At 37.0% G+C, this 57,671-nt stretch carries 47 protein-coding genes and 1 pseudogene; 26 read left to right on the plus strand and 22 right to left on the minus strand.

Annotation, left to right across the window (positions count from 1 at the left end; genetic code table 11):
• Window positions 1-10 precede the first annotated feature (10 nt).
• Both ACS125_RS13330 and ACS125_RS13335 read left to right on the plus strand, forming a co-directional pair.
• A complete protein-coding gene (locus tag ACS125_RS13330) occupies window positions 11-1,972 on the plus strand; it encodes a TonB-dependent receptor plug domain-containing protein (RefSeq protein ID WP_443272616.1) in 1,962 nt (653 codons plus the stop codon).
• A 138-nt stretch (window positions 1,973-2,110) separates the two neighbouring features.
• Complete coding sequence (locus ACS125_RS13335; protein WP_004792413.1) at window positions 2,111-2,512, plus strand: transcriptional repressor; 402 nt, start codon at window positions 2,111-2,113, stop codon at window positions 2,510-2,512.
• A gap of 53 nt (window positions 2,513-2,565) precedes the next feature.
• Here ACS125_RS13335 and ACS125_RS13340 read toward each other — a convergent pair whose 3' ends face one another.
• On the minus strand, window positions 2,566-4,347 hold the full coding sequence (locus ACS125_RS13340) for a bifunctional metallophosphatase/5'-nucleotidase (RefSeq protein WP_443272618.1): 1,782 nt from the start codon (window positions 4,345-4,347) through the stop codon (window positions 2,566-2,568).
• A gap of 248 nt (window positions 4,348-4,595) precedes the next feature.
• On the opposite strand from ACS125_RS13340, the gene pqqA reads away from it, so the two are divergent.
• The 9 genes from pqqA (at window position 4,596) to ACS125_RS13385 (ending at window position 10,940) form a co-directional block, all read left to right on the plus strand.
• Window positions 4,596-4,670 (plus strand): pyrroloquinoline quinone precursor peptide PqqA, encoded by a 75-nt coding sequence (pqqA, locus tag ACS125_RS13345; RefSeq protein WP_001982218.1) that lies wholly within the window; start codon window positions 4,596-4,598, stop codon window positions 4,668-4,670.
• A 76-nt stretch (window positions 4,671-4,746) separates the two neighbouring features.
• On the plus strand, window positions 4,747-5,658 hold the full coding sequence (pqqB, locus tag ACS125_RS13350; RefSeq protein ID WP_296524480.1) for a pyrroloquinoline quinone biosynthesis protein PqqB: 912 nt from the start codon (window positions 4,747-4,749) through the stop codon (window positions 5,656-5,658).
• 8 nt (window positions 5,659-5,666) lie between these two features.
• Window positions 5,667-6,425, plus strand: coding sequence for a pyrroloquinoline-quinone synthase PqqC (pqqC, locus tag ACS125_RS13355; protein WP_443272621.1), 759 nt, complete (start codon window positions 5,667-5,669; stop codon window positions 6,423-6,425).
• Window positions 6,422-6,706, plus strand: coding sequence for a pyrroloquinoline quinone biosynthesis peptide chaperone PqqD (gene pqqD, locus ACS125_RS13360; RefSeq protein ID WP_004792407.1), 285 nt, complete (start codon window positions 6,422-6,424; stop codon window positions 6,704-6,706). Before pqqC ends, pqqD begins: the two co-directional genes overlap by 4 nt.
• A complete protein-coding gene (gene pqqE / locus ACS125_RS13365) occupies window positions 6,703-7,857 on the plus strand; it encodes a pyrroloquinoline quinone biosynthesis protein PqqE (RefSeq protein ID WP_443272623.1) in 1,155 nt (384 codons plus the stop codon). The genes pqqD and pqqE overlap by 4 nt, the downstream gene beginning before the upstream one ends.
• A gap of 18 nt (window positions 7,858-7,875) precedes the next feature.
• Window positions 7,876-8,928: a dipeptidase gene (locus ACS125_RS13370; RefSeq protein WP_443272625.1), complete on the plus strand. Its 1,053-nt coding sequence runs from the start codon at window positions 7,876-7,878 to the stop codon at window positions 8,926-8,928.
• Between the two features lie 576 nt (window positions 8,929-9,504).
• On the plus strand, window positions 9,505-9,681 hold the full coding sequence (locus ACS125_RS13375; RefSeq protein ID WP_004792403.1) for a hypothetical protein: 177 nt from the start codon (window positions 9,505-9,507) through the stop codon (window positions 9,679-9,681).
• A 235-nt stretch (window positions 9,682-9,916) separates the two neighbouring features.
• Entirely contained in the window at window positions 9,917-10,153 is a 237-nt protein-coding gene (locus ACS125_RS13380; protein WP_004792401.1) for a hypothetical protein, read from the plus strand.
• A 199-nt stretch (window positions 10,154-10,352) separates the two neighbouring features.
• Window positions 10,353-10,940 carry a uracil-DNA glycosylase family protein gene (locus ACS125_RS13385; RefSeq protein ID WP_443272628.1) on the plus strand — a complete coding sequence of 196 codons (588 nt, stop codon included), beginning with the start codon at window positions 10,353-10,355 and terminating at the stop codon, window positions 10,938-10,940.
• 17 nt (window positions 10,941-10,957) lie between these two features.
• Here ACS125_RS13385 and ACS125_RS13390 read toward each other — a convergent pair whose 3' ends face one another.
• Window positions 10,958-12,547 carry a phospholipase D family protein gene (locus tag ACS125_RS13390; RefSeq protein WP_443272630.1) on the minus strand — a complete coding sequence of 530 codons (1,590 nt, stop codon included), beginning with the start codon at window positions 12,545-12,547 and terminating at the stop codon, window positions 10,958-10,960.
• Between the two features lie 193 nt (window positions 12,548-12,740).
• Between ACS125_RS13390 and ACS125_RS13395 the strand changes: the two genes are divergently transcribed.
• The 3 genes from ACS125_RS13395 (at window position 12,741) to ACS125_RS13405 (ending at window position 14,960) form a co-directional block, all read left to right on the plus strand.
• A complete protein-coding gene (locus ACS125_RS13395; RefSeq protein ID WP_296524467.1) occupies window positions 12,741-13,175 on the plus strand; it encodes a GFA family protein in 435 nt (144 codons plus the stop codon).
• Window positions 13,176-13,368: 193 nt separating this feature from the next.
• A complete protein-coding gene (locus tag ACS125_RS13400) occupies window positions 13,369-13,824 on the plus strand; it encodes a hypothetical protein (RefSeq protein ID WP_005305214.1) in 456 nt (151 codons plus the stop codon).
• Window positions 13,825-14,654: 830 nt separating this feature from the next.
• Window positions 14,655-14,960: a hypothetical protein gene (locus ACS125_RS13405; protein ID WP_144730218.1), complete on the plus strand. Its 306-nt coding sequence runs from the start codon at window positions 14,655-14,657 to the stop codon at window positions 14,958-14,960.
• Window positions 14,961-14,998: 38 nt separating this feature from the next.
• Here ACS125_RS13405 and ACS125_RS13410 read toward each other — a convergent pair whose 3' ends face one another.
• A complete protein-coding gene (locus ACS125_RS13410; protein ID WP_443272633.1) occupies window positions 14,999-16,156 on the minus strand; it encodes a catalase family protein in 1,158 nt (385 codons plus the stop codon).
• Window positions 16,157-16,339: 183 nt separating this feature from the next.
• On the opposite strand from ACS125_RS13410, the gene ACS125_RS13415 reads away from it, so the two are divergent.
• The gene (locus ACS125_RS13415; RefSeq protein ID WP_216069844.1) at window positions 16,340-18,211 is read left to right on the plus strand and encodes a non-contractile tail sheath protein; all 1,872 of its coding nucleotides are present in this window, start codon (window positions 16,340-16,342) and stop codon (window positions 18,209-18,211) included.
• A 229-nt stretch (window positions 18,212-18,440) separates the two neighbouring features.
• Window positions 18,441-19,550 carry an S-(hydroxymethyl)glutathione dehydrogenase/class III alcohol dehydrogenase gene (locus tag ACS125_RS13420; protein WP_004792384.1) on the plus strand — a complete coding sequence of 370 codons (1,110 nt, stop codon included), beginning with the start codon at window positions 18,441-18,443 and terminating at the stop codon, window positions 19,548-19,550.
• 55 nt (window positions 19,551-19,605) lie between these two features.
• Here ACS125_RS13420 and ACS125_RS13425 read toward each other — a convergent pair whose 3' ends face one another.
• The 6 genes from ACS125_RS13425 to ACS125_RS13450 all read right to left on the minus strand — a co-directional run bounded on the left by ACS125_RS13425 (window position 19,606) and on the right by ACS125_RS13450 (window position 26,474).
• On the minus strand, window positions 19,606-20,580 hold the full coding sequence (locus ACS125_RS13425; RefSeq protein WP_004792382.1) for a DUF4882 family protein: 975 nt from the start codon (window positions 20,578-20,580) through the stop codon (window positions 19,606-19,608).
• 112 nt (window positions 20,581-20,692) lie between these two features.
• A complete protein-coding gene (locus ACS125_RS13430) occupies window positions 20,693-21,724 on the minus strand; it encodes a fimbrial protein (RefSeq protein WP_443272636.1) in 1,032 nt (343 codons plus the stop codon).
• Window positions 21,721-24,276 (minus strand): fimbria/pilus outer membrane usher protein, encoded by a 2,556-nt coding sequence (locus ACS125_RS13435; protein WP_443272638.1) that lies wholly within the window; start codon window positions 24,274-24,276, stop codon window positions 21,721-21,723. Before ACS125_RS13435 ends, ACS125_RS13430 begins: the two co-directional genes overlap by 4 nt.
• A 58-nt stretch (window positions 24,277-24,334) precedes the next feature.
• The gene (locus ACS125_RS13440; RefSeq protein WP_004792379.1) at window positions 24,335-25,069 is read right to left on the minus strand and encodes a fimbrial biogenesis chaperone; all 735 of its coding nucleotides are present in this window, start codon (window positions 25,067-25,069) and stop codon (window positions 24,335-24,337) included.
• A gap of 86 nt (window positions 25,070-25,155) precedes the next feature.
• Window positions 25,156-25,689, minus strand: a complete 534-nt coding sequence (locus ACS125_RS13445; RefSeq protein ID WP_000731817.1) for a fimbrial protein — start codon at window positions 25,687-25,689, stop codon at window positions 25,156-25,158.
• A 494-nt stretch (window positions 25,690-26,183) separates the two neighbouring features.
• Window positions 26,184-26,474 carry a hypothetical protein gene (locus ACS125_RS13450; protein ID WP_004792375.1) on the minus strand — a complete coding sequence of 97 codons (291 nt, stop codon included), beginning with the start codon at window positions 26,472-26,474 and terminating at the stop codon, window positions 26,184-26,186.
• Window positions 26,475-28,031: 1,557 nt separating this feature from the next.
• Here ACS125_RS13450 and ACS125_RS13455 point away from each other — a divergent pair.
• Complete coding sequence (locus ACS125_RS13455) at window positions 28,032-28,268, plus strand: VF530 family protein (RefSeq protein ID WP_312823216.1); 237 nt, start codon at window positions 28,032-28,034, stop codon at window positions 28,266-28,268.
• A 199-nt stretch (window positions 28,269-28,467) separates the two neighbouring features.
• Window positions 28,468-30,729, plus strand: a complete 2,262-nt coding sequence (locus ACS125_RS13460; protein WP_443272641.1) for an ATP-binding cassette domain-containing protein — start codon at window positions 28,468-28,470, stop codon at window positions 30,727-30,729.
• Between the two features lie 119 nt (window positions 30,730-30,848).
• Here the strand turns inward: ACS125_RS13460 and ACS125_RS13465 are convergent, their stop codons facing one another.
• The 4 genes from ACS125_RS13465 to ACS125_RS13480 form a co-directional block, all read right to left on the minus strand.
• A complete protein-coding gene (locus tag ACS125_RS13465; protein ID WP_443273981.1) occupies window positions 30,849-32,153 on the minus strand; it encodes an MFS transporter in 1,305 nt (434 codons plus the stop codon).
• A 192-nt stretch (window positions 32,154-32,345) separates the two neighbouring features.
• The gene (locus tag ACS125_RS13470) at window positions 32,346-32,900 is read right to left on the minus strand and encodes a TetR/AcrR family transcriptional regulator (RefSeq protein WP_443272643.1); all 555 of its coding nucleotides are present in this window, start codon (window positions 32,898-32,900) and stop codon (window positions 32,346-32,348) included.
• 638 nt (window positions 32,901-33,538) lie between these two features.
• A complete protein-coding gene (locus tag ACS125_RS13475; RefSeq protein WP_443272645.1) occupies window positions 33,539-34,888 on the minus strand; it encodes an outer membrane protein transport protein in 1,350 nt (449 codons plus the stop codon).
• Between the two features lie 241 nt (window positions 34,889-35,129).
• Window positions 35,130-35,735: a TetR/AcrR family transcriptional regulator gene (locus ACS125_RS13480; protein ID WP_151962838.1), complete on the minus strand. Its 606-nt coding sequence runs from the start codon at window positions 35,733-35,735 to the stop codon at window positions 35,130-35,132.
• 418 nt (window positions 35,736-36,153) lie between these two features.
• Here ACS125_RS13480 and ACS125_RS13485 point away from each other — a divergent pair, with 418 nt between their 5' ends.
• The 3 genes from ACS125_RS13485 to ACS125_RS13495 all read left to right on the plus strand — a co-directional run bounded on the left by ACS125_RS13485 (window position 36,154) and on the right by ACS125_RS13495 (window position 39,757).
• The gene (locus ACS125_RS13485; protein WP_443272648.1) at window positions 36,154-37,689 is read left to right on the plus strand and encodes a flavin-containing monooxygenase; all 1,536 of its coding nucleotides are present in this window, start codon (window positions 36,154-36,156) and stop codon (window positions 37,687-37,689) included.
• A 72-nt stretch (window positions 37,690-37,761) separates the two neighbouring features.
• Window positions 37,762-38,688 carry an alpha/beta hydrolase gene (locus ACS125_RS13490; RefSeq protein WP_443272650.1) on the plus strand — a complete coding sequence of 309 codons (927 nt, stop codon included), beginning with the start codon at window positions 37,762-37,764 and terminating at the stop codon, window positions 38,686-38,688.
• A 193-nt stretch (window positions 38,689-38,881) separates the two neighbouring features.
• Window positions 38,882-39,757 carry a phytanoyl-CoA dioxygenase family protein gene (locus ACS125_RS13495; RefSeq protein ID WP_443272652.1) on the plus strand — a complete coding sequence of 292 codons (876 nt, stop codon included), beginning with the start codon at window positions 38,882-38,884 and terminating at the stop codon, window positions 39,755-39,757.
• 80 nt (window positions 39,758-39,837) lie between these two features.
• Here the strand turns inward: ACS125_RS13495 and adeS are convergent, their stop codons facing one another.
• Complete coding sequence (gene adeS / locus ACS125_RS13500; protein ID WP_443272654.1) at window positions 39,838-40,914, minus strand: two-component sensor histidine kinase AdeS; 1,077 nt, start codon at window positions 40,912-40,914, stop codon at window positions 39,838-39,840.
• A gap of 46 nt (window positions 40,915-40,960) precedes the next feature.
• A complete protein-coding gene (adeR, locus tag ACS125_RS13505) occupies window positions 40,961-41,689 on the minus strand; it encodes an efflux system response regulator transcription factor AdeR (RefSeq protein ID WP_443272655.1) in 729 nt (242 codons plus the stop codon).
• Window positions 41,690-41,835: 146 nt separating this feature from the next.
• On the opposite strand from adeR, the gene ACS125_RS13510 reads away from it, so the two are divergent.
• The 3 genes from ACS125_RS13510 (at window position 41,836) to adeC (ending at window position 47,565) form a co-directional block, all read left to right on the plus strand.
• On the plus strand, window positions 41,836-42,981 hold the full coding sequence (locus ACS125_RS13510; RefSeq protein WP_440202490.1) for an efflux RND transporter periplasmic adaptor subunit: 1,146 nt from the start codon (window positions 41,836-41,838) through the stop codon (window positions 42,979-42,981).
• A complete protein-coding gene (locus ACS125_RS13515; RefSeq protein ID WP_443272657.1) occupies window positions 42,981-46,091 on the plus strand; it encodes an AdeB/AdeJ family multidrug efflux RND transporter permease subunit in 3,111 nt (1,036 codons plus the stop codon). The genes ACS125_RS13510 and ACS125_RS13515 overlap by 1 nt, the downstream gene beginning before the upstream one ends.
• Window positions 46,092-46,170: 79 nt before the next feature.
• Entirely contained in the window at window positions 46,171-47,565 is a 1,395-nt protein-coding gene (gene adeC / locus ACS125_RS13520; protein WP_443272659.1) for an AdeC/AdeK/OprM family multidrug efflux complex outer membrane factor, read from the plus strand.
• Between the two features lie 102 nt (window positions 47,566-47,667).
• Here the strand turns inward: adeC and ACS125_RS13525 are convergent, their stop codons facing one another.
• On the minus strand, window positions 47,668-48,264 hold the full coding sequence (locus ACS125_RS13525) for a TetR/AcrR family transcriptional regulator (protein WP_174758439.1): 597 nt from the start codon (window positions 48,262-48,264) through the stop codon (window positions 47,668-47,670).
• An 80-nt stretch (window positions 48,265-48,344) separates the two neighbouring features.
• Here ACS125_RS13525 and ACS125_RS13530 point away from each other — a divergent pair, with 80 nt between their 5' ends.
• Both ACS125_RS13530 and ACS125_RS13535 read left to right on the plus strand, forming a co-directional pair.
• On the plus strand, window positions 48,345-49,100 hold the full coding sequence (locus tag ACS125_RS13530; RefSeq protein ID WP_443272661.1) for a hypothetical protein: 756 nt from the start codon (window positions 48,345-48,347) through the stop codon (window positions 49,098-49,100).
• 78 nt (window positions 49,101-49,178) lie between these two features.
• Entirely contained in the window at window positions 49,179-50,546 is a 1,368-nt protein-coding gene (locus ACS125_RS13535) for an NAD(P)/FAD-dependent oxidoreductase (protein ID WP_443272663.1), read from the plus strand.
• Between the two features lie 291 nt (window positions 50,547-50,837).
• Here ACS125_RS13535 and ACS125_RS13540 read toward each other — a convergent pair whose 3' ends face one another.
• The 6 genes and pseudogenes from ACS125_RS13540 to ACS125_RS13565 form a co-directional block, all read right to left on the minus strand.
• Window positions 50,838-51,752 (minus strand): AraC family transcriptional regulator N-terminal domain-containing protein, encoded by a 915-nt coding sequence (locus tag ACS125_RS13540; RefSeq protein WP_443272665.1) that lies wholly within the window; start codon window positions 51,750-51,752, stop codon window positions 50,838-50,840.
• Window positions 51,753-51,936: 184 nt separating this feature from the next.
• Complete coding sequence (locus ACS125_RS13545) at window positions 51,937-53,085, minus strand: NADH-dependent flavin oxidoreductase (RefSeq protein ID WP_443272667.1); 1,149 nt, start codon at window positions 53,083-53,085, stop codon at window positions 51,937-51,939.
• A 176-nt stretch (window positions 53,086-53,261) separates the two neighbouring features.
• Window positions 53,262-54,176, minus strand: coding sequence for an alpha/beta hydrolase (locus tag ACS125_RS13550; RefSeq protein ID WP_443272669.1), 915 nt, complete (start codon window positions 54,174-54,176; stop codon window positions 53,262-53,264).
• Window positions 54,177-54,328: 152 nt separating this feature from the next.
• On the minus strand, window positions 54,329-55,228 hold the full coding sequence (locus ACS125_RS13555) for an AraC family transcriptional regulator (RefSeq protein ID WP_443272671.1): 900 nt from the start codon (window positions 55,226-55,228) through the stop codon (window positions 54,329-54,331).
• A gap of 178 nt (window positions 55,229-55,406) precedes the next feature.
• Window positions 55,407-55,627 (minus strand): annotated as a pseudogene (locus ACS125_RS13560) (transcriptional regulator); the annotation flags it as partial.
• 26 nt (window positions 55,628-55,653) lie between these two features.
• Complete coding sequence (locus ACS125_RS13565; RefSeq protein WP_443272673.1) at window positions 55,654-57,426, minus strand: amidohydrolase; 1,773 nt, start codon at window positions 57,424-57,426, stop codon at window positions 55,654-55,656.
• Between the last annotated feature and the right edge of the window lie 245 nt (window positions 57,427-57,671).

Here is a 57,671-nt window from a genome sequence, read left to right on the forward strand (position 1 = left end):
GGGCCGAGAAATGACGTTAACTAAAAAGGCGCTGGTGGTCGCCATCTCAACACTGCTTCCGTTTGCAGTTCAAGCAAATACAGATAGTGAACAGCAGAGTAATAATGAATCAGTTCAAAAACTTAAAACGATTGTGGTTTCCGCTGCATTAAAAGAACAAGATGTAGATAAAGCACCTGCATCCATTAGTGTGATCACGAGTGAAGAGATTGAACGTAGTGCGGCGCTCAGTCTTGCTGATGTTTTACAAAAACAAGCTGGGGTTTATAACTATAACAGCGGTCAAGATAAAATCGTTATACGGGGAATGCTAAATACATCAGGTAACTACACACTCATTCTACTTAATGGAAAACGCATGTCATCTAATGGTGCCATGTGGCGAGGTAATGACTTTGACTGGAGTGCAATTCCTTTAAATAGTATTGAACGAGTAGAAGTGATTCGAGGACCAATGTCATCGCTCTATGGAGCAGATGCCATGGGCGGAGTCATCAATATTATTACCAAGAAAGCCGAGGATGGGCAGCTGCATGGTTCGGTCTTTGGCCAATATAATCGAGCAGACCGCGGAAATGGAAAAGATCAATTCCGTTACGGATTTAACTTATACGGCGGTTTAACCGACAATCTAAGTTTTACTTTAGCAGGAGATGCCTATAACCGTGATGCATGGTACCGAAATGGCAAACCAGATCCAGATGGAGCTTACTTTGTAGAAAAAGATACTAAAAACGTAAACGGTACATTAAGTTGGAATATTAATGACCAACAAACTTTAGACCTAGATTTGGGTTATAACAACGATAAACGCCCACTGACCCAAGATGCGGCAACTTCAATTCAAGAATCAGAAATGAAACGAACCAATGTGGGAATTGCTCACCGTGGAAAATGGGGTTGGGGTAAAACAGAAGCTTACATTGGTAAAGAAACAGCTAAAATTTCTGACTACGATAGCGAATATGACGCGCCACAAAACCGTCAATATAAGCAAGAAAATTTAATTGGTCGTGCCTTCGCTAACTTTGATTGGCTGATGAATAACACTACAGCAGGTTTTGATTATAAAGACCAAAAAATTACAGACGTTGTGAGTTATATCGGTACAGGGAAAAACCAGCAAAAAAGTTACGGTGTATTTGTTCAAAATGATACCCATATTAATGATGCACTGACCTTAACTCTAGGTGGCCGTTACGACGACTTTGATGACTTTGATGGTAAATCGACCGGTAAAGCCTATTTGTCCTATGAACTTGCTGAAGGTGTTGTCTTAAAAGGTGGTGTTGGTCAAGCTTATAAAGTTCCGTCTCCAGCACAGTTAGATATCAATTACTCAATGATTTCATGTGGTGGTAGTTGTCACATTCGAGGTAATCCTGACTTAGAGCCAGAAGAAAGCACCAACTATGAAGCATCCTTAATTGTAACCCGTCCAAACTGGAATGCTGGTGTTACCGTTTTCCAAAATGATGTGAAGAACCTGATCGAAGCCATTACCTTAAGTAATGGAGACCCGCGTTTAGTGGGTGATTTTAGAAAAATCTGGACTAATGTAAGTCGTGCAGAGCTTAAAGGTGTTGAACTTACAGGTGGTTATGATTTCACAGATAATTTAGGTGTTAAGGCAAATGCCACTTATCTTGATGCAAAAAATAAAACGACAGGTCAAGATTTAACTGAACGACCAGAATGGCTGGCTAATGGTTCAATTTCTTGGGCACCCGTTGAAGACTTCCGTGTAAATGCAGGGGTAAGCTACGTTGGTAAGCAAATGTACTCCGCAACTAAAGAGTTACCAGCTTATACCACTTATGACGTGACATTTACTTCACCACTTTCACCACGCTTAACATTGGACTATGGTGTAAAAAACCTGACCGATGTTGATCTGGAAGATAAAAATAAAACCTTTAATACCAAACTTTATGGCCGTAATTATTTTGTAAAAGCGACTTATAGTTTCTAAGGTAAAACGAAGGGCAAAGCCTATTCATAGGGGAATAGGCTTTGCTTTTTAGCATACAAATATCCATAATTTTCAAGTAAGTATAGACAAAATAATTTTAAAAATTTCTATACTTCTCAACATTAAGGCTAATTAATCATGACGGCAACTTCAAAATCATTATTAAATGGACTACCAATAAAAAAATCGAGAATACAGGTTTTTGAAATTTTAAATCAAAATCCACAAGGCTTAAGCGCGGTAAGTATTTATGCGCAAATTAAAAATGAACATAAAATCACGCTTGGAACAATTTATCGAATCTTGTCTGAATTTGAAAATCGCAAACTCATCAAAAGAGTGTTCTTAGGAAAAAGTAAGAGTATCTATAAGCTTAGAAAAGATAAGATGAGCTGTAACTTGATTTGTCTAAAAACGGCAGAAGCAACCAGTTATGAACATGAAAAAGTAAAAGAGCTACTGCATGAAGTTATAGATGTTATTTTTGCGAATACAGGAACCAATATCAGTAGTATTGAACTTAATCTCTATACAGAATAAAAAGTTTAGATAGAAAAAAGGACAGCCTAAGCTGTCCTTTTTTATTAAATTTACTATTTGATGACTTTAATTCGAGTAGTCGCTGGAATAATTAAAGGTGAATTCTTAGCGACATAGCTTTCAAGGGCATCAATATCTTGACCACCACCTACACGGTTTTGACCTTCTTTTAATACGGTGAAGTTATCACCACCATCTGCCAAGAAACTATTGACTGTTACTCGGTATACTTTACTGTCAACCAATGGTGAACCAGCAACCATGATGTTACTTGCTCTTGGTGAAACAGCCGCATTTGCCGCATATTGATAAGTTAATTCTTTAGACGGCTGTAAAATTCTAGCTGAATTTGTATTTGCACCAGACCATTGCTGTTCAATTACATCTCTAATTTGTTTGCCAGTTAAGCTCAAAGTCACAATAGAGTTACCAAAAGGTTGCACCGCAAAAACATCGCCAAAGGTAATCTGGTTACTGCTATTGATGAGTAAATCGGCACGGACACCACCTGGGTTCATTAAGGTAAAATCAGAGCCTTGGTTACTTGCTTTTAAGGCAGCCGCTTGTTGAGCATCAGCAATCATAATACCGAGCGGACTTTCACCACTTTCAACTTGAGTACGACTTACTACTGCTGTTGCAGTTCCAACCACACGGCTTGAAATGGTGGTCACAGCTTGGCGGTACTTATCTAAAATGGCTTCAATGCTTGGTGTTTTACTAAATTTTTGATAGAGATCGGTAAGGCTTACCGTGGTTGTGCCAGACGTATAGGCTTCGCTTTGTATAGGAACTTGTTTAGCATCCTTCTTAATCACATCACCAGTTTTACCATCAAGTTCAACTTTGATGTCAGTAATGAGTGTGCCATATTGTCCAGCTGAGGTAAGTAAGAATGGTTTTGCCGGGTTTTTGGTTGCATAGTCACAAATATAAGATTGATGCGTGTGACCTGAAACAACAATATCAACTGCTGGATTAAGCTTATCCAAAATTCCTAAAATAGGGCCGCTTAAGCCATCACATGTTTTTTCATTAAACTTCGTACTTGGTGCTGCACCTTCATGTACAACCACTACAATCGCTTCAATTCCTTGTTTTTGTAATTCAGGAATCAAGGCGTTTACCGTATCGGCTTCATCACGAAACTCAACGTCTTTAATGCCGGCAGCAGAAACAATACTTGGCGTTGCTTTAAGGGTTAAACCAATAAATGCGACTGGAATTCCACCATAGGTTTTGACTTTATATGCAGGAAAGATCGTTTTACTGGCATCATTTTTCATTGCTACGTTAGCAGCAAGGAAATCAAATTTTGCACCACTAAAGTTTTTATTTATTTGGCAAGGTGCAGTGCTGGTATATTGCTGACATCCACCGTTCTTTAAACGGCGTAATTCATCTGTACCACGGTCAAATTCATGGTTACCGACAGCATTAAAGTCAATTTGAATATCATTCATGACTTCAATGGTCGGTTCATCTAAAAATAAAGAAGATGTTAGAGGAGAGGCGCTAATTAAGTCGCCCGCCGAAACCACAGCATTATTTGGATTTTCTGCTTTAAGTTTTTTAATTGCATCGGCGAAGTAACTCACCCCACCCACAGGAATACGAACAGATTGAGCAGCATCATTTGGATTAGGTGCTTCGACGTAACGCTTAGGTGGCTCAAGATTTCCGTGAAAGTCATTAAAAGCTAAAATATTTACGGTTTGATTGCTTTTTTGAGCAGGTGGTGCGGTGTCGTTATTATCATCGTCATTACATCCAGCCAATAACGTTACTGCCAGAGAAAGTGTTGTTACTTTAAAAAGTGTTGTTAAATTTTTCATTTTTTTATCATTTGATCAATTAAGACGGATAAAAAGTACGCTTTTAGTATGAATGTTTGATGAAACCTTCAATCAGCAAATAAGTTCGAAATATTAAAATTTGGACAAAAAACACAATTATCGAACAATATCTTGGCTAGGGGTGGTCTACAAACCCAAATTTTTTATTTAGAATAAATTTTTAATGACCTTATAAGATTTAATCAAGTGATTCATTTCACAAGATTAATATGAACCGGAGATAATTTATGCAATGGACTAAACCAGCTTTTACTGATTTACGCATTGGTTTTGAAGTTACTATGTACTTCGAAGCACGTTAATTCAGTTTCATCCAAATATGTCATAAGCCCTAGTCTTGTTCTAGGGCTTATCTCTTTTTAATAAGATATTAATTTTATGTATATTTATGTTTTAGGTTCAGCTGCCGGAGGCGGGTTCCCGCAGTGGAATTGTAATTGCCCGAATTGTCATGGTGTACGCACAGGTTCAATCCAAGCCAAAGCTCGTACTCAATCATCAATTGCTGTATCTGAAAATGGAACAGACTGGGTTTTATTAAACGCATCACCTGATATCCGCCAGCAACTTTTCGAATTTAAAGCAGCACAACCCGCGCGTAAATTGCGTGATACAGGAATAACAAGCGTTATTTTAATGGACAGTCAGCTAGACCATACCACTGGGCTTTTAACCTTACGTGAAGGTTGTCCAATGAATGTATGGTGTACAGAAATGGTCCACCAAGATTTAACAAGCGGCTTTCCAGTATTTAATATGCTCAAACACTGGAATGGCGGTCTTCAATACAATGAGATCAATCCTAAACAAGCCTTTAAAATTGATGGTTTCGAAAATTTAGAATTTTTGCCCTTAATTATTAAAAGTGCTGCGCCACCATATTCACCGCATCGAAATGACCCACATGACGGCGACAATATCGCTTTAATTATCAAAGACCATAAAACACAAAAGCAGCTATTCTATGCACCGGGTCTTGGAAAAATTGATGATCAAATCATGCAGATTATGCAGAGTTCAGACTGCGTCATGATTGATGGTACGCTTTGGACAGACGATGAAATGCAACAAACAGGGGTTGGAACTAAAACTGGCCGTGAAATGGGGCATTTATATATTAGTGGTGAAGGTGGTTCACTGTGTTATTTAAATCAGCTGAGTACACCTAAAAAAGTGCTGATTCATATTAACAATACCAATCCAATTTTAAATGAAAACTCTAGCCAGTTTGCTGAGCTTAAAGCAAATGGTGTAGAAGTTGCCTATGACGGCATGCAGATTGAACTCTAAGGTGAAACATGACTCAAACACCTGAAGCTTTAACGACCGAACAATTCCAACAAGCCATTATCGATAAAGGCCAGTATTATCATATCTATCATCCATTTCACGTGATGATGTATGAAGGTAAAGCCACCCAGCAACAAATTCAGGCTTGGGTTGCAAACCGCTATTACTATCAAATTAATATTCCGCTTAAAGATGCGGCCATTATGGCGAATTGCCCAGATCAGCGAGTCCGTCAAGAATGGATTCAACGCATGATCGATCAAGATGGTGAATATCCAGATGGTGGTGGCCGAGAAGCATGGTTACGCTTAGCTGAAGCTGTAGGCTTGAGTCGCGAGCAAGTGATTTCTGAAGAACTGGTATTACCGGGCGTTCGTTTTGCTGTAGATGCCTATGTGAACTTTGCACGCCGTGCTTCATGGCGGGAAGCAGCAAGCAGTTCTTTAACTGAACTTTTTGCTCCACAAATTCATCAATCAAGACTTGATTCATGGCCGCAGCACTATCCATGGATTGATGATAAAGGCTATGAATATTTCCGTTCTCGTTTAAGTCAGGCACGCCGTGACGTTGAACATGGTTTAACGATTACGCTTGATTCATTTACGACTCATGAACAACAAGAACGAATGCTTGAAATATTGCAGTTTAAACTAGATATTTTATGGAGCATTCTAGATGCTTTAACACTGGCACATGTTCACAATGAAGCGCCATATCACACTGTGACGAGCAAACGAGTTTGGCACAAAGGACTATTTAAATGAATAAAGAACAGTTTGATTTAAACCTTGTGCCGACATGGCGACAAGGTTACCGTTTTCAGTTCGAGCCAGCTCAAAATGGTTTTGTGATTTTGTATCCTGAAGGCATGATCAAGTTAAATGAAAGTGCAGGGGCAATTGGGCAATATATTGATGGGCAGCAAAATGTGTCCGCTATTATTGCCCAGTTAAAGCAAAAATTTGGTGATATTGCTGAGATTGATCAGGATGTAGTGGATTACATGCTAGTCGCAAAGCAGCAACACTGGATCGACCTGGTATGACAGAAGGTGTTGGCCTACCTTTATGGTTATTAGCGGAGTTAACTTATCGTTGTCCGCTACAATGCCCATATTGCTCAAACCCCTTGGACTATGCTCAGCATAAAAATGAGCTGACCACTCAAGAGTGGTTTGATGTTTTTGATCAAGCACGTCAGATGGGTGCTGTTCAACTCGGTTTCTCTGGTGGTGAACCACTGGTACGTCAAGATTTAGAACTACTCGTTGCACATGCTCATCAGCAAGGGTTTTATACCAACTTAATTACCTCAGGCATGGGTCTTACCGAACAACGTATTGCTGATCTAAAACAAGCGGGTTTAGACCACATTCAAGTGAGCTTCCAAGCTAGCGACCCTATGGTGAATGATGCCTTGGCAGGTTCAAAACATGCTTTCGAACAAAAGTATGAAATGTGCCGACTGGTTAAGAAATACGATTACCCAATGGTTCTTAACTTTGTTATTCATCGACATAACATTGACCAGATTGAACAAATCATTGAACTTTGCCTTGAGCTTAATGCAGATACAGTCGAGCTAGCAATTTGTCAGTTTTATGGTTGGGCTTTTTTAAACCGCCAAGGTTTATTACCCACCCAAGAGCAACTGATACGTGCAGAACGGATTACCAATGAATATCGAGAAAAATTAAAAGCGCAAAATCATCCTTGCAAACTCATTTTTGTAGTACCTGATTATTATGAAGAACGACCAAAAGCTTGTATGAATGGTTGGGGTAAAATCTTCTTTACAGTTGCTCCAGATGGTATGGCGCTACCTTGCCACGCAGCACGACAATTGCCAATTTCATTTCCAAACGTCCGCGAACATAAATTGTCAGATATTTGGTACAAATCAACTGGATTTAATCATTTCCGTGGTGATGCATGGATGCCAGAAGGTTGCCGTAGTTGCCCAGATAAAGATCGAGACTTTGGCGGATGTCGGTGTCAGGCCTATATGTTGACTGGAGATGCGGCTAATGCCGATCCTGTATGTGGGAAATCGCCGTATCATCAAATGATTGAACAAGCACGTACAGAAAGTCAGTTGGCTGCACCACTGCAAAACTTAGTATTCCGTAATAGTAGAAACTCTAAATCTTTAAGCGCTACGCAAAATATTCCAGTCCACACAATTACAGACATATAGCAAGTAATAGGAATGCTCATGAAGCCTAGCCATATTCCAGTTTTTGATGGGCATAATGATGCTTTAACACGCTTATGGCTAAGTGATCATCCAGATCCTGTACATACTTTTATTCATGAACGCTTAGCGGGCCATCTTGACCTAAAACGCTGTCAACAAGCTGGTTTTATGGGAGGAATGTTTGCGATTTTTTTACCTCCGTATGGCTATGTCCAACAGCATCATCCCAATAAGTTATTTGATCAAAATGCTTCTGATTTTACCCAACAGCAAGTTGAACAAATTTGCTTGGAACAACTCGATTTAGCTCATCAACTCGCTCAGCGCTCTGAAAATATTAAAATTTGCACATCAGTTCAAAATATTCAGAATTGTTTAGCAGAACAAAAGCTAGCAATTGTATTGCATATGGAAGGTGCAGAGGCTTTACAACATAACCCTGATTTACTCGATGTATTTTATGAAAGAGGCCTGTGTAGTATTGGCCCACTTTGGAATAGACCTAGCCGCTTTGGACATGGTTTAAATGCTAAGTTTCCGCATTCGCCTGACACTGGAGCAGGTCTTACCAGCGATGGCAAAAACTTTATAAAACGCTGTGCTGATAAAAAGATGGTGATTGATGTTTCACACATGAATGAACAAGCTTTTTGGAATACGGTAGAAATATTGCAACAGCCTATTGTAGCAACGCACTCTAATTCACATGCTTTATGTGCTCAAGCACGCAACTTAACTGACTCGCAGCTTAAAGCAATCGGAGAGAGTAAAGGTATGGTGGGCGTAAATTTTGATGTCGCGTTTTTACGATCGGATGGACAACGCAATGCAGATACATCCATCGATGTAATTTTAGAACATTTAGAATATTTAATGGATCATTTGGGCGAAGAACATGTAGGTTTTGGTTCCGACTTTGACGGCGCCCTCATTGGCACTGAGCTTGAAGATGTAACGGGCCTACATCGCTTAATTGAGCGTATGCAACAGCGTGGTTACTCTAAAGTACTGATTGAAAATATATGTATGAATAATTGGATGAGAGTGCTTGATAGAATTTTTGGTCAATAATGAATGACTAAACAGAATTAATCTACAGAATCATAACTGTTTTTTTATTGGCCGAAATGACTAAAAAAAATACAAATAGTTTAATTGTCAACCATTCGGTATATTCACTACACTCAACCTTACTGAATGTAAGAACATTTGGTATTTCAGGTCTTTTGTGGTTTTCACATTACCCATTTCTTCATGAGAAGTAGAAATGGGTTTTTTCTTATCTCAATAAAATAAATGTGACAGTCATCACAATAATCACTAATTATTAGTAAAACTACTCAATCCTATCTTGACTAAAAGTTCAGCATTAAATACATTTGTAGTGTATTCAAAGATAATAAGATTGCTTAAAGCAATTCATAATACTGCTTAATCCTGAAATACAGTAAAAAGCCTATTCAAAATATAGAATAGGCTTTTTGCTTTGTATCAAAATTTATTTTTTAACTATTACACTATTCAATTAACATAAAAATTAAATACCTTACAAAAGCGGAGCAAATGAAAGCCGTTAAATAACAAATTATGTGCTATTAATTAAAGCTGATTTTTCAAAAGTTACTCCGTCAATCGAAGAGGTGCAAAATGTTAAAGTCAATTTTAGTGATAGGAACAGGTATTGCGATTGGGATGTGTGTCTACAAGAAGAAGCAAAAGAACAGTAAGAGTTTTAATACAGATCACGATAGCGACTCAGTGACTAGTAAAGACAGGGTCCAAAACCAAGATGACGGCTCAATTGATAACGCTGTACAAGTTTAAAATTAAATAAAGAAGGGGTTCAGATAATGAACCCTTTAATTTTATTAAAACTCATAATTATTTTAAACAGCTTAATTTAAAGATAATATTTAAATTAAATAATTACTCAACTATTCATTTAATTATTACAAAAGTATGATTAAAACAAAAAAAACACTTTCATTATTAAAATTTACATATTGTATCAGTGGAGTCTTTATTATTAGCGATGCGGATAATAAAAAAGGAGACTAGAATGTCAAAGCGCCATATTTTAAAAGAAGTAAATGCCAAAAGTATGTGTGGTATGGAAATTGTAGTTGAACAAATTTATGAAAATATTTATGAAAAAAACTTTGTCCAAGCTGAACAAGAGCAAAGCTGGTTGCCACTTTCTAAAATTGTGATTTCGGATAAAGTCATTAATTTAGATCCGGATAACAGTTTTGCTCATCCAAGAACAGGTAAGGTTTTTAAAGTCTTGAACTCTTAATAAGCTTGAGTTCACCAGATCACTTAACGTTATAAATTATTGAGGTGATTCCTACAGAGTTGTCACCTCAATGTTTTTCAGTGAGAGCTGATTTTTCCCATTAACGCTTTAATTAAGAGAAATTGCATTTCATGACTCGTGATTAACTAAAAAATAGGTTAATTTGTTTATAAAGTTTTTAAGTAAACACTGATTTTTTATGATAATTGAGATAGAAACACATCCACTAGAACCCTTTTTACCTGAAAATGCGCGTTTACTCATGTTAGGTAGCTTTCCACCACCGCGTAATAAATGGAAGATGGATTTTTACTATCCAAATTTCCAAAATGATATGTGGCGAATTTTTGGTTTAATTTTTTTCCAAGACAAAACTTACTTTTTAAGTGAAAACCAAAAAAAATTTAATGAAGAACGTATCCGAAATTTCTTAATTGAAACAGGTATTGCAATCTTTGACACCGCTTATCAAATTAAGCGGTTGAAAGGGAATGCCGCAGATAAATTTCTTGAAATCGTAACGCCCACCGATCTTGCTGTTTTGCTTCAGCAGATTCCTCTATGTCAGACCATCATGACCACTGGCGATAAAGCGACTGATACCTTAATTTCAATTTTACCCGAGAACACTGAAAAACCCCTTATAGGGACATCTACATCGACTTACTTTGCAGGAAGAGAGATCAATTTATATCGCTTACCATCTTCGTCTCGAGCTTATCCATTGGCGCTAGAGAAAAAAGCTGAGGCTTATCAAAAATTCTTTCAAGAGATTGAGATTTTATAAGTCAAGTTGAAGTCTTCTTACATCATCCACTCAACCGGTAAATATGAAACGGCTTTAATCATTGTACGTTGGAAAAGGCTCGTATCTGGGTCTTTTTCATATTCTACAACTTGTCCATTCGACTGATAATCTAACCAAACAATTTTGCCTTCACTGTTTAACTTAAGCTGATAAGCGACTTGAGGTAAATGCTGATCGAGCATGACCGAAATTTGTGCTTGTAATTGACTTGACTCAATAACAAGACCAACCTCAGTATTTAAGTAAGTCGAACGTGGATCAAAGTTAAATGAACCAATAAATACTTTACCGTCTACATCAAAAAATTTAGCATGTAAACTCGATTTATTTTTACCTTTTGCTGGAATCACACTTCCAGTTACCACTTCATACCATGTTCTACGTCTGCGTTCTAAAAATGGCTTAAACTCAAATAGCTCCACACCGCTTTTAAGCATTTCGACCCGATATTGACTATAAAAAGCATGCACAATTGCCACATCATTTGCAGCAAAAGAATTGGTTAAAACCCTAACTTTAACGCCTTGTACTTTTAACTGTTTTAAATAGTAAGCGCCTTGTTGTGTAGGAACAAAATAAGCCGAAGCCAATTCGATGTGCTGCTTTGGTTCACCCATAATCTTTAGGACTTGTCCATAAAGCATCTCTTCTTTAGAAGCTGTTCCTAAGATTTTTTTTGGTGAATCTGCAACGAAATATGCTTTTGACCATTGAATAGGATAGTGTTCTAAAAGCTCTTTCAAATAACTTTGAGCATCATAAAGTTTATCTTCGGTTTGACTATGATTTTCACTTTCATGAAGTAGATCATGATAATGCTGCCTTAATGATTGTAAGTGATGGACAGCACATGTACCTATGAGCTCGGTAGCATTTTGACTTAGTTCACTTTGCCAAAAGTCATTAAATACTTCTTGAGCATGCTGTACCGTATGCCCATAAAATAAAATATCTAGATCGGTAAATTGGAACTTGCTACTCGCATCAAAGTATTCACTACTAATATTTCTACCACCTGTTACTGCAATCACGCCATCTGCAATAATTAATTTATTATGCATGCGATGGTTTACTTTCTTAAACCGAAAAATATAGTCTAAGATTCTTAAATATCTAAATTTATAAGGATTGAATAATCGAATTTCAAAATTAGGGTGGTGTAGAAGGCTTCTTAGAACGCCATCAAGCTTTACTCCATTTTGATCATCAATGAGTAAGCGGATTTTTACACCACGATCTGCCGCCGTTAACAACTCATGCAGCATCAAATTCCCAATGAAATCATTGGTCCAAATATAATATTGTAAATCTATTTTTTCTTTTGCATTTCTAATCAAATACATACGTGAAGCGATACTAATAAAAGCATCATCTAATGCCACAAAAGCGGTTAATCCTTGTTTCGTTTTCTCTATAGCTTGCTCATCATTTAACCAATTCACTCTATTAATCACTGTATCATTCTCATCAGGGTCGTATGTATCTCTATACGAAGGTGTATTTATGAATCCCCAGGCATTTAATGCCATACTACTGTAGTGCTGATAGAGCTGATTAATCATGTAAGCTTTTAAAGTCGCATCCAAGATAAGCACATCACAGCATTTTTATATTCAATTTATATGTCAAAATTCATATTAAACGGTATAAATGCATTCTGCCAAGCCTCAACTCTAGCAATTCCTTATATTTATAGGCACTTCTAAGAGAGCATATCCATTTAAACATATAAAGTTAAATTTAATCGGCTAATGCTATATTCAATATTATTTTCTAAGGATGCTCGAGATGAGTCATGTGGGTTCTTGTCTATGCAGTGAAGTCAAATTTTCTATCATTAACGAAATCAAGACTGTGTACCATTGCTACTGTAGTCTCTGTCGTAAACAAACCGGAACAGGAGCCAATGCAGCGACTTTAGTGAGTCGAGATAAATTTGAATGGTTGTCAGGTTTCGAGTTTATCCGTACCTATAAAAAAGAAACGGGCTTCACCTCTTCGTTTTGTAGTAAATGTGGATCGCCTGTACCTAATTTGGTAGGAGCTACTCATTTTATGTGGATTCCATTAGGTCTCTTAGATAAAGACATTCAGGTTCTAAAGAAGCTTAATTTTTGTATATTTTCGAAGACAAACTGGGCAAATACCGTAATTGCAGATCAATCTTATAATCAGCTTCCAACTTTAGATGAGCTAAAAATAATTTTTGATTAAAATAAATGCTTAGTAAAAAAAAGAGACTCAGTTTGCATTAACTTTAATTTTTTCGGATGGTTATGCTTGCAAGTTTCACAAAAACACACTAATTACAATTGGCAGCACAACAATTACATTAGAAAACATGATATCTATCATACTTCCTTAAAAGGCTGAGTGAGTAGCCTGATAATAAAAGGGAGAAAATAAAATGCCACAATATTTAATCATTGCTGAGAATGTGTATAAAAAAATTGAGGACAAAAATTTATTTTCTGAAAGCTCAGCAGAGAACTTAAATCAGTTGGTTAGCGTAATCCGCAAAGAAATTAAAGGAACCAAGTTTAAACTTAAATATAATTTTATAGATTTTGAAGAGTGCTTAACCAAGCCATTAGAAGAGTGTGCGATTAAGTTGGATATGAGCCTCATGCCCAACCATAAAAATAAAGATGAATATATACTTTGGCTCGCGGGTTTTATCGAAAGAATTACAACGGGAGGAGAGGCCAAGCTTCCACCAATCTCGAAATTTATTCCTCCAGACTTTAAATTTAACTATGACGAGCCTCCTAAAGTGTCATCATCGACAAGTGATGATGGAGAGATGATTATTAATTATTTCAAATCAGATGCCTTTACTAAAATTATAAAAGAAGAAAAATAAGTTCAAAAAATATAGAAGTGATCGTCCACTACACTTCTATATGTCGCTGTAAATTCAGCAACCGCCTTCTGGGGCGATTTTTTAATTTAGCTCTCCTTATTCTTATAAAATATATTGTTATAACTTTTCACAAAAGTTTGCATAACGCACAGAATCAGCTCCATTGGCCTAAAAACAGATACAACCTTCAATGTTAATTTTTAATTTACTTAATTATCTTTTGGAGATACCAATGTTCAAAGCTATGTTTTTCTTTAGTGCTGGTGCTGTTTTCGGTTATTGCTGTAAACACAAAGAGGATAAAGCTAAAAAGGAAAATTCTTCTAAATAAGCTAAATATATTCTTAAAAAAACTTACTGCCTAGTCAGTTTTTTATAAGGAGGTGTCTATGCTCCACAACCTTAGACAAATTTTCTGTATTCATGTCTGGGAATATGATTTTGATATAACTCACGACGAAATTAAAGAGTGCAGAAAATGTGGGAAAGTTCATAGTGTGAAGAACTTCCGCAAACTTACTTAAGATTTAACGAAGTGCTTTTCTTCTTTAGTAAATATTAAAAATTAAATAGGCTTAATCGTTTAAATATGTTGAGCCTATTTAATATAATTTTCAAAACCGAGTGTTTTAGTCGATATTAATACCTACTAATTTAATCAGAATAAAAAGTCAAAATAAATCACATTTTTAAACAATATGTTGTTATTATCAGCACAACTAATCAATTAAAATTAAAAATACAGAAACAATTTAATAAAAATTAAAAACTTATTTTTATAACTTTGAAATTATACTTATATTTTATAAATAATTAAAAAGGAGATAGAAATGCCAAAATACTTACTATTAGCAGAAAAAATTAATAAAAATATTAAATATAAATACTCTAACAATCATTTTAAAAACTTAAATACTCTCATCATAGAAATCAAAAAAGCCATTGCAGGGACAGAATTAAAATTTTTATATAACTTTGTGAATTTCGAGGGTGCAGTTGTTAGCTTTAAAAATGAACTACCGATTACATTAGATATGAGTTTGATTCCAAAGCATAAAAGTGAAGATGACTTTGTTTTATGGTTAGCAGATTTTATTGATCGTATTACTATAGATACAAGCAAAGGAATTGACTAAAGGTAGTTAGCTTAGACAAACCATCAGGGATAAAATATTTAAGGTTCCTGTCTAGGGGCTGAATTTATGTCATGTCGAACTCTGCTTATATTTTCATAAATGACCTTACGCATTCTGTTTACTGCACCTAATGGCTTATGTTCAGGTAAGGCATGCCACGGCGTAAAAGAAAGATTTTCACAGAACTGGTTTTGTTCAGGTGTATCAAAGTTTTGCTTTGGAATATGGATAGTCGCCACTTGATAAAAGGGAGCCGCTTTCTCATTCCATTCTGTCATTGAATCTTCTACCAACATTTGGCTTGAGGTCCTTGGCTGAATAAGAAATTCCATACAAGCATCTGTACTTTGCAAAGTGTTCTTTAAAGCTTCTCTTAAAAAATCATGGCTAGGGTTTTTAGGTAGATTATTTGGTGTTACCGAACAAGAACGAACTGAATATTTAACTGCTTGTCGATCATTACCTAATCCTAGCTGATAGGGCACCATAGACCAGTACCGTGCATATAAAGGGTTTGCGATTTGCGAATTACGTGCTCCGAGTGCATTCATTGTTCCTTTAAAACCCAAAGCAATCGGAATATGAAGTTTTCTGATCATATTGTGACTATTCACATCATTCATGAAAGAAAGATATCGTTTAGCATCGTTGGCAAAAAAGACAGGGTGATTAATCATAATAAAATCTTGAGTGGTTGCTTGTTTTTCACTTTCTAAAATTTTGTCTCCAGATACACCTAAAAGTTTTATGGCTATGCCACGCGCGTCTTTATTAATGTCCGCATTCGATGCATCATTTGAGGCGTTTGAAAAGCGAATCCATGCTTGATAACTTTGATCTGGGATAAAAACTCCTTTAGCAAACTGAGCAGGTATATTTTTTGAGACATGAAACTCGGCTCGAACACATCCATGTGCTTTAGGATGTGCATCACGCAAAGCATTTCCCGCCGTGTATTGTTCGCGAATTGACTTTTCAATGATTTGAGCTATGTTCTGAGCTAGCACTTCCTCATTAGGCTGTAACTTTTCTCCTAAAAATGGATCGATCTTTGGATATATAATATTTTCCGAAGAAGTCTTTACTGATGTGGTTTTTTGAGAATATAAAGCGTCACTACAACCTGTTAGTGCAAAAACAAGAGGAGTAAATACAAACAACACCCTAAAATGTATAGGCTGCATTAAATTTGACATTGATTATCTCCTCAGTGCAAAAATATTTTAGGATAATATTAAGTTTAATGGTTTATCTATATTTTGAGCTTTATAAAAAATATTAACTGTAAATAATTTAAACGTCATTGTTACTTATCTGAACAATAAAATAAAAATTATTATTTAAGATAAAACCTCTTAATACATTAAGAGAATGTAGACATGATAACTAACTCACAAAATGTACAAAATAATTCTAATTCATCACCACATCCAATCACTCAAAATACACTTATTGATCGGTTTAGTCCTATCTATTGGAGAATAGACGGTCCACAAACGATGTCTTTTGCTATTACGAATTATGGAAATGGTTTTGAAGCATCTTTTAGAGCACGAATGGCAAATGATCTAGTAGGAATTAGTTGGGATTCTTCTGACACTAAAGATCATAAATTTTTAGCGTATCAAACCAAATATAGTTATGCAGGGGTGGTTTGGGACTTCGATATTGAGTTATCTGCCACGATGCCAGTGCTTAACAATCCAAGTTTAACGCCCACTTTAACGGTGTACTATAATGAAAATGGTGTAGATAAAGTTGCCTATGTTGTCTTATTTAATTACGCAAATAATCCTTCATCACGAACGGCACATATTCATATTAACTGGGATACAGTAAAAGCTGGTTTTTCTGCTACAGATAGCTTCCCGGTAACGAACATTCAACGGATTTCATTTTCAGGTTTCACGAGCCATTATAATAGCCAATCAGCCTTACCTTTAAGCCAGCCTGAAGATGGCTACATTCGTCTGACCAATTCAGTCGTAACTGGTACAAATGCAAAGTTAAATTTGAGCCGTGTGGTTGTCCCTCAGCACAATTATGGTATCTGTACCAGCTATGACGACCACTATGATTTAAACCCTCAGCGCTTAGTCAACAATATGGTGACTTTGGGATATAACGGTTTGGTTAACCACTATTGTGGAATGTCGCATTATCCTGAAATGACATGGAAAAGTGATATTAATAAATGGCAAATACCAGATACGTTGGTAACAGGTGAAGCAGTCGTTAACTCATGTACGCGTAAATGGCATGAGAAATATGCTCAAGCTTTACATAGCGCCAGTCTGCAACCCATTTTTGGGGTAAGCTTTGAAATGTATTCCTTGGGGGCCAATGAATATTGGGCTCAACGTGACTGGAACAGTAATTTGGGTAAAACAGGCTACCAACCACCGAGCTATTTTTTTAGTTTAAGTCATCAGAATGCTTTGGCATATTTACGTAAAGTCTTTATTGAATTTGCAGATGCAATGGTAGTAGGGGGATGTGATGTAAACATGCAGATTGGTGAACCTTGGTGGTGGTATAACACTGATACAAATCTACCTTGTGTATATGACTATCCAACAAAACTAGCCTTTAATGCAGATACAGGTCTATATGCACCAGATTTGGGTACAATTTATGAAGCAATGAATAAAACAGGAACGCCATATGATGAGTTTAAAACATGGCTCAGAAATAAATTAGGTCAAACCTGTCAAGACATTCGCACCGTTATCAAAGCGAAATACTCCGCTGCTAAAGTTAGCCCACTTATTTTCTTTCCTTCTATTCAATCTCCGATTCAGACTTTAGCCACTTATATTAACTATCCAAGCCAACATTATTCATATCCTAATTTTGATTACATGATGACAGAAGCTTATGACTGGCTATTGGAAGCTCGTTTAGACTTGGCACATCAGGCAGTTTCACAAATACCAATACAAGGACTAGGCTATCCTGCCAATAAAGTCATCTATCTCTCCGGATTCGTTCCTGATGCATCTATTGCCTATATTTATGGATTTGATAAGACCAAACCTTATCGAACACCTATTTGGCAACGAATTTTTGGTGACATGAAAAACAATGTTTCTTTAGGTTTAATGAAGCAATTTATTTGGGCCTATCCACAAGTTATGTTTGATTCAATTACGATCGATACCACTCAGGCACCCAATGGCTTCTTTGTTGAAAATACGCTGTATTCTCCAATTAGCGATAACACACCATATCCACCAGATATTTACCTCTAAGTAAACATAAGCCATTTATAAGATAAGTAATTTGATATGAAACCTCTTCAAGTAAGAGGTTTTCTTCTTTTTGAAACTGAAGCTTGCTTAGACGTACTTGACTGGCTATGCTGTGATGGATTGTCATGAAAGCCAATTTTAATTTAAGCAAAATTAAGCTCTTGTATTACTGTTACATAATCTATTTTGCTCGACTATAAATACCGAATGATTTAAAGGAAACCCAAAGATGAAATCTCGTGCAGCTGTCGCCTTTGCCCCAGGAAAACCTTTAGAGATTGTTGAAGTTGATGTTGCACCACCTCAAGCGGGTGAAGTTTTAATAAAAATTACCCATACAGGCGTTTGTCATACCGATGCCTTTACATTATCTGGTGATGATCCAGAAGGTGTTTTCCCTGCAATTTTAGGTCATGAAGGTGCAGGTGTGGTGGTTGAAGTGGGTGAGGGCGTAACAAGCGTTCAACCAGGTGATCACGTGATTCCGCTTTATACGGCTGAATGTAAAGAATGCTTATTCTGTAAATCTGGAAAAACAAACTTGTGTGTTGCAGTACGTGCGACTCAAGGTAAAGGTGTAATGCCAGATGGAACTACACGTTTTTCTTATAATGGTGAACCGATTTACCATTACATGGGATGTTCAACCTTTAGTGAATATACAGTAGTTGCAGAAGTATCTTTAGCTAAAATCAATCCTGAAGCGAATCACGAACAAGTTTGTTTACTTGGGTGTGGTGTGACGACTGGTATTGGCGCCGTGCATAACACAGCTAAAGTACAAGAAGGTGATTCGGTTGCCGTATTTGGTTTAGGTGGTATTGGTTTAGCTGTTGTACAAGGTGCGCGTCAAGCGAAAGCAGGACGCATTATTGTCGTAGATACAAACCCAGATAAATTTGAACTTGCTAAACAGTTTGGCGCTACAGATTTCTTAAATCCAAAAGATTATGACCAACCTATTCAGCAAGTGATTGTAGAAATGACAGGCTGGGGTGTAGATCATTCATTTGAATGTATTGGTAACGTTAATGTTATGCGCTCGGCTCTAGAGTGTGCACATCGTGGTTGGGGACAATCCGTTATTATTGGTGTTGCTGGTGCAGGTCAAGAAATTTCGACTCGTCCATTCCAGTTAGTTACAGGGCGTAAATGGTTAGGTACTGCTTTTGGCGGAGTAAAAGGGCGATCACAACTTCCTAAAATGGTCGAAGATGCTATGAAAGGTGAGATTCAACTTGAACCTTTTGTGACTCATACTATGCCTCTACAAGACATTAATACCGCTTTTGATTTAATGCATGAAGGTAAATCAATCCGCACAGTCATTCATTTTTAAAAAAAGAAAAAAGGGCTGTGATTCAGCCCTTTTTTACCACTTATAGTTTTATATCTTAAATGGCATTACCGCACATGTCAGTTGTACCCTGAGGATAGTTAAACTGTAGCGCATTACGGTCAGTAATGAGTTCGTTCGACAACTCTTGTCCAAATAATTGTTCAGCATATATTGATATATCACTTGAAACAAAAAAGCGTATATTCTCAAGTGGAGCAGGCAAAGTAGATTTATACCCCTGATCAACACCATTTATAATAAAGCCAACTTGCTTAGTGTTCTGATTAATATAAATACCTAATCTTTGGTATCCATTTGCATTATTTGTCATGTTTTGACCTTTAGAATATCGACTGTCAGGGCCAGTCTCATCACTAAGTCGGTAAGCTACAGAATAGCTTAATCTAGCAGGATTCTCACCAAAATCTGGATCATAAGTACCCATATCAAACCTAAAATTAGATCTGACTGTATAGCCATTATTTGTTACACCATTAAAACCAATGCCAGAGGAGTAATAAGCAGAATTACCAAGTGATGAGCTCCCAAGAGCTGAGGTTGGGATCTTAAGCTCTATTTCAAATGCAATAATACCTGTGTGAGGTATTATTAAATCACTAATGTCATTAGTAGAATTAAGACTAGCTTTACTTCTAGCTACATACTCTACAGTACCATACTCATTTTCTGGCATAGGCTCTACTTTAAGACTAAATTTTTGGCCAATTATTAATGGGAATATTTTAATTGGCCAATAGTCAATATGTTCATTGTTCCAAAGATCGTAATCTTCTTGAGTCGCATCAAAATTATATTGGCAGACTGGAGCAGAGGAATTAAGGTAGGTAGTTTGAGCCAAAAGCATTTGAGGTGCTAATTTTTCATTCTTTGTAGTTGATGAACTGCTTTTAGATGCTATTTTTTGACTAGTTTCTTTACCCAGTGCTGTATTTGCATTGTCAGAAGATACTTCATACATTGCCCAACATAATGTCACTGCACTAACAGCAATTATGCCTATTTTTTTCATAAATGTTCCTATCGAGTTAAGTAGTAAATTTTTAGAAAGTATTGATAAATTAAAATTTATTATTAATTTTTAAGCATTTGAAATTATTAGGTTTATAAACTATTGAATATGATTAATCATATTCAATAGTTACAGTAGCCATTGCACGTACTTTACCAGCCGTCACATTTGCGGCTGTTTGATAGTAGCGAGCAGTCATTGGTACGTTATATTGAAGTGTCTGGTTAGAAGACAATGTACCTAGGGCTAGTTTATCGCCTTTTTTGATGACTTGATTTTTATTTTGATAGTTCCAGAGTAACTGCACGCCTACGCCGTTTGCTTTCTCAGATGTTGGAGCAGTATTCGCTAAAACCTGATTGTTTGTTCCGTCTTGGGTAAAGTCGTAAGTTAAGCTAATGAGATTTTTCTCTTCGTAACCCGTTGGGTTGATACCACCATTACATAAGATGTTCATATCGAAGGTTTGTTCGCCTTGAGTGGAACCAACACCTTTGAAACCAGCCTTTGTAACTGTAGGCAACTGTACAACTTTATTAATATTACCTTGAATTTCACATGAAGAAGAAGCGATGGTAATTGCATCACCGTTAACTGTACTGGTTAAAAAAGGGCGGTTTATATAACCACTTACATAATATCGACTATATAAACCAGGCACTAATGCACCCGAACCAGTCTGCGCAGCAGTTTTCACAATTTCGACAACAAAATATCCCGAAGCAAGATTATAAGTTGTTCCTGGTGTTAAACTACGGGTATACGGGTAATAACCAGAAAAGTTAGTTGCATTTTCTGCTTCACGGTATAACCGAATACCAATTCCAGGAATATTCGTTGAATAGATATTATTCCCTAGTGGACTTAATGCATAGCCTTGGGTAAGTGCAGCAGTAATAGTATCGCTATAAGAGGTACATGTTGCTATTGAACCATTGTCGGTAATTGGAAAAGTTGCTTTTCTCAAAACCATTCCAACAGGATCACTTGGTCGGATCACAACGCGACCTACGGCCATGGAAATGTCAACCGTGCTAAATGAGCCTCCTTTTTTGTTACTGGCTAAAGTACAGTAAGCATTAGCTTCACCATATACACCAAGACCAGCCGTAAATAAGAAACCTGTTAATAATATTCTTTTCATTTGCAGACAGCCTCAGTCATTACCATGCTTTGTTGCTTATTTTGCAACTGATTACTGATGTTGTACTCAACCGAACAACGTTCATTGCTTTCATCGCCCCATTTCACATAAAGACGATCTTGAGCAAGTGGAGTACGTAAGTAAATCATACTACCTTGTGCAACAATACCAACAGCTTCATCCTTCTGATTAAAGACTTGAGCTGCAAATGGTAAACTGTTGCCATCTACAGTTTTACTATTAATATAAACTGCATAACCCGTTTTAGTTGCAAAGTCTACTTTAGCAATTGCACCAGCAAAAGGTGCAATTCGTTGACTTGTTTCTTCAAGTTCTACTTCGCTTGACATTTCTTGTGGATCAAGCGTAATGTCATTAAGACGGTAAGGAGTTACATAAGGAACTACCGCATAACCGGCCTTATTCACGCTTAAACCAACGGCATTATTAACTTTTGCTCCGGCAGCATCTGGCGCATGCACAAGTACCATTGTTTGACCTTGTTCAGGTCCAAATAAAATACCTTTTGAATGTGCAACTACACTACCAGTTAAGCTAACCATCGCCTGTTGGTAAGAATCAGCCACACTATAAGAACCACCAACAGTTGTATAGTTAGTACGATAACGACCATTTACGTTAAATGATGGATTCGCATAGTCCTGATGTGACATTGAAGCGCCATAACTAAAGCGATCTCCAACCATTCCACTTGCACCAACAGTACGGCTGTCTTCAGAGGCAGTAACGTTGACGTTAACTGAATTCTTTTTGAAATCAATCGGGAACGATAATGTCATTAAATATTCAGTATCGTGCGTTTGATTTGTTGAGCCATATTCAACTTTACGGTTAATTGCAGATAAACCATAAGTTAAACCATGGAAATTATTACTATAACCAAGCTGATATTGTTTAGTACTTTCGCTACGGTTCCAATAGTCAACCCACGAACCCACTACATAGAAGTTACCCCAACCTTCAGGTAAACCTTGGTTCAAGGTAATTTGGAATTCACTACGTTGGCGACCAGCAGAGTAAGTATTAATACCTTTTTCTTCAAAATCGCGAATCTGTAGAGCATCACGTAATTTGTAGAAGTTTTCTGTTGAGTAACGATAAGCTGCTAGTGTTAAGTTTGTGTTGGTTGGGGTAATCAACTTACTATAGCTTAAACGGAAACTTTGACCTGACTGTGATGACTGCTTTTCAAAGTCAGCTTGAGAGTGGGTAACATCTAACGCAACAGCACCAATTGGCGTAGCAAAAGCAGCACCCAACAATACAGCAGCATAGTTTTCAGTTGCTTGTATACCCGTATAACCTGTTAGGTAGTTGTTAATCCCTTGCTGATATTTACCTTGAACAACCCAAGGATCGAGATCAATATCTGGATCGCGGAACTGACCTACAGTTAAAGAATAACGGTTCATACCAGGGCGTAGCATCTGCACAACAGATGCGTAAGGCACAGCAAACTTTTGTATTTCACCATTCGCTTCAATAACAGAAACTTCAATCTCGCCACCAAAACCAGTAGGGTAAAGGTCATTAATTTCAAAGTTACCTGGTGCTACTGTAGTTTGATAGATAAGTTGGCCTTGTTGACGAACTTCAATTTTTGCATTGGTTTTAGCATTACCACGAATACGCGGAGCATAACCAAGCATACTATTTGGTAGCATTCGATCATCACTTGAGAAATCGATACCACGATAACCATATGAGTCAAATACTTCGCCGTTTGTAAAACTATCCCCAAGTGTTAAAACACCACGGTATTTAGGGAATGCTCGCTGTAAGTAAGTACTTGTTTCTTCGTAACTTGATTTAGATTGATTTTCGGCAGGGGTATCTTGCCATTGCCATTGACCATTATGACGTAATTGCCAACCACCTAAATTTAATCCAGCAGTCACGCCCATAAAAGCATTTGACGTTTCGCTTTGATCATTAGACTGAGTAAATGTTTTGTAGGCACTGCCGTTATAAGATAAAAAAGCTGCATTAATCCCACGATCCCATAAACTTGGGTCGACATAGCCTTGCGCATTTTTTTGCAAAGCAACTTGTGGAATCGAGATATCTACACGTAAGCGAGAGTTATCAAACTCATAAAATGCATTTTCAACCCACTCTTCAATTTTATAACAACTATTTTCTTTTTGAAGAGCAGAGCGCTGCGCTAAAATCTCTTGTTTTACACCATATTCAGCAAGAGTATTTCCTGTAAAACAGGTTACAGCATTTTTATTTGATTCTAATGCTTTAAAGAACATACGACGTTTGCCAAACCATTGGCCATTTACATAAACGTCAACATTATATTCGCCTGGTAAAACAGGGTTACCGTATTTAAAACGAGAAATATCAACTTTTTGAGCATCGCCAATTAAAAAAGCAGAATCAAATTCAGCTTCTACTGGAGCACTCGCGACTGTTTCTTCAGCGTGCACGAATACAGGCATTGTCATTGTGACAACACCAGAAGCCAAGTAGTAACAAATATGGCGTTTTAATAATTTATAAGATTCTTGCCTTTTTTTTGGCATAACTAAGTCCGCCTACTCACATAATAGGTGCTTAAATTTATTAAAAAGATAAATCTGATTACTGAAGTTTTATTTGGTGTTCGACTCGACCACCATAGTCATTGACATTCATAAAACTCATATCTTGAAGATTGCCATTCTTAAGCTGAACAGACTCTTCAGAAAAAGGTTTAATCATTAAACCTTGAGGTAATAAATCAACTTTTTTATCACCTGCCTTTTGGTAAACAGAAGTCATCGTGATATGAAAAGGAGTTGGGTTTTTTACCGTTAAGTTTTGACCAGATTTAACCCATTGAAGCTTATCAGCTGCTAAATTCGCATCGTCTTTAATCGAAGCTGGTCGATAAAAGAATTTAATACGTGAGCGAATTGCTAATTGCAGGAAATTATCAGGCGTCGTATTTTCAGTTTTTGAAGTTGGTCTTGGAGGAATATCCAAAACGTTTAACCACAAAACTGTTTCTTGCTTCTGATTTAGCTGAGAAGCTGTTGGCAGAGCAGTAATACGAAGAGTCTGACTTTTTGTAGCCTCAACACGAGAAATAGGAGGAGCAATCATAAAAGGTACTTTTGATTGGTCCGGAGTGCTTTTTGAGTCGCCTTCATCAAGCCATGCTTGGACAAGTGCTGGTTTTGAACCGTTATTACTAACTTGTAGTGTAACTTCACGAGCATCCGAAGGATAAATCACACGAGTGCCATGAATTACAATTTCTGCTTGAGTAGCAGGTGCAACAACTGCTGAAGCAAATGCCAAACCTAACAAAAAATTATAACTGTTCAATTTCATTTCAGAATTCTCAACCAACAAAGATTCGGGAAAGCATCACAAAAAGAGGGCTTCTATGCGAACACAGAAACCCTCTCATCCATCAATTATTGATAGATAATTGTGTATTGAACAGAAGTGTTTACTTTACCAGCAGTAGAAGCGCCAGTTGCATAGTATTCAGCATAGTAGTTAAGGTCTGCGCTACCAGCTGCAGCTACGTCAACCCATTGAGAGTTAGCTTGAGCACCGTTTGCACCAGCAGCAAGAACTGGGATGAAGTTGTTGTTGCTACCTAAAAGTTGAACGTTAACGTTTTTAGCACCAGTAGCGTCTTTGTTAAGTAAACGACCAGTATTAAAGTCAACGTTAGCACCTGGTTCGAAGTAAGTAGCTACTTTACCTTCAGAACAGTTAGCTAATTTAATTTGGAAAGGAGTACGACCAGCAACATCCCCAGCAACAGCTAAAGTTTGCTTAGAAACAGTTGGAAGAGTAACTGTGAAGTCTTTACCAGCTGGAGTAACGATGTCACAAGTTTTGTCTGTAACTAAACCATTAATTGTAATTGTACCATCAGCAGCTTGAGCATTCGCAATCCCTACAACCGAAAGAGCAGCGATCAAAGCAAGTTTTTTCATAGTGTTTTCTCAAAAGTCTGGATAAAAGTTTATTTCCTTACTTTTCCAGTGTTTGACATCTTGAAAAGTAATGCGGCGATATTAACACTTCTTAAACAAAATGCAAACTAGATCACATTATTTTTTAATAATTTTAATTAAATCACATTTTGTGATTTGGAATGCAGGGCTGGTTACTACAGCTTATATAGCTGTTTATAAAAGTTTTTTTGTTTTATGAAAAAGAGGGACTGCCGAAAAAGCAAGTTACATAAGAACACTATGTAAATAAAAAAGAATTGAACAAATTATGTGAAAAAGAAGCTTAAATTCTTACAATACAATTATATAGAATAATTTATGCATATGTATATAGAAAAAATATACAAATAGCCATTTTTTATAAAAAAAGAGCGACTTATCATTTAATTCATCGAAATGTGCGATGAATTCGACAAATCACTCTTAATTCATACTTATTATAGGAATAGCCTCAAAAGCTACGCCTTAGTAAGTTAGTGATAATTGATAACCACCACTTTGCGATTAGAGCCTATACTTTCAATGCTAGTGTCCATTTTCTCAGTATGTTGAGCTAAGTTAGAAAGGCTATTTTTATTTAAATATTCACTATCAAGTTTAACATTTAAATTGTTTACCTCAACACATTCTATCTCGCTATGTTGTGTTGAGCATGTATCTTCAACAATATTTCCTCTTATCATTATTGTGTTATTTGCATAACAAAATAATGGGGAAGTGGAAAGCACCATCAGAATAAGAAGTTTAAAAATATTATTTTTCATTTTATATACCTATTTATAAAATAGTTTATATATATTTGATACAATATTTTTAATTCAAAAACAATCATTAAGTTTAAATCAAGAAAAATTATTAATTTTCATGTGATATAAATCACATTAACTATTTTAAATAATGTAATAGTTAGAATTCTTCAACTATATTAATCCATGTAATTATTTAAAAATAAAATAATTAATTTAACTTATTGATATTTATATGATTTTAAAAATTAAAGATTAATAAACAAACAGAGCGATATAAAAACATCATATGATATATGATTAAATATTTAATAAATATGTAATTTATTATTTTACCTCTAATATTTATATTGCAAAATTACTACAGAGTAATAAGATACCAATTTTATTTAAAATGTGACCAATTTAACTTTATTAGAAATTAATTAAAAATTAATTTCACTTTATTTATTAAAAATTATTACGCACCAAAAATACATTGAAACTCATCACACTTTTTCAATGTATTGAGGCGTAAAATATAGTTTTCTGACTACAATTTAAATATGTACGATTTTTTAAGAATGAACAATATCAATTAGAAATATGAACTAGAGAAAAGCATAGCAGTATTCAGACGCAACATCTTTAAAAATTATTTAAAGAAACACATGTATTTGAGATAAAACCATAATGAATATTCATTTAGCTTTTTAGAGTTAAAGAAGTTTGGTCGTGGACTTAAGCAAATGGTGCTATATGCGTGGGCAGCTAAAATTGATGAAAAGCGTCATCAATTAATTTAGTTTTATAAATATTATCTGAGTAAAGAAATCCCTTGAGGTTATCATTAAGCACGGCAATATTTATCGTAATGGTGTGATGGTAAGGCGTTACACTTAGAAGAAAGTGCTAGGGCTAAAAATTCAATAGCATCAGAGACTTAATAGTAAATTATATAATTGTTCGCATAATGTATATTATGTTAAATAGAAGATTTGGAAACCTACAATAGATAAGGCTCTGGCTACTCTGCATTGTTACTTCGCCGTTTACGCTTCACTACACTGAATTATTAAAAGCTTCTTCAACTGTATCTGCTGCTCAAGCAACTTACTAGCCGTGGCACTCTTAACAACTTAAATTGACTAACCCTATTTCTAATCTTAGCCAGAAAAACACTCTAGGCAGCCTTCTACAAAATGTCATTATTTTTAATTTGCCCTAGCTAGAACGCGTAAGCTACTTACCACCTTTACGGGCTTCATTTTTGGCTATTGGCTACTGCGGTACAGATTTCTTTCTCTAAATCGCCTTTTGAGCATTAAAGTTATTAATTTGCTTAGGCTAAATTTTAATACACAAAGTATTTATATCTTATTGAAATTTATAAATATATTTTAAAAACACCCTTTACAGGCTTAGAAAAACTGATATAGTACGTGCGTACAGCTATTCTTTAGATTTCTATCACATTAGCCAGTTTTGATAATTAATTACAGCCGAATACGCTTTGGGATGTGTTTTCGCAATTCTTCTCATTTTCCAACTAGCTCAGGTTATAATAAGGGACTCTCAAAATATTGTTGATCTATTATGAATGCTTCCAATGACCCTTTACACGGCAAAAAACTTGCTGACATATTGGATGAATTATTGGAATACTACGGTGGATTTGAAGGCTTAAGTCGTAAAATTGAAATTAGATGTTTTTGCATAGATCCAAGTGTTAAATCATCCTTACGATTCTTACGTACCACACCATGGGCACGTGAAAAAGTAGAAAGCTTATATTTGTATGTCTTACGCCAAAAAGCAAAACAGAAATCGTAGCGATCAAAACTCTAACTTCAGCATTTTAATTAGTGGTGGTTTGCCACCACTCTTCTTTAGTAGGAAAATATGTAATAGCTTCCTAACAATTAAGCCCTATAAGTTGAATATTTAAACAATTCATTTAAGAAACATCTACACGCTTTTCAGAAATTTTATTTTACTTTTACTATAAATCCCTAAGTTCAAGTGATCACACATGACTAAAAGAACAATAAATATTTATGGAGCCAGACACAATAACCTTAAAAATATTTCATTAAAAATCCCAAAACATGAAATTGTTGTCTTTACTGGTGTCTCTGGCTCGGGTAAATCTTCTTTAGTTTTTGAAACCATTGGCGCAGAAGCACAAAGACAAATTAATGAAACTCAAGATAGTTTTGTCCGCAATCGTTTACAGCATTTTGGTGTGGCTGATGTTGATAAAATTGAGAATTTAAATGTACCTGTCATTATTAATCAAAAGCGTTTAACGGGTAACATCCGCTCAACCGTTGCAACAATTACAGATATTTATGCCAATCTTCGCTTATTATTTTCACGTATGGGTGAACCATTTGTTGGATATTCGAATGTTTTTTCTTTTAATCATCCCAATGGCATGTGTCCACAATGCGAAGGTATTGGTTTAGAGCAAACAATTGATATTTATAAAATATTAGATTTAGATAAATCCTTAAATGAAGAAGGTGCTATCAATTTTCCTACCTATCAACCTACAGCATGGCGTTGGACTCGATATGCAGATTCAGGTTATTTCGATTTAGATAAAAAATTAGAAGATTATAGTGAAAAAGAATGGGACTTGTTGTTGTATGCCCCTCAACACAAACCGTTGAATCCAACAAGTAAATGGAGAAAAACTGCACTTTACGAAGGATTGGTGACCAGATTTGAACGTAACTTTCTAAAAGGAGAAACACGGGAAAGAAATCGTTATGGGCATAAGCTTGAGCAAATTATTACAACCAAAGAATGTTCTTTGTGTAAAGGCCAACGACTTAATCAAAAATCTTTATCTTGTAAGATTAACGGTAAAAATATTGCTGAATGTACAGCTCTATCTGTATCAATGCTTTTAGAGTTTATAGAGTCCATAAAAAGTGAGAAATTTGAAACCGTTTTACATGAGCTCATTAATAAGCTGAGCAACTTAAACTTAGTTGGTCTCAGTTATTTAAATCTTAATCGTGTAAGCAATACATTATCGGGCGGTGAATCACAACGAATTAAGATGGTTAAACATTTGGGTAATAGTCTAGTTGATCTACTCTACATTTTTGACGAGCCAAGTATTGGGCTGCATCCAAAAGATTTAGATAATATTATTAAAATCATTCAAAAGATTAGAGATAAAGGAAATAGTGTTTTACTGGTTGAACATGACCCTGATCTTATTAGAACAGCTGATCATGTCATTGATATGGGTCCTCTTTCTGGTGTCAATGGTGGTGAAATCATTTACCAAGGAACTTTCGAAGAATTAAAGAACTCATCAGGTTTAACAGGCCAGTTTTTTAAAAGACCAAATACATATAAGAAAACACCACGTATGAGTAATGAATGGATTTCGATTAAAAATGCCCATTTATTTAATCTAAAAAATATTGATGTCGATATTCCAAAAAATTGTCTAAGCGTTATTACAGGTGTTGCGGGCTCTGGAAAAAGTACGTTAATCAGTAAAGTCTTGCCGCAACAATATCCTGAAACAAAAGTGATTGATCAATCTGCAATTACTGCAAGCATTCGGTCAAATTTACTGACCTATCTAGATCTCCTTGATCCGATTCGTCAGCTATTTGCAAAAGCAAATAAAGTGAGTGCTAAGTTGTTTAGTTTTAACAGTGAAGGTGCCTGTCCTCAATGTAAAGGATCAGGTATCGAGAAAATTGAACTCGCATTTTTAGATGATGTTGAAATGACATGCGACCTTTGTCACGGCTCAGGATACGCCCCAGAGGTATTAAAGTATCACTATAAAGATAAAAACATTGCTGAAATCTTGAAAATGACAGTTACAGAAGCCAGCCACTTTTTTGAAGATCGTAATTTACAGCAGCAATTTAATTCATTGGTAAGCTTGGGCTTAGACTATATTGCAATTGGCCAACGCTTAAATACTTTCTCAGGTGGCGAGCGCCAAAGATTAAAACTCTCAAAAGAGCTCAATGAAACAGATAATATTTTTGTATTAGATGAGCCGAGTACAGGCTTACATCCTTCTGATACTGAAAAATTGATTAGTTTATTAAATAGCTTAGTTGAAAAAGGTAATACGATCATCGTTATTGAACATAATCTAGACATTATTAGCCAAGCAGATTGGATTATTGATATTGGTCCATTAGCTGGTGACAAAGGTGGTGAATTGGTGTTCTCAGGAACTGTTACTAGTTTGCTCTTCTCAGAAAAATCATTCACAGGTCACTATTTGAAAAAATATCTAGAGCTGTAAAGATTTGATTAACTAGCTTGGCACAATCAAGTTTAAATGTGAGAGCCCTCTCGACTCTCACATATCTAATTGCAGGAAGAAATACTCAAGCAACCTCTCCCACTCATTCTCTTGTAGCGCTATGACCGATACTTCGCCTGAATCATCAGCATGATAATAACGAACAACGAAGGTATTGCAGCAATTACAAATAAATGGGTAATGACCAGAAATTGAGAAAGATAGCCACCAAATAACGGCCCAATGACCGAACCCAAACGGGCAATCCCAATACTCCAGCCCACCCCAGTGGTACGAAGTGAAACCGGGTAATAACTTGCAGACAGCGCATTAATGGCAGGTTGCCCACCAACAATCGCAAAGCCAGCAATAAAAATGATGAAAAATAATAAAACGATATGGCTAACAGCATAGCCAATTAAAGCAACACTAATCACTGCAACCAAAAAAACAGGAATTAATACTTTATAAAATCCGGTCTTATCGATTTTAAGGCCCATTACAATGCTACCAATCGTACCGCCTAATTGTAGAGTGGAGCCGATCATCAATGCCTGATTTAATGAAAGCCCTGACTCTTTAGACAAAGTCGGTAGCCAGTTCGCCAGAAAATAGAGACTGATCATGTTTAAAATACTGATGATCCAGATGGAATAGGTAAAAAACGCACGCTTATTTTTAAATAACTCAAGCGGTGACTTCTTAACCTGAACTTCAGTCCTATTAATGATTTTCATCTCTGAATTAAATGTTAATGCAGGATAAAATTTCTTTAACCAAAACAAAATTTTGGGCGTGTTTTTACTATTTTCACTTAAAAAATATAAAGACTCTGGCAGCTTAAACAACGTGATAAAGAAAATAATTAAAGGAACAATACCACCAAAATAGAAAATCGCCTGCCATCCTCCCCAAGGAACCAATAAGGCGGATATGCCTCCTCCCAACATTGCCCCGACCGTATAGCCACAAGAAATGACCATCATGGTGAAAATACGAGATTTATATGGAACAATTTCGGAGCTATAAGCCATAACATTTGGCATGATGCCTCCTAAAAAAATTCCTGTAACAAAGCGGATTGCAGTCAATTGCTCAATATTGCCGACATGTGGTGTGACCAGCATCAATATGGAGAACATAAAGGTTGAGATCAGTAATATGGGGCGACGGCCAAATCGATCGGAAAGTGAACTTAATAAAAATGATCCGACAAACAAACCAAATAAGCTGGCGCTAAACACAACGCCTAACATGGTTTTATGAACGCCCCATTCTTCTATAATCATTGGAGCTGCGTAAGCCATAGACTGAATGTCATATCCATCCATAATCATCAGCAATAAACAGGTAAACAAAATAAATTTCTGATAGCGTCCAACTTTCTGCTGATTGATCAAATCACTTAATGCAACTTCTTTCATGGTCATCCCTTCTCCATGTTGCGCTTTCAATTATTTTCATTTTAATTACGTTATTCGTAATTAATTTATGAATAACGTAAAAAATAAAATAACAATATTCTCCCCAAAAAGTCAAAACATTAATTTTTTAGGCTGATCGCACGGCACTTCTGGTTTACTCGTCACAGCATCTTTTTAAATTATTTTTTATATTCAAGGGCTTGTTTTGAAAAATAGCTCTAGCATGACATCTCTTTCTTCCAAACTATTGGAACTTAGAAATTGCATCATCAAGCCATCGATTAGGTTTAACACCATGTTGACATCGGGTTTTATTGCACAAGTTTCTAGACTAAAAATCAGATCAAAAATCTCATGAAGTAGCCATTTTCGATATTCAATCGCCATACGGTAACCTTGCGAATAAACGAGTTTAATTTCAAATATGGCTTTGAGTAATAAGTGGTACAGGCTATTAAAGCAGACATGTAAACGCACAATTTCTTTGAGTTTATCGCTTGAAGTGTAGTATCGGTTTGAATAAATAATTGACAGCACTTGTTCTTTAAGGAGTCTCTTTTGAAAGGCGATACACATTTCAATCAGGTGCTCTTTGGACTGAAAATAATGATAAAAAGTGCTTTTGGTTATTTCGGACTCTTTCACAATCAGGTCTATTCCCGCTGTCTGAAAACCATAGGTGGTAAATAAGCGTATCGCGGTACGAATAACCTGTAATTTTTTGGAAGAGATTTCTAAATCTGACATAGTTTTACCGTTATAAATTCTTGTTGTTTCTTAAAGAGATACTTTTCTGGGAGAAAAAAGGCATAGCAAAGCCGTAAGACTGTGCTTGGCACATCTCAAGTTTTATTGTTGATGCAAGTTTTTTGAGCCGTAATGACTTAAAGCCTGAAAACCTTTGGGTAATCAAGCTGCTTTAAATTTTTAAGTTGTGTCGTTATAGCTTTTGGCAAGGACTGCCAAGAAATAATGAATGTGCAAAGCCAACTCCTTCTATGGGGAGTTCTGCCAGACATTTTAAATTATGGTGGCAGAACGGAAGAGGGTTAGCAGACTAGTAATAACTCAAACTAGCACACCCGAAGGTGTCCCTCTCCCGTCCTACCGCTACGGGAGGGAACGAGTAGTTCACCACACAAGGCTATTCCTCAGAAGGAATGGCTCTGATGCGGGAGTTATTATGCGGTCTGCTAAAACCGACTGGCAATGTGGCCAGCAGGCAAATGGTAATCTTCAAAAATTAAGGTGTCAATGTGAAATTGGCTAGAAATTATTTAATTAATTATTGTTTTTCATTTAATTACATAATTAAGGATATTCTTAAGTAAAGATTAATTAAAGCTTTAGAATAAGAGTAGTTAAATTTAACTACTCTTCCCAATTTAAAACCGATATCCAAATTTTAACGCATATGCAATTGCGTGATTATTTTTAAACTCAGCCTGCTCTGAAAACTCTTTTATACCTTCGATTGGTAAATAATAGCCACCACCTTCAGCTTTAGTATTTCCTAACCAGAAATATTTTACGCCAGCAGCAATAAAATAGTTAGGCGTTGGGTTAAATTGAGCACCAAGACCAAAAGACCAGTAGCCTTTCATTGGTCCAAGCGTTGAAGCAGGATTACCCGTACCTGAGTCCCACCCCATATCAGATGCAATGCTCCAACGTTCAGTTAACTGACGTCCCAGTCCCAGAGTCACTGTATATTGATCTTTCTGGTAAGAATCCAAATCAATGCCTTGTTTGTATGCTCCTCCAGTTAATGTATCCATATAGTTTGCAGTAAGAGCATCGTATTGCACTGGACGAATATTAAATTTTTTCCAATTCACCCATCTCAGACTCATATAAGCAAGCGTCTTTTCAGCAATACCTGTTTGAAAATCTATATTTACTGATTGAGGCGTTTCGACTTTTGTCTTTGCTGGCGCAGTATATTTTAATGGCTCACCAAAGATGTTTTCATCTACTTGAAAATCATATTTAATTTTTGAACGGTAAGTTACAGCCGCTTTAAGTGCAATTTCCGGAATTTGATAACTTCCTCCTACGAGCCAACCCAATTCTCCCTTTTCTTTAAATTTAGCATTGTATCCATTAAAAGCTTCGGTATATGCCATTCCTCTGAAAGAGACATCACCTTCTACAGTTTGATAGACAGGTCCGCCATAAACTTGAAAGTTTTTAATAGGTGAATAACCCAAAATAAAACTTAAATTTTGGCTTTTTACATTTACAGAAGTACCTTCACGGCTGGCATCATCTGAATAACTATTATTAGGAAGAAGTGGATAAGCTGTTTTTGCAGCAAAAGGCTGATCGTAAAGTAAACCAAAACTGAATTGGTCTGTAAGTTGTAGCTTTAATGCAGCAGTATAAAATTGATTGTCTTGCCCAATATCTCCTGTATTACGACTCTGGTTATGTCGAACAAGATCTGGACGATCATGAACTACGCCAGAAACAGAAGGATCAACAGCGAAAGCATTTGCTTCTACATAATTACCAGCCTCTAAAAATGGCAGTATTGACTGCCCTGACTGGTCAAGTGCTGAAGCGTGACTATAACTACTAAAACAAATACCAATTACGCTAAATATCATTAACCCAGATTTCACCTGAAATTTTCGGCTAAAGAAATATTTATTTGGGTCGTTTCCGAAAGTATTTTTTACGATTTCCAAGTGCAATCTTAACTCAGCACAATCCTTGTTTAGAGATTTTTCCATTATTTATCCTTAAATTATAATTTTTTTAAATCGCTCATTACCTAGCAATTTATTCATTCACTTCAATTATTGTGACTAACTTTGGTGAACAAAATACAAGCTACAAAATTAATTACATCATGTCAATGACTCTGTGTAATTAATAGGAAATCTGTTAGCTTGGTTTATAATTTTCAATATAATCAACTGATAAGTAAAATATTTTTAAATCTAAAATCGATTAAACTTATAGGTGGAATTTTTATTTGTTCACGTAAAGTGTTGAAGTCCAAATATTTCGAAGTACACGGATAACGACTTCAGGTTCTACAGGAGATGAGCGCCCGAATGCTTCTGAAAGATAACGCTCTTCCAACCAGATCAGCGCTTTCGCTGTTTCGTCGACATCTAAATCTTGTTTAATATTTCCTGCTTGCTGTTCTGCTCTTATATGTTGAGCAGCGGCCTTGATAAAGTCTTGAATTATAGTTCGATAGACGCTATCAACACGTTCATCTCCACTTGCCGCTTCGACAAAGGCCCTTAATAAACGACCATGTTCTATATAGACATTTATAGAGTCGACTAAGGCACGCTCCAGATCGTCTTGAAGATTATTTCCTGCCAACCACCGTTCTGTGATATTGAACAATTCTCTAGCGATATTTTCAACAAGACGAAGCGTGAGATCGTGTTTATCACGGAAATGGACATAAAAAGCCGGACGTTTTAAACCTGTACGTCGCATGACCTCATCAATATTGAGGTCACGAAAATGATGCTCATTTAAAAACTGTTCAGCAGCTTCTAATATTTCTCGCTCAGATTCTTTTGGATCATGTTTAGGTCTACGGCGAGAGGTTGTCATATTGTCCTATTTCCTTTTAGCATGGCGTCATTGTAGGTATTAAAAAATCTTTCGACAAGTCTTTATCCCCTCTTATCACATATCCTAATGACGTAATACAAGAAGAAATCACTTAATTAAAAACAAAATATAATTTATAAAAATCAAAACCTTAAATTAAAAAATTTTTCCTCCACAAGACGGTAATAATTAGTCTATCTATGTTGCAAGCAATAATTACACGTAGTCATTGACAGTGTGTAATTATTAGCTTAATAATATTCACACATACCTAAACCTCACTTAGATTTAAATCGAAGTGAAAGTGGATTGGATCAAGGACTTTGTTCATCAGGGAAGATGAAGATTATAAAAATCATCATCTTAGATAATCTAACTGATGCTCAATTTATTAAAATTGTGTGAAGAGGAAAAAGATATGAGTACATCAGATCAAATTGATATTACTGATGTTTTAATTATCGGTGCAGGGATCTCAGGTATTAGTGCAGCCTACCATTTAAAAAAATATAGACCGAATACAACATTCACTATGCTAGAGGGTCGTGACGAAATTGGAGGCACATGGAGCCTGTTCCGTTATCCAGGCATTCGCTCAGATTCAGACATGCAATCTTTTGCATTTGGCTTTAAGCCTTGGACCAATAAAAGGGTTTTTGGCAGTGCTCAAATGATCTGTAATTATTTAAAAGAAACGATCACAGAGAACGAAATTGAATCTCATATTCGATTTGGCCATTATATGACAAGTGCCGAATTCTCATCTACTGAAGGTCTTTGGACAGTTAAGGTGAAGCGTAAAGATCAAAAAACTTTAACCACTTTCCGCTCCCGCTTCTTACTGATGAGTACAGGTTATTATGACTATGATAACGGGTATACACCTGAGTTTAAGGGGGCCGAGGAATTTGAAGGACAAATCATCCATCCTCAACATTGGCCAGAGAACCTAGATTATTCTGGCAAAAAAGTTGTAGTCATTGGTAGTGGCGCTACAGCCGTTACCTTAATTCCTGCGATGGCTCAAAAGGTGGGGCATATTACCATGCTTCAGAGATCACCAAGTTATGTCATGGCAGCGCCAAGTACAGATGCAATCGCGAACGCACTCAATCGTGTTCTTTCACCACAACGTGCTTTCGATCTTATCCGCCGTAAAAATATTGCCTTGACTCGAGGAGTCTACAATTTAAGTCGTCGCTTTCCGAAGCTGATGCGTCGCTTTTTAATCTCAGATGTACAACGAAATTTACCAAAAGACTTTGATGTCGCCACTCATTTTTCACCGAAATACAATCCATGGGATGAACGTTTATGTGTTGTACCTGATGGAGATATGTTCAAAGCCATTTCTGCTGGGAAAGCTTCTGTAGTAACCGATCATATTGAGCGTTTTACCAAAGATGGCATTTTACTTAAATCAGGTAAAACATTAGAAGCCGATATTATTGTGACCGCAACAGGTCTAAATGCAGTTGTATTTAGCAAAACCCTATTAGCTGTTGATGGTAAAAAAATAGATTATCCAGATACCACGATTTTCAAATCGATGATGTTATCCAATATTCCCAATTTTGCCTTCGCATTCGGATACACCAATCTTGCATGGACCTTAAAAGTTGATTTGGTATGGAAACACTTTTGTAGATTACTGGATTACATGGATGAAAATAAGTATGGAACATTCACACCTGTAATTAGTAATAAAAACATGAAACGTGTTCCATTTGTAGATTTGAACTCAGGCTACATTCAACGAAGCATTGCACAATTTCCAATGGCAGGTACAGAAGGTCCATGGATTGTAAAACAAGATTATAAATTCGATGTTGAACGACTTCGTAAAGGTCCAGTTTTTGATAAAGAACTATGTTTTACAAATATTAAGCCTAAGAAAAAACCCAGCGTTGTTACCACAGAAACGATACCAGAACAGATCAAAATCCAAGCTTAATATCACGAACAAATATGCATTTTTGTTTCTAAACCGAAAAGCAAAGACAAAAATCAATTAGGGAAAAATATGATGGAAAATATTAAATTTACAAGTAAAGGAATTACTTGTTCTGCATGGTATATCCCTGCAACTTCAGAAGAGTTTATGACATCTCGAGGACGACCTTGCATTGTTATGGCAACAGGCTTTGGTGGTACAAAAGATACAGGATTATTAGATTTTGCCGAGCCGTTCAGCCAAGCAGGTTTTGATACATTCGTATTTGATTATCGTGGATTTGGCGAATCAGCGGGCTTACCTAGACAACATGTATCCTATATTAACCAACGTGAGGATTACCATGCAGCGATTGCAGCTGCACGAAGTTTGCCACTCGTTGATCGCAATCGGATTGTACTATGGGGTACTTCGTATTCGGGTGGTCATGTTGTTGTCGTTGCTGCACAAGACCCTAAAATATCAGCTGTCATATCAATGAACCCTGCTACAGATGGTTTAGCTGCTTTAAAACAGGTATTCCAATATGGAGGAATAAAACAGATAACGACTGCAATAGGTCATGGCATAAAAGATTTAATGCATGCCATAGCTCAACGCCCTCCGCATCTCATTCCAATTGTTGGGCAGCCTGGTACAGCAGCGATGATTAGTACACCTGGTGCTGAAGAAAGTTATACCGCAATGGCTGGTCCAACTTGGCGTAATGAAGTCTGCGCTCGTGCAGCTCTGGAAGTCTCATACAACCGCCCCATTACTTTTGCAAAAAACGTTAAGTGCCCTGCTTTGATACAAGTTGGTTCGAATGACCAGATTGCACCACCTGACCCTGCCCGAAAAACTGCAAATCTGATTCAAGGCCCCGCTGAATTATTGGAATATCCAATTGATCATTTTGATTTCTACACTGAATCATGGCATGGGACTGTACTCAACGATCAGATTAGTTTCTTGAAGAAAGCTCTTGCTTCACAAACGAATAGAAATGAAAGTTTATAAATTTTCATTATAGAAAAGCATTTAATTCAAATACATACATAAGCTCATAGCATTCTACGACAGTCTCAAAATTTAGTGGGCTGTAACAATGAATACGAAATTTGAAGAGATATGTATAAAAACCAATCGCACAACAAAGCAGTTCATTTAAATGCTTTGGAATATTCTCAATCAGGATGGATAAGGAAATCTTATGTCACTCGTCAAATTAAGCAAAGATACACAAATCGATGAAATTGTTTCGATTATTAAAAGAGATGGTGGTGTCATCATTGAAAATTTTTTAAATGATGAAAGTACCCAAGATATTTATCAAACATTATCTAAGCAATTAGAGCTGATTCCAGACGGAGAAGATGAATATTTTGCGGGTACGAAGACCCGCCGAATGAGCCGTTTATTTGCACGCTTGCCACAAATGCCATTGGTGGCAATGAATCCAGTATTTTTAGATACAGCAAAAGCGATTCTCCAAACCCCACTACAAGCTTGGAGTGGTGAAAATAGAATTGAGTTATATCCAGACATTCAGGTTGGTGTGACTCAAGCGATTCAGATTTGGCCCGGTCAAAAAGCACAACCTTTACATCGTGACGATACGGTATGGATGTGGCAACATCCAGGTTATGGTCGTGAAGCTAGGGTACAAATCATGTTTGCCGTCACTGATTTTACTGAAGAAAATGGTGCTACACGCGTCATCCCTGCCAGCCATTTGTGGGATGATCAAAGAGTACCTAAAGAAGACGAAACGATCGCGGCTGAAATGAAAGCTGGAGATGCTTTAATATGGATTGGCTCTACCTATCATGGCGGCGGAGCTAATGTAAGCCATGCGCCTCGCATAGGATTAACCATGTCTTATGATCTCGGCTTTCTACGACAGGAAGAAAACCATTATTTATCTCTATCGACAGAAACAATTAAAAGCTTTCCAGATGAGCTAAGAGGATTGCTCGGCTGGAACATGAGCACAACCTTTGTTGGGTTTGTCGAACATGAAGGTAAAATGATGAGTCCAATCGATATGTTAAATGTTCAGGATTTTAAAACGACAGGAATCATATAAAGCTTAAGAACTAAAATATCAAAAAGAAAGAAATTTCTATTCATAGAAGTTTCTTTCTTTTATTGAAAGTTATAAATATTTTATATTAAATTATTGTTTTTTAATTGAATAGTAAAAGCACTATTTGGATTCTGATTTTCATATCGAATGGTGCCTGAGTGAGCTAAAACAATGGCTTGGACAACTGCCAAACCTAACCCTGTTCCTCCTAAAGCTTTATTTCTGGACTGCTCCACTCTATAAAAAGGATTGAATAATTCTTTTTGATATTCAACTGGAATCCCCGGACCTTCATCGACTATTTCTAAAATCCATTGTCCTTGTTCAACTGAAGACTTAATTTTTAAAACTCCAGGATTAGAGTATCTAATTGCATTATCAATCAACGCGATTAAAACTTGCTCCATACGTCTTGCATCGCAAGATACCAGCTCATTAGAAATATCATAAGTTATATTAAAATTTGATTGTCTAAGTTTTTCATCAAACATCCGTATTACTTTTTCAACGCATCTCAAAAAATCAACTGACTCAATATTTAACTTAAGCTGTTTATTTTCAAATAAGCTCAATGTTCTCAAGTCTTCTACAAGATGCGATAGTCCCTCTACTTGATTCAACAAACTTCGGATGAGTTCAGGCTCAGCTTTAAAAACTCCATCTACAATCCCTTGTAATCTACCTTGCAGAATTGTGATTGGTGTTCTTAATTCATGGGCAATAGCAGCATTCCATACTTGTGCATTGTGTACAGAACTTTCAAGTTTTTGAGCCATATCATTAAAATTTAAAATTAATGTATAAATCTCTGTGGAGTGGACTTTTTGATCATTTGCTCGGGCAGACAAATCACCCTCACTAATTTTATTCGCGGCATCTGCCAATGAATTAATGGGCACAATAAATCTTTTTGCTAACTGCATCCCAATAATTAAAGAAATAATTGAACCACATAAAATGACTGTACCTAGCCAAATCCAGTCAACCAGATGGAAATCTGTAAAGTCTCCTTGCAGGGAACTTAATGAAATCCAGCCATGATCAATTGCATAGTTATAAACAACATAGCCTAGAAATACAGACAATAAAGTGATACTTAAATTCACCATACTAAAAGCAATAAAAAATTGCTTATTAATTCCTAATTTATTTTTCATTGTCGTATCTCAAATTGCATCATGTCAGCCTATTTATATCCAATTATTATTCTTGTGGATGATCTAACCTATATCCCACACCACGGACATTAATTAACATCTGTTCAAGCCCGTGCTCTTCTAGTTTTTTTCTTAGTTTACTGACATGGCTATCAACCGTTCTTTCTAAAGCATCACTGTCCGGTAAACATTGATTCATTAATTCACCGCGTGTAAATACCCTATGTGGCTGATTAATCATTAAGAGTAGTATTTTATATTCCGTTAACGTCAGGTTGAGTAAGATTTTCTTATCTACCTGATTGATATAGACACTATGAATCTCTGTATTGATTTCAATATTTTTATAAAACAGATTTTTGACAGCAGCTTGTTGGTTTTGATGGGTTCTTCTTAAAACAGCCTGCACACGTGCAACCACTTCATTCGGATTGAAAGGTTTAACCACAAAATCATCCGCACCGATTCTTAAGGCCATCACCTTATCAATATCCTGATCTAATGCAGTCAGCATAATGACGGGCGTTTGTGCTTTTTGTCGAATTTTACTGAGTACTTCCCAACCATTAAGTTCAGGTAATTTAATATCAAGTAGGATCAAATCAATCGGTTGTGATGCGTGAATTTCGATTGCCTGCTTACCATTCATTGCCCGAATAACTCGCATGCCTTCACGTTTTAAATATTGTTCAATAATGTCCCCAATATCGTATTCATCTTCTACAACAAGAATTTGTTTATCACGGCAATCAAAAGAAAATGAAGCTTCGAACATAGATAAATCATCGAAAAATTTCAGACAAACGTCATAATACGCTTATTTATGTGCTGATCTCCACACTTTTTCCACATTTCAAAGATCTTGATTACACACTTACCCAAAATAATAACAACATCAAAAACTCCATAGGTTTGGACAGTATGCAAAAGCATCTTTTACTTCCATTATTTTTATCTATTGGGCTAGTCATCCAAGGTTGTAGTTCCGAAGAGGCTAAACAACCAGAAGTAGCACCTGCGAAAGTGAGTGTATTAAGTCTCCAGCCACAATCCGTTAATTTTAGTGAGAATCTCCCAGCTCGTGTTCAAGCTTTCCGTACAGCTGAAATACGCCCTCAGGTGGGTGGTATTATCGAAAAAGTATTATTTACTCAAGGTAGTGAAGTTAAAGCTGGGCAAGCCTTATACAAAATTAACGCTGAAACTTTTCAGGCTGATGTAAACAGCAACAAAGCTTCACTCAATAAAGCCGAAGCTGAAGTCACACGTTTAAAGGTCCAGTTGGAACGCTATGAACAACTTTTACCAAGTAATGCGATTAGTAAACAAGAAGTCAGTAATGCTCAGGCTGAATATCGCCAAGCTTTAGCTGATGTTGCACAAATGAAAGCTCTACTCAGCCGTCAAAACCTGAATCTGCAATACGCAACAGTACGCGCGCCAATCTCTGGTCGTATTGGGCAATCATTTGTGACTGAAGGTGCTTTAGTCAGCCAAGGTGATACGAAGAATTTGGCGACCATACAACAGATTGACAAAGTTTATGTTGATGTAAAGCAATCTATTGGTGAATACGAGCGCTTACAAACTGCATTACAAAACGGCGAATTATCTGCCAATAGCGATAAAACCGTTCGTATTGCTAATAGCCATGGCCAATTCTACAACGTCAGCGCAAAAATGCTGTTTGAAGATATTAATGTAGATCCGGAAACAGGCGATGTCACCATTCGTATTGTTGTGAACAACCCTGAACGCAAACTACTTCCTGGAATGTATGTACGTGTCAATATTGACCGAGCATCCGTCCCTCAAGCCCTTCTTGTGCCTTCTCAAGCAATCCAGCGTAATAACAATGGTGACCCACAGGTTTATGTCATTAATGCTAAAGGTTTGGCAGACATCCGTCCGATCGAACTTGGACAGCAATATGAGCAGTTCTACTTAGTAAATAAAGGACTCAAAGTAGGTGACAAAGTCATCGTTGAAGGAATTGATCGAATTCAACCGAATCAAAAGCTTGAAATAAGTAAGTGGAAAGCACCCATTACTCAAGGAGCTCAATGATGATGTCACAATTTTTCATTCGTCGCCCCGTATTTGCATGGGTAATTGCAATTTTCATTATTTTGTTTGGATTACTCAGTATTCCCAAACTCCCTATAGCACGCTTCCCTAGTGTTGCACCTCCACAAGTCACCATTAGTGCTGTCTACCCAGGTGCGACACCTAAAACAATTAACGATAGTGTTGTGACTCTGATTGAAAGAGAGCTATCCGGCGTTAAAAATTTACTTTATTACAGCGCAACAACAGACACCTCTGGTATGGCTCAAATATCGGCTACCTTTAAACCGGGTACAGATGTCGATATGGCTCAAGTTGATGTGCAGAATAAAATTAAAGCTGTTGAAGCCCGTCTTCCACAAATTGTTCGTCAACAAGGTTTACAAGTGGAGGCTTCGTCTTCAGGTTTCTTAATGTTGGTCGGAATCAACTCACCGAATGGACAATATACGGAAGTTGATCTGAGCGATTACCTTGTCCGAAATGTAGTTGAAGAATTAAAACGTGTTGAAGGCGTTGGTAAAGTCCAATCATTTGGCGCCGAAAAGGCCATGCGTATTTGGGTAGATCCAAACAAGTTAGTTTCATATGGTCTTTCAATTAGTGACGTAAATGCGGCAATTCGTGAAAATAATGTCGAAATCGCTCCAGGCCGTTTAGGTGACTTACCTGCTGAGAAAGGACAGCTCATCACGGTTCCTTTGTCTGCGCAAGGACAATTAAATGACGTTGAACAATTCAGAAATATCAGCTTAAAAAGTAAGATCAACGGTAGTGTCATTAGACTTTCTGATGTAGCTAATGTTGAAATTGGTTCACAAGCATATAACTTCGCTATTTTAGAAAATGGTAAACCGGCAACGGCGGCAGCAATCCAGCTTAGCCCTGGCGCAAATGCTGTAAAAACGGCTGAAGGTGTCAGAGCCAAAATTGAGGAGTTAAAAGTCAATTTACCGGAAGGTATGCAATTTAGTATTCCTTACGATACTGCTCCATTTGTCAAAATTTCTATTGAAAAGGTAATTCACACGCTAATTGAAGCCATGGTTTTGGTTTTCATTGTGATGTATCTGTTTCTTCATAATTTTCGTTATACGCTCATTCCAGCAATCGTTGCCCCTATTGCATTGCTAGGAACATTCTCTGTGATGTTGCTTGCAGGGTTCTCCATTAACGTACTCACCATGTTTGGTATGGTGCTCGCGATCGGTATTATCGTCGACGATGCCATTGTCGTCGTAGAGAATGTCGAACGGATTATGGCGACTGAAGGCTTACCACCTAAAGAAGCGACTTCTAAAGCAATGAAGGAAATCACCAGTCCAATTATTGGGATTACCTTGGTACTTGCAGCCGTATTTTTACCAATGGCTTTTGCCAGTGGCTCAGTCGGGATCATTTACAAACAATTTACGCTGACCATGTCGGTGTCAATCCTATTCTCTGCGCTATTAGCATTGATTTTAACCCCTGCACTCTGCGCGACAATTCTTAAGCCCATTGATGAACATCATCAGAAAAAAGGATTTTTTGCATGGTTTGACCGTACCTTTGATAACCTTACTAAAAAGTATGAAATCATTCTCTTTAAGGTCATCAAACATACCATTCCAATGATGGTGCTGTTTATCATTATTACAGTTGCGACTTTTGCCGGAATGAAATTTTGGCCAACCGCATTTATGCCTGAAGAAGATCAAGGTTGGTTTTTAACAACCTTCCAACTTCCATCTGATGCTTCTACTGAGCGAACTAAAAGTGTCGTGAAAGAGTTTGAAGCAAGCATACAAGACAATCCGGATGTTAAAAGTAATACGTCAATTTTAGGTTGGGGTTTCGGTGGTTCAGGTCAGAATGTTGCCGTTGCCTTTACAACACTCAAAGATTTCAAAGAAAGAAAATCGTCAGCATCTGAGATGACTAACTCAATTAATGAAACAATGGCTCATAGTAAAGAAGGTTCATCTATGGCCGTTCTACCTCCAGCCATTGATGAGTTAGGCACGTTCTCTGGCTTTAGTCTTCGATTACAAGATCGGGCGAACTTAGGTATGCCTGCATTACTTGCTGCCCAAGATCAATTAATGGCAATGGCAGCCAAAAACAAGAAATTTTATATGGTTTGGAATGAGGGCTTACCTCAAGGAGACAATATTTCTTTAAAAATTGACCGAGATAAATTAAATGCATTCGGCGTTAAATTCGCCGACGTGTCAGACATTATCTCAACGTCAATGGGTTCAATGTATATCAATGACTTTCCAAACCAAGGTCGTATGCAGCAAGTGATTGTGCAAGTTGAAGCAAAATCACGTATGAAATTGCAAGATATTTTGAACCTTAAAGTGATGGGTGCAAGTGGTCAGTTGGTTTCTTTATCGGAAGTTGTGACGCCTCAATGGAACAAAGCGCCACAACAATACAACCGCTATAACGGACGTCCATCTTTGAGTATTGCGGGTATTCCTAACTTCGATACTTCATCTGGTGATGCAATGCGTGAAATGGAACAACTCATCGCAAAATTACCAAAAGGGATTGGCTATGAATGGACTGGTATTTCTCTTCAAGAGAAACAATCAGAATCACAAATGGCATTCTTGCTTGGTTTGTCGATGTTAGTTGTGTTCCTTGTACTTGCAGCCCTTTATGAAAGCTGGTCAATTCCGCTATCGGTTATGCTGGTTGTGCCATTAGGTATTTTTGGAGCGATCATTGCCATTATGACCAAAGGGCTGATGAACGATGTGTTTTTCAAAATTGGCCTAATTACGATTATCGGTCTTTCCGCCAAGAATGCGATTTTGATTGTTGAATTCGCTAAGATGCTCAAAGAAGAAGGAATGAGTTTAGTTGAAGCTACTGTTGCCGCAGCCAAACTCCGCTTACGCCCTATTCTGATGACTTCTCTTGCCTTTACTTGTGGTGTGGTGCCTTTAGTTATTGCATCAGGAGCTAGTTCTGAAACACAACATGCGCTCGGAACTGGTGTGTTTGGCGGTATGATTTCAGCAACCATTCTAGCAATTTTCTTTGTACCGGTATTCTTCATCTTTGTACTAGGTGCAGCCGAAAAACTGTTTTCTTCCAAACAGAAAATTAAATCTTAAATGAAATAAAGCAAGGGAAATTAACCTATTTCCCTTGCTCCTCTTATGCCTAAATTTATTCTATTATTTGGAGAAAAGCATGTCTAAGTCGGCTGTTTTATCTCGTGGATTTATGATTTCCACCCTCTCAATTACTTTAACTGCATGTATAAGCATGCAATCACCTCAACCTACTGTTAAGTCTAATATTCCACAAAATTTCACTGAAATCTATGCAGGCCCTTCAATTGCTGAACAAGGATATAAAGCCTTTTTCTCCGATCCTCATTTATTAGAAGTTATTGAAATAAGCTTGAATAATAATCGGGATTTACGTACAGCAGCTTTAAATATTGAGCGTGCCCAGCAGCAATACCAAATTACTAAATACGACCAACTTCCAACCATTGGTGCGACAGCAAATGCCATTAGGCAAGTTAACCCTTCAGTAAACCCTAACAACCCTTACTCTACGTTTCAGGTTGGTTTAGGTGTAACGGCATATGAACTGGATTTTTGGGGACGTGTTCAAAGCCTTAAAGATGCAGCATTAAATAATTACCTTGCAACACAGAGTGCTAAAGACTCAACTCAAATTAGTTTGGTGAGCCAAGTTGCTCAAGCGTGGTTAAATTATTCTTTTGCTACAGCAAACTTAAATCTTGCGCAGCAAACTTTAAAAGCTCAACTTGATTCGTACAATCTGAATCAAAAGCGTTTTAATGTCGGGATTGATAGCGAAATACCTTTACGCCAAGCCCAAATTTCTGTCGAAACCGCACGTAATGATGTCGCAAACTACAGAACTCAAGTTTCACAAGCGCAGAACTTATTAAATCTTTTGGCTGGACAAGCGGTTCCATCAAACCTGCTTCCAACTCAGTCGGTTAAAACAATTACTCAAGAAAAGAATTTTTCAACAGGTTTAAGTAGCGATTTACTACAAAACCGTCCAGACCTGAAAGTCGCTGAATATCAACTTCGTGCAGCTGGTGCCAACATTGGCGCAGCAAAGGCCCGCATGTTTCCGACCATCACACTTACGGGTTCAGCTGGATATGCATCGACTGAACTCAAAGATTTATTTAAATCTGGCGGGTTTGCATGGTCAGTTGGCCCTAGCATAGACCTGCCTATTTTTGATTGGGGAACGCGTAAAGCTAATATTAAGGTTTCAGAGATCGACCAAAAAATTGCGCTTTCTGAATATGAAAAAGCGATTCAGTCTTCTTTCCGTGAAGTCAACGATGCCTTAGCGGCCCATGCTCATATCGAAGAGCGTTTAAATGCCCAGCGCCGTTTAGTGTCTGCAACCGATACCACTTATAAACTTTCTACAGCCCGTTTTAGAACTGGAATTGATAGTTATTTGACTGTTTTAGATGCTCAGCGTTCTGCATATGCAGCTCAACAAGGTCTATTGGTTCTCGAACAAACCAAATTAAATAATCAAATTGAACTCTATAAAGCCTTGGGTGGCGGGTTAAATAAATAACCCATCTTTCAGAAATATTTTAAAGGCTAATGTGCATCGACATTAGCCTTTAAATTTTATGTTTTTCTAAAAGATAAGAAATAGGTACTGTGAATTGGATAATTAGCTTAGCCCATTTAAAATCATTAATACCGTTTGCTCCATTTGCTTTTGTCTCTGTTGATCAGTGACACCTTGAATACTAAACGCCCAATAGGCTTCAAACAAACAAACTAGTACATATGCAGCCGAGCTAATCGCTTCTGGAGTCGCTTTTGGATATTCTTGTGCCAATTGATTTTCAAAATCCGGAAGCCAGTGCTTTGTCCAAAGTGTATGGAGCATCTGCTGAATAAATGGATTTCTCGCACTTTGAGCCACCAACTCAAACCAAACTATTAAATCATCTTGAGTCCGATACACTTCGGGTGTGAACATCATGATGATTCGCTCGCTCAATGGTTTCCCACTAAAACGATGAATAATTTCAGTACCCATTTTCGAAATGTAATGTTCAATAAAAGCGTTCATTAAATCTGAACGTGACGAAAAATAATGATGTACGAGAGTACGTTGCATGCCTGAAGCTTCCGCTACTTTGGCAAAAGTAATTCCTTCTAACCCTTCTCTCGCCACAACTGAAACAGCAGCTTGAAGAATTTCATAAGACCTTTCTTGGGCTTTACTCGGCCTTCCTATTTTATTTTCCATCATCGTCATAAATAAAAATTGTTTACTAATTCATCATAGCATATTATTTTACTGACATGACAGTCAATTAATTACAAGGAAGTCATATTATGAAAATTCTTGGCCTTGATGCAGGTAGCCAAACGGAAGCTACTACATCAAAAATCTTAACGAATAGTGAAATGACACATGCTGCCATTTTGGAAATTGTAAATATCTTTGGACTGGTTGCCTGTATTGTATTAGCCCTTATTGGCTGGATATACGGCGCTAAATTCCTAAAGAAAAAGAATATTCTGCTCGGTTTAGAGTGTTGGATCGTTGCGTTCTCTGCGACAAACTTTGTCTCTTATATGCTGACAAGTTCGAATATTAATTTTTCAATTACCATGTTTCTCGATTCATTCTCGCGTAGTTTCGGCATGCCGATTATTGCTGTACTTGGTCTAATGGCACTGACCCATAATTACAAACCGTCCGCTTTTAAGGAAGTCATGCTGTTCGCATTTTCATTTGCCGGCACTTTTGTAGTCTTTCTGGCAGATTTTTTTCAAGAAATACGTCCGTATTTTTACGTCACGATGTGGGTCTTCCTTGTGATTTATCTGTTCTATTTCATTATTTGCTTAGCACGTGCCGGAGAGATTTTTCATGCATTGGCCACCACAATAACCGCTGTCGTTAGTTTGGCAGTAGCAGTCGTATATGACTTTTTCCCGATCCCTGGCGACGATACGCATATGATTTTCATGACTTGGGCTTTCGTAACATGGGGCTATGCCATCATTCAGTTGTATTACGCCTATGCGGCTCTAGAGCGCTCGCAGAAAGTTTCCATTCAATCTTTTATTCCAGTCCGCCAGTAAAACGTACTAAGAGCATTGTTTTTAAAAAAGATTAAAGCTTGTGCTCTACCACTGAGAAGTTATACAGAAGGATAGCGAATGAATTATTCAAATGAACAAGTATTGAGTGGCCACACTGAATCTATGCCATTTCGTCTTTTAGGTGGCTGGATAGAACAGCCTAGCGACCTTCAACCTGAGTTAGTTGGTTCGGTCAGCGCAGATGTCATTGTGGTTGGTGCTGGTTTTGCCGGGTTGTCGACAGCTCTTGAACTCACGGCTCGTGGTGCAAAAGTCATTGTAATTGAGCAAGAGTTTGGTGGTTTCGGTGCCAGCGGTCGTAATGCTGGCTATCTGCTCGGTAGTATGGGAATTGAATTCGAAGTATTCGCCAAGCGCCTCGGCGTTGAACGTGCAAAACAGTTTGTCAATTTCTATGATGAGGGCGTGACCTATGTTGAAAAACGTCTGGCCGAGTTAGGCATCGATTGTGATTACAATCCTTCTGGCATTATACGGGCTGTCATAGATCCTTCGCAGGAAAAATGGCTACGCCGTAGTATGAGAGTTGGTGAGGAACTAGGATCCCATACTCGCTTTGTAGATCAAGCCGAAATGCGTGCTCGTGGAATTCCACCAGCTTTTCTGTTTGGTAGCGAACAGCGCGGCGGCACGCTAAATCCCGGTAAATACGTGAGTGGTTTACGCCGTGCAGCTATTCACGCAGGTGTTAAGATTTATGAAAAAACACCATTGCTCTCTTATAGCGAAGGACCAATCATTACTTGCAAAGCCGCTCGCGGTAGTGCCAGCGCACCCATCATGGTGTTAACCACAAATGCTTTCACCCCTCAGTTGGGACTGCTACGTGATAAGGTTGCGCCAATACGAGTTTCGGCAATTGAAACCCAAAAATTAACTCCGAAACAATTAGAATCGCTGGGTTGGCCTAGCCGAGAAGGTATTATTACACCGCATCTCATGATGGAAAGTCATCGTCTGACTGCTCACAACACAATGGTGTTGACCGTTAAGAAGTTGAATTATGTTTACGGTTCAAAAACTCCGAACATACCAGATCACGACGCCTATGCGGCACTCGCACAGACATTACGTGAACGTCACCCAACCTTGAAAGGTCTTGGTATTAAGCACTGCTGGAGTGGTTACGTTAGTGTGGCTTATGACTTTTTGCCTGTGGTTGGATCGACTGGGCCACATCAAAATATTATCTATGCAGCGGGCTGTACGGGACATGGGCTTGCGACTCAGTCGCTCATGGGACAACTTCTTGCCGAGAAAATTAAAGGATTAGAAAATCCTATTCTGAAAAACTTATACCACAAGACCCCTTCTACACTACCTGAACCACTCCAGTGGTGCGTATTTAAAACAGGTTTCAAGGCAGCAGCATTCTATGATCGTCTAACTGACCGCAAAGCGCTTGCTGCTAAAAATGATTTATAGAACTAAGCATTTTTTAGTGCGGTAAATCATAAATGGAGTACAGAAATGTATTCCATTTTTAGTTTTATCTTGAGACCTCTAAAGATTGTGCTACAAAACTTCTGGGATAATGTAGACACCCTAGCAATTGAAGATCCTTTTAAAATCAAATGATTGAAAACTGATTTTGAGTGTAGTAATTGAACTCGCTAAGAAATTGGCTAGTTCAATCATGATCTTTTTATAATTTTTACTTCTAACAAGCACGAAGATGAACTGCCTTTCAAATTTAGAATGATAGATAGAAATAATTTATGTGTTCTGTTTCATACGTTGAATATCACGCTGTGGAGATTCTCCAAATAAGCGAGAGTATTCACGGCTAAATTGCGATGCACTTTCATAGCCCACTAAACTAGCCGCCCTTCCTGCATCTAGATTTTGATTAAGCATTAAATGACGAGCCTCTTGTAGACGAAGTTGCTTTTGATATTGCAACGGGCTCATTCCTGTTACTTCACGAAAATGCTGTCGGAAAGTTGATGGACTCATAAAAGCTTTTTCAGCTAAATCATCCATGCGAATGGGTTGAGCAAAATTGTTTTTTAGCCAGCTCACGATTTGATGAATTTTTTGATTGACTGAGCCAGATTTCACCAGTTGACGTAAATAAATACCTTGCGAGCTATTTAAAAGTCTTATAACAATTTCTTTTTTAATTAAATCAGCTAGATGTGGAATCATTATTGGTTCATCTATCAACTTGACCAATCTGAATACAGCATCCATAAGCGGTATATCTGCTAACTCAACTGTAAAAGATTCATGTGTATCATCAGAATAAGTTGGTAATTCTTTTACAGACAAATCTGCAATAACCTCATTTACCATTTTAAGATCTAATAGCAGTAAAAGAGCTAAAAACGGTTTTTTTAAAGATGCTTCTACAACATGAGATGTGACAGGTAAATCAATAGTGGTCAACATACTGTGACCTTCATGACATTGATAAACCTTATCTCCAATAGTAACTTCTTTTTGTCCTTGTAAAACAAGTCCTAGTCCTAGGCTATAAATACAATGTGTACTCTCAGTTGGACTTATTCGACTATGAAAAGAAAGCCCCGAAATAATAGACTCATGCTCACCTTCAACTTCGGCAAAATCTGAAACCTTTTGAATAAGTTGATCTATATTTTTGCTTCTTTGGGCAAAGGAGGCAGACATAAAAAAATTTAAATCCAATCAAAAACTACAATAATTTTTATCATCTGTAATGAATGCAGTAAATAATTGTTTAGTTAAAATAATTAAAAAATCAAACTATTAGAATTATTGAGTAGCCATATTGATAAAAGAATATCTTGTGTATGTTTATAGCCATTCCATAACACTTAAACTTAGAGCAGGATTAAACCTGCTCTAGTTGACGTATGGGGAACCAACCCTTTCTGATCTTGATTTCATGCCATAAATGATCTGGAATGTGTAATTCAGGGTCCTTTTCAAGCTCTAATTCTGTGGAAATCTGATCGGCCTGATCATTAGCGGTCAATTCAACCCAGTCTGGATTCATTACAAGTGCTTTACCAATTGCGACTAAAGGTAGTCCAAGTGATAATGCTTGTAGCGCTTGATGCGGTGTTCGAATTTTTCCAGCCGAGATTAAAGGAATTCTATAATTCACATGTTCTATGATGCTTTGAATAGTCAGTTTTTCATCAACACCATCGACAGGTTTGCTATTTAAAATATCAGTCAATGAAACATGTAAATAACTGATATCTGTGTCAATTAAACGATCAATAAGCTGCAAACTGTCGCTAATTCGCAATCCATTTTCATCGTATTCTTCAACAGAGATGCGATAACCCAAAGCAAATGGCCTTTTGGCATATTGTTTAATTACACGTTTTACTTCTTTTACAATTTCTAAAGGAAAACGCATACGCTTCTCTAAAGAATCACCCCATTCATCTTCACGTTGATTAAATAACGGCGAGAAGAAATTTTGAATTAAGAATCCATGCGCGCCATGTAGTTCTACGCCATCAAACCCAGCTTCTATCGCTCTACGCGTTGTTTCACCAAAAGCATGAATAACCTCTAAAATTTCTTCATGTGATAAAGCACGGGTCGTCATCTGGCTATCGACAAAAGAGCCTGTAGGTGTCTTTAAAGCACTTGCGCTAACCACATCTGCATTTGGAATTAAATCAGGTATCGCTTTATTGCCCGCATGGAAAATTTGCAATATTGCTGGCGCTCCGCCGCTTTTTGCAGCTTGAGCTAATTTTGTTAGACTCGGTATAAAACGATCATCAAATGCAGCAAATTCATTGGTAAAGCCAATCCCATTTTCTTGTACATGGGTACAGCCTGTAATGATCAAACCAACACCCTTCACTCGCTGACGGATGTGGTTCAACTCTTGCTCTGATACAGTTCCATCAGGATTGGCTGACCATGTTGTCATAGGCGCCATAATGATTCGGTTACGCAATTCAATATCTGGCGTTAAAGCAAAAGACTCAAATAATTTAGAATATTCCATTGTCATGAATTCATCTCATAAAAATATTTTCTAAGAAAAAGTATAAATTGAGAGGATTAATGCAATTTGCCTAAACTGAAAAGTTGTTTGCCTATTTTGCTGAGATACATCTTAATTAAGAGACGTTTAATTAATTAACGGCGTAAAAAAATCGGGACTATTGCCCCGATTTTTTAATTCAATTAAAGATTATTTTGATAAAAAGGAATGAGCTTATCTAAAGCAACTTTTACTGGCTCTGGTTTGTCATATAAGTCGTAATGTGACCAACCCTCGACAACAACTAATTCTTTATTTTTAGAAGCTGCACGGTTAATAATTTCAAAACCATCACGATAAGCACCGAAACCACCCGGTTTACTGCCGACAATAATCATTAAAGGTTGAGTCAATAACACTTCAGCTAAATGGAACGCATCCCAACCCACAGCAACAGCGTTTCGAGAAAATAATGTTTTATTTACACCATTTGGTTTTTCACCACGCGCTGTACGGTAGTATTCAGTCGCTTCTAATGGATCAATATCCGCATTATCTGCTTTTGCAGCTTCGACAGTAGGATATAAACCTTGATCTACACGAAGTTCTGCACCGCGAGCTTCTGCTGTTCTTTGGGCCGCGATTGCTTCTAAAAATGCAATTGGATTACCTGCGCTTGCTTCACGCATAACGCGACCGTAGTTTGCACCAGTAATTGTACCGACCGCTTTAATACGTCTTTCAGTCATTGCAGCATTAATTGAGTAGCCTCCACCGCCACAAATACCAAGTACCCCAATGCGATTTTCATCAACATAATTCAAAGTCACCAGATAATCGACCACTACACTAAAATCTGCAACACGTAATGTTGGATCTTCAATATAACGCGGTTCACCGCCGCTCTCACCTTGGAAGCTTGCATCAAAAGCAATGACTACAAATCCAGCTTTTGCCAAAGCTTGACCGTATACATTGCCAGAAGTTTGTTCTTTACAGCTTCCGATTGGGTGTGCACTAATAATTGCTGGATATTTTTTTGTTGAATCAAAATCTGGTGGGAAATACAAATCGGCAGCAATATCCCAATAGGTATTTTTTATTTTTACTGATTCCATCTTTTCACCTCATCAATATCGGTAATAAATAAGTACACTTGCTTGATGAATTCAGTCTACGGTGAAGTCGTTTATTCAATTTGCCTAATTTTAAATATTGTTTGCCTATTTCGAGCTTTAATTATCAAAATATGGTTTTTTGAACCTACTTTTTACTTGGTAGTATTTTCTTTTAGATCTTTTTGTGGCGTGATCCCAAATAGACGTACATATTCTCTTGTGAACTGAGACTGACTTTCATAACCAACTGACTCAGCAACTCTTCTTATCTCAATAGATTGCATTAACATCAACTTGCGAGCCTCCTGTAACCTTAACTGCTTTTGATATTGCAACGGCGTCATTCTTGTGATTTCTCGAAAATGGTTCCTAAACGTTGCAGGTGTCATGTTTGCTTGATCAGCTATTTCATCAACACTGATATCATTTAGAAAATTATTTCTTAACCATGAAATGACTTTAAAAATATTCTTTTCATTACCACTTACTTTGATTAGGTTTCTTAGGTAGTCACCATGTTTACCTAATAATAATCGAACAATAATTTCATGTTTTATAAGTGGAGCTATTTGAGAAATCATTGAAGGGTCTTCTACTAAATCGACTAAACGATCTAAAGCCTCAATCAGTCCTATATCCATTTCCTCAATCGAAAAAGATGGAATATTTGAAGTAACATGAATATTTTCCATGCTACTAGCTATTTCTGTGATCATTCCGATATCTAATTTAAGCATCATTCCAAGAAAAGGTTTTGAATATGATGCCTGTGTTACTCGACTTACTGCTGGCAAATCAATGGTCGTTAACATGGTTTGGCCACGGCTATAACTAAAAATCTCATTTCCAATCAGAACTTGCTTTTCTCCTTGTAAAATGACCCCAAGACCTAAATCATAAATGCAATGTATGGACTGTTTGTTCGTCCGTCTATGTAAAGAAAAACCTGAGATCTCTGTTTGAAAATCTTCATCTTGAACAAGACCATCAACTTTTCGCGCTAAGAGTTTTGTCTTCTCTATGACTGGGCTCAGATCATTCATTACAGCCATCTTATTTAAAACCCAATTATCCCAACTATTGTTTAAAACTATAGATCTCTCTAATGATTAGTCAATGTTAAAATTTTTATGACTACCGCTATACCCCAAGCTGTTGATAGACTTTTCATTAATGACCTAGTTTCGATATTCAAAGCTTACTCTTCTGAATACTCACAAAGTTATTTACTTACTCGCTTGGCTTTATAATTTTCCCAACAATATGTTCTGTTCATGTGTAGGGACAAGACCCGCTTTTAAACCCAGCGGCTTAAATGCCTTATCTGACACAGTCTGATTCAGTTTACCTTTATCTTGCTCAATGTTAGCTAAAGTCCTACGGCTTATACCCACCAAAGTAGCGTAACTTCTGTATAAAACGATCCAGCGAGTGAGCTGATTTTTCTTCAGCTCACCTTAAAGCCTAAACAGCCAGATTACTTTTGATAAACTTTCTTTCCATTAAAAATGGTCCACACCACTTTTGTTTCAGCCAACTGTTCAGGTGAAACGTTAAAAATGTCTCTATCCACTAAAATCATATCGGCTTTTTTGCCCGGTTCGAGCGTGCCGATACTTTTATCTAAATAAAGCGCTTTTGCTGAATTAATCGTATAGGCTTTAAAGACTGTATCTCGATCAATGGCTTCTGCCGGGTTTAAAACTTCGCCTTCACTTCCTTTTCGTGTAATTGCAGTAGCCATGGCAACAAAAGGATTGGCTGTTGAAACTGGAGCATCACTTGCACCTGCAATGGTTGCGCCGTTAACTAACAACGAATGTGCAGGATACATGCCCTTATAAGAAGTAGCATCGATATAAGGTTTTACCAGTTCTTTGTTAAAGCTGTCCTCATAGGCCCATGCCAATTGCATCGATGCAATCACATTATTTTGTTTAAAGCGCTGATAGTCGTTAGGGTCTACAAGCTGAAGATGGGTAATACTATGAGGGACGTTGCTTTGACGCTTTGAGCGAGCGTATTCAAAGGCGTTTAAAGATTCTTGTACAGCTCTATCCCCAACAGCGTGAATATGAACAATCATATTTCGCTTATCTGCTTCATCAACAACTAACTTAAAAGTATTTGGGTCAAATAACAAAGTCCCTTGCTTTTTACTATTAGAGTACCGACCAAGTAATGCAGCCGATTGGGCTGGAATCTCTAATACGCCATCAGCGAATACTTTCACACCCACTAAATTAAAGTTATCTATATTTTTATATTTGCTATTGATTGACTCAATGATGTTAAAAACTTGCGGCGTACTTCTTGAGTTAATGACATGTAACCCAGAAACTCGTGCGGTTAACTCGCCTTTTTGAGATAATTCTTTATACATTGGAATCATCCCTAGGGTTTCCTCTGTATTTTTAATATTGGTAATTCCCTTATTTGGACTGGCATTTGCAGCGATATCCATCCACGCCGTGAGGCCCAAACTATTATAGTATTTGACTGCTTCTTTCGAGCCTTTATAAAGTAGTTCATGTGACACAGATGGAATTTTATCACTCACCATGTCCCAGCCAGAGTCGATTACAAATCCAGTTGGTTCAAAGTTTTCATTATGTGCAACATTTTGCTGGTCATCTGGGCTTAATTGCTGAATGAAGTTTGCATCTATACCAGCTTTCTTTAGGAGTGCTTGATTTGCCCAAGCTGTATGATGGTCACTACCCACTAAAGCAATAGGACGATCTTTCCATTCATTATTATTAAATACATTTGAGAGTTGGTCGGCCAATTCCCAATATTCTGACGACAAACCATTTAAAAATAGAACATCTCCAGCAACTCCCGTACCATCGAGACTGGCTTGTTTAAGTTTTGCTTCAACTTTAGAAATATCTATGGTGGTATCACCGCTATCCATAGTGGCTAATATCGCCTCTACACCAGAAGCTAAGGCATGAATATGGCTATCGATTAAACCTGGCATTAGAACTTTATTTTCAAGATCGATAACTTGTGTATTGTTGTCTGCAATTTTTTTGATTTCTTCGTTACTGCCTACTTTTATGATGGTTCCGTCATGGGCAATTGCGATGGCTTGTTGAAGGGAATCTTTATCTTTGGCAGTATAAATTTTTCCATTAATATAAATACTTGCAGCAGCATTATTGTCATCACTATCATTGTTTGCACATCCTAAGTTTATAAAGAGCAAACCTAGGCTAAGTGCTAAAAATCCTTTTTTAAATCTCATTGTTAACTCCAAAAAACATTTAAATTCTAATAATCGTTTTCTAATCTTCTTGTTGATTTATTTGCATCAAGTCTTTGAGTACTCAGGTCTATCCATTGACTACAGTTTTCTTGCTCTTGATACACTTAGATGATTCATTGCGATGCTTTGCACTACTCGCAAAAATCTCTATTTCACTGTTGGGTAAGTTCGTTAGCACTGAGTCCATAATTGCAATTTTTGTTTTTAAGATTTCCATAAATTAA

It is taken from the genome of Acinetobacter sp. PFS20 (assembly GCF_052261015.1).
GTDB lineage: Bacteria > Pseudomonadota > Gammaproteobacteria > Pseudomonadales > Moraxellaceae > Acinetobacter.

Coding starts and splice junctions, on each gene's coding strand:
- ACS125_RS13415 (WP_216069844.1), top strand. CDS start 16,340: ATGATAACTAACTCACAAAATGTACAAAATAATTCTAATTCATCACCA.
- ACS125_RS13495 (WP_443272652.1), top strand. CDS start 38,882: ATGTCACTCGTCAAATTAAGCAAAGATACACAAATCGATGAAATTGTT.
- ACS125_RS13405 (WP_144730218.1), top strand. CDS start 14,655: ATGCCAAAATACTTACTATTAGCAGAAAAAATTAATAAAAATATTAAA.
- ACS125_RS13465 (WP_443273981.1), bottom strand. CDS start 32,153: ATGAAAGAAGTTGCATTAAGTGATTTGATCAATCAGCAGAAAGTTGGA.
- pqqC (WP_443272621.1), top strand. CDS start 5,667: ATGACTCAAACACCTGAAGCTTTAACGACCGAACAATTCCAACAAGCC.
- ACS125_RS13340 (WP_443272618.1), bottom strand. CDS start 4,347: ATGAAAAATTTAACAACACTTTTTAAAGTAACAACACTTTCTCTGGCA.
- ACS125_RS13490 (WP_443272650.1), top strand. CDS start 37,762: ATGGAAAATATTAAATTTACAAGTAAAGGAATTACTTGTTCTGCATGG.
- adeC (WP_443272659.1), top strand. CDS start 46,171: ATGTCTAAGTCGGCTGTTTTATCTCGTGGATTTATGATTTCCACCCTC.
- ACS125_RS13385 (WP_443272628.1), top strand. CDS start 10,353: ATGATAATTGAGATAGAAACACATCCACTAGAACCCTTTTTACCTGAA.
- ACS125_RS13535 (WP_443272663.1), top strand. CDS start 49,179: ATGAATTATTCAAATGAACAAGTATTGAGTGGCCACACTGAATCTATG.
- ACS125_RS13455 (WP_312823216.1), top strand. CDS start 28,032: ATGAATGCTTCCAATGACCCTTTACACGGCAAAAAACTTGCTGACATA.
- ACS125_RS13440 (WP_004792379.1), bottom strand. CDS start 25,069: ATGAAATTGAACAGTTATAATTTTTTGTTAGGTTTGGCATTTGCTTCA.
- ACS125_RS13550 (WP_443272669.1), bottom strand. CDS start 54,176: ATGGAATCAGTAAAAATAAAAAATACCTATTGGGATATTGCTGCCGAT.
- ACS125_RS13480 (WP_151962838.1), bottom strand. CDS start 35,735: ATGACAACCTCTCGCCGTAGACCTAAACATGATCCAAAAGAATCTGAG.
- ACS125_RS13545 (WP_443272667.1), bottom strand. CDS start 53,085: ATGACAATGGAATATTCTAAATTATTTGAGTCTTTTGCTTTAACGCCA.
- adeS (WP_443272654.1), bottom strand. CDS start 40,914: ATGAAAAATAAATTAGGAATTAATAAGCAATTTTTTATTGCTTTTAGT.
- ACS125_RS13400 (WP_005305214.1), top strand. CDS start 13,369: ATGCCACAATATTTAATCATTGCTGAGAATGTGTATAAAAAAATTGAG.
- ACS125_RS13425 (WP_004792382.1), bottom strand. CDS start 20,580: ATGAAAAAAATAGGCATAATTGCTGTTAGTGCAGTGACATTATGTTGG.
- ACS125_RS13565 (WP_443272673.1), bottom strand. CDS start 57,426: ATGAGATTTAAAAAAGGATTTTTAGCACTTAGCCTAGGTTTGCTCTTT.
- ACS125_RS13510 (WP_440202490.1), top strand. CDS start 41,836: ATGCAAAAGCATCTTTTACTTCCATTATTTTTATCTATTGGGCTAGTC.
- ACS125_RS13475 (WP_443272645.1), bottom strand. CDS start 34,888: ATGGAAAAATCTCTAAACAAGGATTGTGCTGAGTTAAGATTGCACTTG.
- pqqD (WP_004792407.1), top strand. CDS start 6,422: ATGAATAAAGAACAGTTTGATTTAAACCTTGTGCCGACATGGCGACAA.
- adeR (WP_443272655.1), bottom strand. CDS start 41,689: ATGTTCGAAGCTTCATTTTCTTTTGATTGCCGTGATAAACAAATTCTT.
- ACS125_RS13485 (WP_443272648.1), top strand. CDS start 36,154: ATGAGTACATCAGATCAAATTGATATTACTGATGTTTTAATTATCGGT.
- ACS125_RS13430 (WP_443272636.1), bottom strand. CDS start 21,724: ATGAAAAGAATATTATTAACAGGTTTCTTATTTACGGCTGGTCTTGGT.
- ACS125_RS13445 (WP_000731817.1), bottom strand. CDS start 25,689: ATGAAAAAACTTGCTTTGATCGCTGCTCTTTCGGTTGTAGGGATTGCG.
- ACS125_RS13420 (WP_004792384.1), top strand. CDS start 18,441: ATGAAATCTCGTGCAGCTGTCGCCTTTGCCCCAGGAAAACCTTTAGAG.
- ACS125_RS13370 (WP_443272625.1), top strand. CDS start 7,876: ATGAAGCCTAGCCATATTCCAGTTTTTGATGGGCATAATGATGCTTTA.
- ACS125_RS13375 (WP_004792403.1), top strand. CDS start 9,505: ATGTTAAAGTCAATTTTAGTGATAGGAACAGGTATTGCGATTGGGATG.
- ACS125_RS13395 (WP_296524467.1), top strand. CDS start 12,741: ATGCTCGAGATGAGTCATGTGGGTTCTTGTCTATGCAGTGAAGTCAAA.
- pqqB (WP_296524480.1), top strand. CDS start 4,747: ATGTATATTTATGTTTTAGGTTCAGCTGCCGGAGGCGGGTTCCCGCAG.
- ACS125_RS13460 (WP_443272641.1), top strand. CDS start 28,468: ATGACTAAAAGAACAATAAATATTTATGGAGCCAGACACAATAACCTT.
- ACS125_RS13540 (WP_443272665.1), bottom strand. CDS start 51,752: ATGTCTGCCTCCTTTGCCCAAAGAAGCAAAAATATAGATCAACTTATT.
- ACS125_RS13450 (WP_004792375.1), bottom strand. CDS start 26,474: ATGAAAAATAATATTTTTAAACTTCTTATTCTGATGGTGCTTTCCACT.
- ACS125_RS13335 (WP_004792413.1), top strand. CDS start 2,111: ATGACGGCAACTTCAAAATCATTATTAAATGGACTACCAATAAAAAAA.
- pqqE (WP_443272623.1), top strand. CDS start 6,703: ATGACAGAAGGTGTTGGCCTACCTTTATGGTTATTAGCGGAGTTAACT.
- ACS125_RS13410 (WP_443272633.1), bottom strand. CDS start 16,156: ATGTCAAATTTAATGCAGCCTATACATTTTAGGGTGTTGTTTGTATTT.
- ACS125_RS13435 (WP_443272638.1), bottom strand. CDS start 24,276: ATGCCAAAAAAAAGGCAAGAATCTTATAAATTATTAAAACGCCATATT.
- ACS125_RS13525 (WP_174758439.1), bottom strand. CDS start 48,264: ATGACGATGATGGAAAATAAAATAGGAAGGCCGAGTAAAGCCCAAGAA.
- ACS125_RS13330 (WP_443272616.1), top strand. CDS start 11: ATGACGTTAACTAAAAAGGCGCTGGTGGTCGCCATCTCAACACTGCTT.
- ACS125_RS13530 (WP_443272661.1), top strand. CDS start 48,345: ATGAAAATTCTTGGCCTTGATGCAGGTAGCCAAACGGAAGCTACTACA.
- ACS125_RS13515 (WP_443272657.1), top strand. CDS start 42,981: ATGATGTCACAATTTTTCATTCGTCGCCCCGTATTTGCATGGGTAATT.
- ACS125_RS13555 (WP_443272671.1), bottom strand. CDS start 55,228: ATGGCTGTAATGAATGATCTGAGCCCAGTCATAGAGAAGACAAAACTC.
- ACS125_RS13380 (WP_004792401.1), top strand. CDS start 9,917: ATGTCAAAGCGCCATATTTTAAAAGAAGTAAATGCCAAAAGTATGTGT.
- ACS125_RS13470 (WP_443272643.1), bottom strand. CDS start 32,900: ATGTCAGATTTAGAAATCTCTTCCAAAAAATTACAGGTTATTCGTACC.